This is a genomic window from Rhodothermaceae bacterium, from assembly GCA_009838195.1.
Taxonomy (GTDB): domain Bacteria; phylum Bacteroidota; class Rhodothermia; order Rhodothermales; family Bin80; genus Bin80.
On sequence record VXSC01000018.1, the window covers coordinates 57672 to 115342 of the forward strand.

Below are 57671 nucleotides of genomic sequence, written 5' to 3' on the forward strand. Positions count from 1 at the left end.
GAGACCCGGATCTTGTGAAAAATTTTGTAAGAGTGTGCAATAAAAGAATAAAGAAATGCAAGAAAACGCATGCGATGATCGTAGAAGCCGATCCTGAATCTCCTTGGCTTGTCCAGCTGGGCGAGGCAACCACGGAGGCAGAGAAACTTTATGACATGGTTGAGCCAAACAAAGTTAAAGTAACGGTTCTGACGAATGAATACCCACCTAATATTTATGGTGGCGCAGGAGTACATGTTAAGTATCTCGTCCGGGAATTAGCCAAGCATCATCGGGTGCAGGTCTATGCATTCGGGAAACAGAGGCGGAGTTCCGATGCTCTCAGCGTAAAGGGAATTGCAGATACAGGAGCGCCCAAGGGACAGGATGCCCGGTTCAACAAGCTCTTTAGTACTCTGCACCGCAACCAGGTGATGGCTGCTGCCGCCGAGGACACCCAGATTATTCATTGTCATACGTGGTATTCTCACTGGGCTGGTATTCTGGTTAAGCAGCTTACCGGAGGGAAGCTGGTGCTGACGACCCACAGTCTGGAGCCGCATCGGCCCTGGAAAGCAGAGCAATTGGGGCGTGCATACCACATGAGTTCCTGGATTGAGAAGACCGCATACCAGGAGGCGGATGCTGTGATCGCGGTGTCACCTCAAATGAAAGAAGACGTTGTGTCGCTCTATGGAGTCAGCCGCAGGAGAGTTCATGTGATCCCCAATGGAATTGACCTGGAGGAATATCAACCTACGTTTGACGAGACCATCTTGCGAAGCTATGGGGTAAACCCGGAAATCCCCTATGTCCTGTTTGTGGGGAGAATCACCCGACAAAAGGGAATCATTCACCTCCTGCATGCAATTGCTCATCTTGATCCAGGGACCCAGATCGTCTTGGCTGCCGGTGCTCCAGACACACCCGAAATTGAAGCGGAAATGATTCAGGAGGTTACTAAGCTCAAAAAGAGTGACGAGCACCATGTAGTCTGGATCCGTGAAATGATGCCCCCCTCCGAGTTGATTGTGCTCTACTCCCACGCCCAGGTCTTTGCGTGTCCATCGGTATATGAACCATTTGGAATTATTAATCTTGAGGCCATGGCGTGTGAAACAGCGGTCGTGGCAACCAACGTAGGCGGGATTCCTATGGTTGTGGTAGATGGAGAAACAGGGTTTTTGGTCGAACTTGAGGGGGATGGGTTTGCAGAGCGACTAGCAGACAGCGTCAATCAATTAATGCGGGATCCTGAGCAGAGCCGCGCTATGGGACTCCAGGGGCGTGCGCGTGTCGAGGCCAAATTCAGCTGGGAAGTAGTCGCGAAGCAGACTGCAACACTGTATAAGCGTCTACTGACAAAAAGACGATAGTACTGTTGCCGGACTACACAACAAGTGTCCGAGTCCAATTTTGATCAAGCAGGGAGCCTCCTCTACAGCTCCGCCGGTCGCATGTTGGGTTTGAATTTGTCCCCAAACCCGGAGTTGTTTGGTTCATAGGGCAGAACCGGTTCTGCATTCGCTCCGCCGTCAGGAATCTCATGGTCCAACGCCCACAGGATGCCATTCAAGGCTAGCTTACGCATGGACTCGTCCTTGAAATCATACGGGTGTCCAAGTGTAGTGAAGAATACTTTTGCAGGGATTCCACTTGTTCCCGTGTATGTCTTGGTCCATGCTACCGGATTCGTAAGGGGAAACTGGTCCAAACGCCCCGCATTGGCGTGATTTGATTGCAATGCTGTGCCATTAAGAAGAACCTCGCTGTTTCCATGAAGCTTCCAATCTCCACCATCTACGTGGTAAAGCCAGGAATAAGCATCAAATCCGGTCACTCCACTGAGAATCGGATGCGATTGCATCTGTTCTGCAATCTCTACACGGGTCAACGGAGCTTCACCATCATCAAAATGGCCATGGTGAGTGATCCACTGCTGACCGAAGACACGCGTGGGCCAGTCGTTGTTCAAATGCTCTCTTTCTGCGTCATCCTTGTACAGGAATGCGTGCGTAGTTGTGCGAAACCCAACCATCGGCTTCCCGGATTCGGCAAACTTCAGGATATAATGTGCCTGCGAGTCGGGAAGTGCACGAAATCGGGTGAAGAGAACCATCATGTCCGCATCCTCAAGCTGCTCTAACCCTTCAATATTATCCAATACATTCGGATCAATGAAACCCTCCTCATTCAACGCATAACAGATGCTGACCTCAAACCCATAATCCCTTTTTAATATTCTGGCCAGCATCGGCATGGATTCCTCCGAGCGGTATTCCTCATCTCCGGTTACAAATACGATGTGAGGTGTTGAGGACGTCTGTGCTGTACCGGTTCCCGCGAGGAATAATCCGAGCACTACAATTAACAGAGTTCGCATAATAGAGGCAGAGTTGTTTTGAAGCAATGTACAATATGGATGTTAAGATAGGAGTAGATGACCGTATATTAGATCCAAACCATTCGCAGGCGTATGCAACCATGTACAGATTGATCCCTGTCTTACTTCTAATTGCCGCGTGTAACACTCCACAAAGGGCGCCAATCAACGTGCTGTTGTTGTACACGGATGACCAGAGATATAATACCATTGGCGCCTTGGGAAATGAGGAAATTAGAACGCCCAATATGGACGCACTCGTTCAGCAGGGCATCGCCTTCACTCATGCCCATACCATGGGAGGCCAACACGGTGCGCTCTGCGCTCCCAGCCGAGCAATGCTCATGACAGGGCGACCACTCTTTCGACTAGATGGCACGGGAGATCATATTCCACCAGAGCACGTCATGTTGCCGGAGGTGGCAGCTGAGGCAGGATACGTGACGTTTGGTACCGGGAAATGGCATAACGACCGCGGCTCTTTTGCACGGGCGTTCCAAACAGGAGACAATATTTTCATGGGGGGTATGCATTGGCCAAATGTAGGCGGGCACGAAGCACCCCAGTTACATGAATTTGATTCTACAGGTACGTACCCCAATACGGCCCGCCGTAACGTCGAAGGATACTCAAGCACACTCTACGCGGATGCAGCGATTGACTTTTTGGCGGAAGCCAGCGCAATGGACCAGCCGTTTTTTGCTTACGTATCCTTCACCTCGCCACACGATCCAAGAACTCCACCTGAACCCTTTGCGAGTTGGTATCATCCAGATTCAATCTCTCTACCACCCAATTATTTGCCAGAGCATCCCTTTGATAATGGTGAGTTGAAGGTTCGGGACGAGATGCTTCGGGAGCACCCTCGAACTGAAATGATCGCACGTGAGGAACTCGCGCTTTATTACGGAATGATCAGTGAGCTGGATGCCCAGATCGGGCGCATTATCGATGCACTAGAAGAAAATGGACAACTGGAAAACACCCTCATTGTGATGGCAGGGGACAATGGGCTGGCGGTTGGTAGCCACGGCCTTCTGGGAAAACAAAATCTTTATGAGCACAGCATGCGGGTACCGCTCATCATCGCAGGCCCTGGGATTCCCGCAAATGAACAGCGAAGTCAGTTAGTCTACGTTTTCGACATTTTCCCAACTATTGCGGAATATCTGAGCCTCCCCTTGCCCCCAACCGTTGAGGGGGAAAGCCTACGGCCCATAATTGAGGACTCCCAGTTGCCGGGACGTCAGGCAGCATTTTATGCGTATCGGGATCTTCAGCGTGGAGTGCGCACGGCAGATGGGTGGAAGCATATCCAGTATCAGGTAGATGGAGTCCACACCGAACAGCTCTTCGATCTGAACACGGATCCGTACGAGACGGAAAACCTGACAGCAGATTCCACACACGGATCGAAGCTTTCCGAGATTCGCGAGTTGCTCAAACAGGAAAGTGCAAGATGGTCTGACCCCCTGGATCTGACCGTCCCCAATTGGTAGCGCTAAGGGCGAATGTGTTCTTCAAAAAGCTTGAGTATTCGACGGTATTCATCCGTCCAACTGGAAGGCTCCTGGAAGCCATGCCCTTCAACAGGATACAGGGCAATCTCCCAGTCTTCCTTGCCAAGCTCGATCAGACGCTGACCAAGTCGGACGATATCCTGGAATTGCACATTCAGGTCGATCATGCCATGTGGCATGAGTAATGGGTCCTCCAACCCTTCTGCAAAGTTGATCGGTGAACTGCGGGCGAACGCCAAAGAGTCAGTTGCCGGTGTATTCAAAATGTTGGAGGTGTACGTGTGATTGTAGTGCGCCCAGTCCGTTACACTCCTCAGGGCTGCTCCAGCACCAAAGTGCTCCGGCTCCGTGAAGAGGGCCATCAAAGTAATGAACCCGCCGTAAGAGCCTCCGTAGATCCCGATATGGTCGGGGCCAATGCCATAGGTCTCTGTGATATACTGCGACGCATCCACATAGTCTTGCAGATCGCGCCCTCCCATATGGCGGTAGATCGCTGTGCGCCAATCCCTACCATATCCGGCGGAGGCCCGAAAGTCAACTTGCATGACCACATAACCCAGATCCGCCAGGAGGTTGTGGAACATGTATTCGCGGTAGTAGCTGGACCACCCGTCGTGGACATTCTGCATGTAACCTGCCCCATGCACAAAGAGGACTGCAGCACCATTGGGCTCAACTGGTTCAAAGACATGAGTCGGGACCATGACCCCATCAGACGCTTCAAAGTGAATCGTTTCCGGTGCACGCCATGAATATGCAAGCCAGGTTTCGGTCTGTGAATGGGTGATCCGGGCAGCTTCCTCCGTGGGTACCTGCAAAAATACCTCGGGCGGACGGGTCTGAATGGAATTCAAAATGCCAAGCATATCTCCGTCCGGTGCGATCACCGCTGCATTGCGTCCAGGCAATGTTGTCAGTCGCTCACGCTTTCCACCCATGACCGGCATCTGATAAAAATGACGTATTGATGGCGAGCCTTCGCTGCTGGTAAAAAACCATGTACGCCCGTCTTGGGAAAGTTCGGGGTCAAAAACCTCGAATGGACCGTCGGTAAGCTGATTCACTTTGCCAGTTTCAACATTGACCGTATATAGGTGACTGTGGCCACTCGCTTCACTCTGGAAATAATAATGCCGGTTATCTGGAAGCCATCCACCGGTACTGCCACCTCCGAACCAGGAAATTCCCGGTCCCGCAATCCAGGCCTCATCATGTTGCCGGTCCAGGAGATCCAGTGTACCGGTCGCAGGATCCAGTCGTGCGAGCCATCGATCCTTGTTATCGTCTGTCCGCACCTCCAGGACTGCATGTTTGCCATCTGCGCTCCAAAACGGACCGAAGCTAAACAGCGCCCGCTTGGATTTGGATGAATCTACCCCTACTCCCTCTTCACGCATGTATTTTGGCACGTCGTAAGCCCCCTCAAGTTGATGCAGCTCAATCTGATACGTCGTATCGCGCGTCAAATCTTGTATATGAAGATTACGCTCCAGGGGTACTCGGCCTACTTTGACCCGCGCGTTAAGCACCTCCGTATAACCACTTTCGGTAACCCAGTCCATTGCCCGTGTGCGTTTACCGGACTCGGGGGGAGGAGAGGTTACAAAAGAGACGTAGCGCTCGGTTGGATCCAGTTGTAGTTGTGATATTGATTTTGATCCTGCATACCATGTTGGTGGCGGATTGAGTGCGTTTTCATCCCGTTCACGGGCAGCGTTACGGAGCTCGTCTTCTTCTTGCTCTTCACGGATGATTTCGAAGAGCTCGGACTGTTGCGCTTCGAGGAAAGCGTCCTGTTCATCCGGTTTTGATTCACTCGGAGCACGTCCATCCCTGAGGTCGGTGAGCTGAGCCAGAGTGCCGGAATCAAGAGACAGTTTATAGAGATTATCATCGCGCTCGAAAATGATCGCATCTCCTGCAAGGGAAAACCGGGGCGAAGCCTCAAATCCGCGTGTTTGGGTCAGGCGCGTTTGGGTACCCGTCTCGCGCTCGAAGAGATAGAGATCACCTCTTCGGACGTACACTTTGTAAGAAAAATCGGAGTCGTATACATGCTCCCCATGTTGCCAACCATCGAAGACGGGCCCTTGATTGAGCCGCTCATCGCGGGACACCTGTTGAGGTGTCAGGTCCTCGCGAGTAATCTTGAAGAGTGAATCACTTTCAAATTTCCCCATCGGGTTCCAGTTGAAATAGAGTGTTTGCCCATCTTCACTCCAGTATGGCGTGGAAGGCCAATCCCCGATGTAGGAAGCAGGGTCCTGCATGATCGTCGCTACGGAAAGCTCTGATTCTTGCGCGAACGCAGAGACGGTAAAAAACAGAACGAATAGCGAGGCGCTGATAGGTTTGAGAAAGTACATGTTACAATTTGAGATTAAGTGTGTCTAAGGCACAAAGGGCGTTTACCAACCGGATTTGATTGGCTGATTTGCAGTTTGATGCCAGGAGCCGTGGCGAGGCAAAGACCAGACTTAGTGCTTTCCCTCGGCTCAAAGCTACATTAATACGGTTTCTGGAAAGTAAAAATCCCATTCCCCGAGGAGTATCGTCTGCTGATGTTGAGGTCATTGAGACCAAGGCTACGGCAGCTTCCTGTCCCTGGAATTTGTCTACTGTTCCCACCCTGACTGCATCGGGAAGTAATTCGCGCAGCATATTTACCTGTGCATTGAAAGGGGCTACAACAATAATGTCCTTGGGCTTAATCGGATTGGTCACCCGATGACGATCCCTCCAGGAACCGTTGAGTAAACGTCCAATGACGGAATTGATCGCTTGGCCTTCTTCTTCACAATGCTGCATACGAGGCTCTTGGTGGGTGACTGGAACATGATAAGCACCTGCCTCTGGGAGAGATGGTGTAAGTACGGCTTGGTGTACGGTGTCCGGGTTGGCATGAAGGCGCCCTTCGTAGAATTGCTCGGAAATGTACTTGCATAGTTTGGGGTGCATCCGCCAAGTCTCTTCAAGAAAGATACCTTTCTCCGGTTCCACAAGTCGGCTGGCTCCAAGCATCCATTCCAGACAGGATAGGCTAGCTGGTTCTGGATGGCTGGCCTGAATTACTTGTGGCAGCTGACAAGGATCGCCAATCATCACAATATTTTTGGCGCTCAGGGACATCCCGAACAGGTTTGCCAGGGATACCTGGCCAGCTTCATCAATAAAGAGGTAGTCGAATTGATTGGCCATCTCAGGTCGACAAAAAAGCCATGCAGTTCCGCCGACAATACTTGCATTGGAAAGGGAAGGGCTATCATTTGAGGTTGTGACCGGGTATGGGGGATTGGTCGCCATTCTTGTTCGACTGGAGATCTTGTGGACGATTGTCGGCCTTGGAGGATGTTCTACGGAAGCATCAACACAACCTGTCAATACATTCCGAATTGCTTCGTGGCTGTTGGACGATACGGCAACACGGTATCCCTGGCGAACAAGCGACAGAATCGCTCTTGCAGAAACATAGGTTTTCCCCGTTCCGGGAGGCCCCTGGACCATCAGTACAGTGGATTGCATTGCATTCACAGCCCGCTGCATCCGAGTGACTGAAGGAAGATTTTCCTTGCTCAAAACAGAAGGGTCACTCAAATTAGGAGTATTCCGATCAAGAAGGTCCCTCGCGGCCGGTGGTGTGTTCCCTGAGCATATGTGCTCGGTTAGTCTATGAATGGCACCTTCAATCACATCCGTCCGTATTGCGAAGGAGGGTAGCAGATCCAATTTATCCGTCAGGTATTCCGCTGCTTTGCTACCGATTCTCAGGGTCACTTCACGCTTTTTTGCATCAAGGTCCTGGATTGTGACCGTTTTGATCACCCCATCGTACGCTGCGATACAAGCATCCTTATCCGCGGATAATTTCGTGAACTGCGGAGGAAAGGAGTACTTGCCCTCGATTGACCGATTGGCAGGGTACAGTTTTCTGACGCGCAGGCCGGCCAGGCAATCCGTATCCTCGATCAGGTCCTCAAAAGATTTCTTGGATGCATCAAACACGGCCCAAGCCTGCGGTTTCTTTTCGCGATAATGAAAGAGCCCGAGGTTAATCAGGGCTTTTTTCAATCGGGGAGGTATGGAAGAATTAATGATTTTTTCTTTGAATTCTTCGATGGCCTGAGCTTTCTCAAGTGATCGCTTGGTTTGAGCCTCACCTAATTCTGCCGGTTCGGATTGGATAAGTCCAGGACGCAGATAGAGCAGCCAATTGCGGAGCTTTTCTGTAGATTCGCAATCCACCTGATTATAATGCTCCAGCTCCTTGAGATCATCGGCAGCGGTTGGATCTGCTGCATCCCGCTTAAGTCGCCAGTTATTATATGCGATAATGGACCCGGATGCAGTCGTCACGCTCCCCGTCCGGCTTCCCATATAGAAAACTTCAAGGCTTTTGAGGGAATAATTTTCTTCAGATGCGAAAATACCTCCACGAACAACAGCATAGAGGTCAACAAACCTTTTTTCCCGCTGCCAACCGTCCAGTATTTCTTCACCAAAGCTGTACTTGATGGTCAGACGGCGAAGGGCCGTCATTTCATAGGGGGCATAGTGATAGATATGTGCGTTGGGGAATTGCTCAATTTGCCGCTGAAAGAACTCAAAAAGCTCTCGGAGTCTCTGATGCTCCTCGGAATGATTGTGGGCCCAGAGGGCTTTGAACTGATTGCGGTACCAGATACCGTGTAAATATTCCAGCCCTTCTTCCCCATCTTCACGATAATGTGGATTACCTTCAATGTCATAGAATAGATCTCCTGGATCAGGTTTGGGCAACAGATCAAATCCTTTGCCCTTGACATGACGTCGTAATTGAGAGGTAGGTCCACTGCCGTTTCGTCGTCCTATCTGCAGTCGTGCCTGGGTATGAAGGTTTCCCAGAGTTTCAGGGGCCATCTTGGCCACCTTCTCATGTTTCTTGAGATTCGCCAACGCCTCCATTGTTGTGATGCCTGCATTTTCTAAACGCATCACCTGCTGCCCTCGAATACCGGCAACCATATAGAGGCTGTCCTCGTTCTCCCACTGGGTGTTGCATCTATCGCGCCATCGGCACAAGTCACACTCGGGACATCGCCTTGGGACGGTATCCTCAGGATTCTCTACAAACTGTGTCAATCGCTTTCGCAATTGGCGTACATAGTCTGCATATTCATCCAGTCTGTGTGTAGATCGGTCGCCTCCACCAAGTTGTAAGTGCCCATACTCGGGCTGAAGTCCCTGAATGTTTCCCAGTAAGTCGGAATAGACAACCAGTTGCAGGATATGCTTGGGATCGGGTGTGCGTTTCAGCTTCGTGTCAACGACTTCATAGGAATAACTCCCCAGGTCAGAGGGCTTTTCAACACGTTCCAAAAAATCTACATAGCCGTGCCAATTATGCCCTTGGAGTGCACCCTGATAGATAACATCAACCCCTCTATGGAGTGCAGCAACTGTTTTTTGAACCGCATCAGGGCCTTGCTGAATCGAAATAATTGTCTTGCCTGCGCGCTTGAGAGAATTCAGGTAATTCTGTTCATGTTCATTCCCCAACTGGCTGAGGAGCTTTAGATCCTCTGAATCGGGAGTAACTTCAAGATCTTCTCCTCGCGCCTTTCTTAGGTCCAGATGAGTTATATGTTTGCACGCGGAAAACCGCTGAAGGTCTGAGGCGTAGAGTTGTGGCGTGCCGTCTGGACCCAGCTTCATGAATTTGACATGGTAGTCATGTTGCAAAGTTACTGCCGTCTCCTTAATTTGTTGAAATCTATTGGATCAAATGTACCCGCCGATAGATTGCCTGTATCAATTAACCACTAATTCTTGTCTCATGCGCAGGATTTCATTGTTGGTGACCGCCGCATTGGTGCTTACCGCCACGCATCTTTACTGGTCGGATGACCATCTTCCACTAGAAAAAATTGTATTGCCGGAAGGATTTACGATTGAGGTATACGCGGACAGCGTACCGAATGCTAGACAGATGGCACTCTCCCCAAACGGTGTACTGTATGTTGGTTCGCGCCAAAGTGGCACCGTTCATGCAGTCGTGGACTCTGATGGCGACATGCATGCAGAGGGGTTGTTTCTGATTGCCGAAGATCTTGAGTTACCCACAGGACTAGCGTATCGGGACGGATCGCTATATGTTGCAGCGGTCAGCCGTATTCTGCGATATGATGATATTGACTCCCAGCTTCAGGATCCGCCAGAACCGGTTGTCGTCGTAGATGATCTGCCAACCGAACGACACCATGGATGGAAATTTATCGCGTTCGGCCCAGACGGAAAGCTGTACGTGCCCGTAGGCGCTCCTTGCAATGTTTGTGAGGAGCCAGACCCTTTTGCCACGGTTCTGCGCATGAATGCAGATGGATCAGAAAGAGAGGTGTATGCACGAGGCATTCGAAATACGGTCGGCTTTGACTGGCACCCCGTGACAGGCGAGCTGTGGATTACAGATAACGGAAGTGACAACATCAGCCCTGATCCCGCCATCACAGATAATTTGCCCTCCTGTGAATTGAATCACGCGCCGGAGCCGGGGCTACATTTCGGGTACCCGTACTATCACCAGGGAGACACCCCCGACCCCGAGTTTGGAGAGGGGCGTACAGCAGATGAGTTCACCCCGCCCGCGATATTGCTCGGTCCGCATGTGGCACCTCTGGGGATTGATTTCTATACGGGTACGATGTTCCCAGAAGAGTATCAAAACCAGGCGTTTATTGCGGAGCATGGGTCATGGAATCGCAGGGAGAAAATTGGTTACCGCGTTAAACTGGTTCACTTTGACGAAGCGGGAATGGCCACAGGTCAGGAGGTTTTTGCTGAAGGTTGGCTGGATGGTCAGGAGGATTGGGGACGCCCAGTAGATGTTGAAACCCTCCCCGATGGATCCATTCTCATCAGCGACGATAAGGCAAACGCGATTTACCGTGTTACCTATTTAGACGATTAATCCTGCCCTCGCCCAGTCGCTCTTTTTGTTTGATGATGGCAGCACGTAATGGGATCATAACGAGGAGGTAGGGGGATATTCCGCCGCGGTTATGAAATCCTGAGCAATCGAAAAGCAAGAATCAGTCGACCGTTGCGTCGCATGCTTTTCTGGTTCGGCTTCTTCGGCTGCGATGGTTTTCAGATCTTCAACCCTGCGCCTGAGCACGCTCACCTCGTTCTCGGTCGCCTCAAGACAGGTGGTTAACTCCTCCAATGCAACCTTGCCACCATGTCTGACTTTCCTGTCCAGAGCGCGACCAATCCTACGAGTGCAATTGTGACGAATGCACCCTGAAATGGGCGGAATAATTATATCCGATCTACCTTGGCACTTTGTGCGATCATCTCGGATGCTTCCAGATTCACCGTTTCCTTTCTGGAAGGATCCTCAAGTAATCGAGAGACTACAATTGATTCGAGGTTTTCGATGCGTCGGTGTGCCGCTTCAAGTGCGTCTTCTGTCTCACTTAACCGTGCGACATACTCATCTGCGAGCGGCGCGTCCATTCGCGCCTTCTTGTATTTTATCCATTTTTCGAAGGCCGCGTAAGAAAAAGAAGCTAAAATTGCTATGACCGGAACGAGTACCCAGGGCATGATCTACGGGAAAACTATTTTCAGGGACAGGAACCGTCAGGGATACTCCATTTTGAGTGTGTAGTTGCATGATCGTACGATTTGGTCAAACACTGCGGCGCATTCTTCAGCGCAGAAAGCATTCCCGTTGGATGAAGCTCGAAGCGGTCCTCGGGATCCGTATCTACAACTTCTCCCTGTTTGAAAAGGCACTGCGACATCCCTCCGTGGAGCGGAATCAGACATACGGGCCACTCCAGTCCTACGAACGACTAGAGTTTCTGGGGGACGCAATCCTGGGGGCAGTCGTCGCAGAGTATCTCTACAAGAGGTTTCCGGAGGAAATGGAAGGGTTCCTGACGGATATGCGATCCAAACTGGTAAGCGGAGACGCCTGTGCAAAGACGGCTCGTGATCTTGGGTTAGGTGAATTCGTTGAATTCAATCCCTATGTCGAGCCCCAGGGCGGGTACGTAAATGATTCCGTTCTGGCCGACTGCCTGGAGTCCATCATTGGTGCAATTCATCTCGATAGTGGTATAACCAATTCCCGAAATTTTATTCATCAGCACATCTTGGAGCGAGTGGATTTGCAGGAGCTCGTCACTAAAGATGACAACTATAAAAGCAGGCTTCAGGAATTTGTACAGTCAAGGGGTTGGTCGCAGCCAGAGTACCTTGTTACAGACGCAAGTGGTCCTCCACACGACCGCATCTTCACCATTCATGTTTATGTCGATGGGGACCGCCTCGGAAAAGGGCAGGCAACCAGTAAAAAGAAGGCTGAACAGCAGGCGGCTCATCAGACGTTGAAGTTCCTCTCTCTTGGTCACTAACCCGGTCTTAACTGGATTTTTGGAAAATTCACGGTCTATTTATCTCGCGACACATAACTGATTAGCAATGGCGACACATCTACCACATGCAGATCGTTTTGCCGCCCGCCATATCGGCCCGTCAAAGACAGATGTTCAGGGCATGGTGGAAGCGCTCGGTCTTGATTCACTGGATGAATTGATTCACGAAACAATCCCTGAATCTATTCTGGATAACCGGCCCCTGGAGGTGCCCGAGGCTCGTCCAGAGCATGTTGTGATTTCCGATTTAAGGACTATTGGGCGCCGCAACAAGATCTTTCGATCCTATATCGGGATGGGATATCATGACACGATCACCCCACGGGCGATCTTGCGCTCGGTTCTGGAAAATCCATCCTGGTACACGCAATATACTCCCTACCAGGCCGAAATTTCTCAAGGGCGTCTGGAAGCGCTTTTAAACTTTCAGACTGCTGTGATTGACCTTACTGGTATGGAGATTGCCAATGCTTCTTTATTAGACGAAGCAACGGCAGCGGCAGAAGCCATGATGATGTTCTTTCGGCTTGCGCGCAAGCGCAACAAGTTTCTCGTCTCTACCAACTGCCATCCCCAAACGATCAGTGTGGTGAAGGCAAGATCCATTCCTCTGGGGATAGATTTAGTCGTTACCGATCATACATCTTTTGAATTTACTTCCGATGTGTTTGGAGCACTGGTTCAATACCCGGCTTCAGATGGAGTGATTGACGACTATGAAGAGATCTGTAAAGAAGCCCATCAGGCAGGTGCATACGTAGCGGTGGCTGCAGATCTACTTAGCCTGGCTTTACTCCGTGCACCTGGACAATTTGGGGCCGATGCAGTAGTGGGTAACTCTCAGCGATTTGGAGTGCCGCTCGGGTATGGAGGCCCGCATGCTGCATTCTTTTCCACAAAAATGGCCTTCCGCCGTCAAGTTCCTGGGCGCATGATTGGTGTTACCGTGGATATGGACGGCAAACCCGCATTACGCATGGCTCTGCAGATGCGAGAGCAACACATCAAAAGAGCACGCGCAACAAGCAATATCTGCACCGCACAGGTGTTGCTTGCTGTACTGGCCGGTGCCTATGCCGTTTTTCATGGTGCGGAGGGAATTAGAAACATTGCCCAGAGTGTCCATATGTGGACGCTTGCTCTCGCAAAAGGACTGCAAAAAAATGGCTACCGCCTACGACACCAGGACTTTTTTGATACGATCTGTATTGAGAATCCACCCGACGATCTTCAAAAAGAAGCAGAAGCCCAAGGGGTCAACCTACGGTATCTACCCGATGGCAGTGTCTGTATCTCTCTAAACGAGACCACCACAGAAGCGCATGTCAACACCCTGCTTTCCTTGTTTATTACAGGAACGTCCAACGCTGGACAACTGGTCACATCCATGCCAACGTCTTATCAAGGCATCTTGCCCCGTGTGACTCCATATTTGACTCATCCTATTTTCAGTCAGTACCGCTCGGAAACAGAGTTGATGCGCTACCTTCACCGCCTTGCGGCGCGTGACCTGTCCCTGACGACCAGCATGATCCCGCTCGGCTCCTGTACGATGAAGCTGAATGCGGCCGTGCAATTGGCTGCGGTGAGCTGGGCCGACTATAATGGACTGCATCCATTTATTCCCCTTGACCAAGCCACTGGCTACCAGGAGATCTTTTCAGATCTTGAGCGATGGTTGAGTGAGTTAACGGGGTTTTCAGCAGTGTCCCTGCAACCAAATTCAGGCGCGAGCGGTGAGTATGCGGGACTCCTGGTCATTCAAGCCTATCTGGCCAGTAAAGGGGAGGCACACCGAAATGTGTGTCTCGTCCCCGACTCTGCTCATGGTACGAATCCTGCCAGTGCTGTGATGGCGGGAATGAAAGTCGTGGTCGTGAAGACACTAAAAAGCGGGGATATTGATTTCGAAGACCTGAAAAAAAAGCTTTCACAGCACAGCGATCATCTGGCGGCGCTCATGATCACGTATCCAACAACGTACGGGGTGTTTGAAGAGCAGATCCGTGAAATTTGCGACATAGTGCATGTGCATGGGGGGCAGGTGTATATGGATGGTGCGAATATGAACGCCCAGGTAGGTCTGTGTAAGCCTGGAGATTTTGGAGCCGATGTGTGTCATTTGAATCTGCATAAAACCTTCGCCATCCCACATGGCGGCGGTGGGCCAGGTGTGGGCCCCATTTGCGTTGCCGATCATCTAGCGCCTTTTCTACCGGGACATCCCCTCATCCCAACAGGCGGAGACCAGGCAATCGGCCCCGTCGCGGCGGCCCCGTACGGGAGTGCGAGTATCCTTCTGATCAGTTGGGCCTATATCGCACTTCTCGGCCCCAATGGACTCCGGCGCGCCTCGGAAGTTGCAATCCTGAATGCCAATTATCTGGCTCACCGTTTATCCGAGCACTATGAGGTCCTGTTTCGCGGCCGGAATGGGCATGTAGCCCATGAATTCATCCTTGATGTGCGACCACTGAAACGTACAGCGGGTATTGATGCAGTCGACATCGCGAAGCGCCTGATGGACTATGGGTATCACGCCCCGACGATGTCCTGGCCCGTTGCTGGCACCATGATGATCGAGCCTACCGAAAGCGAATCCAAAGCAGAGCTGGATCGTTTTTGTGAGGCAATGATTTCAATCCGCGCGGAAATAGCAGAAATTGAAGAAGGAGTCCAGGACGAAAAACGCAACATTCTTAAACAGGCACCGCATACTACAGCATTGGTATGTTCGGATGAATACGATCTTCCTTATACTAGAACACAGGCGGCATTCCCTGCGCCTTGGACCAGGGATCACAAGTTTTGGCCCACAGTCCGCAGAATTGACGAGGCGTATGGTGACCGGAATTTGGTTTGCTCTTGCCCCCCGATAGAAGAATATCAATCCTAAGTTTATGGCACACGAAATTCTTGAACGCCTAGGCAAATCTATCGAGTTGCGCCTGGTCGCTATCGCTCTGATCACATTGATCTTGATGATTCCCGTTGCAATTGTTGGGCAACTGATCCTTGATCGCAGTGAGCGGCGTGAGGAGACTCTGGCCAATACAGGGAGCGAATGGAGCGAAAAACAGACCCTCCTGGGGCCCGTGATGGTCGTCCCCTATTCCAGTTCCGAATATGTCAGTGGCACGTCTGGGGAATCTCCTGTAACCGTGCGTTACGCATTTTTTCTCCCAGATTCGCTCACGATCACCGGTACCGTCGAACCGGAAATCCGATACAGGGGTATCTACCAAGCGGTCCTTTATTCTGCAGACCTTACGATCAGTGGAAGCTTCCCGGAAGCGGACTTTAGCCGATGGTCGATTAACGAAGACGATATCCGGTGGCAGGAGGCCTTTATTGCACTTGGGATCACAGATATGCGGGGGATTAAGGACGAGATCCTGGTCAACTGGTCTGACACGTCTCTGACCTTCGTGTCAGGGATGCAGGAGGCAAGCATATTGGCACCGGCGGGAGTCAGCACTCCAGTGACGGCGAATGAGCCCAGCGAGTTCAGCTTCAGCCTTGGGCTTAATGGAAACGATGAACTGATGTTCATCCCTGTAGGCAAGACAACTCGGATTGACCTTTCTTCCTCCTGGCCCTCGCCCAGCTTTCGGGGTGCCTTCCTTCCTGATGAACGAACGATCACAGAAGATGGCTTTTCTGCCAGCTGGCAGGTTCTGGACTTAAACCGAGCATTTGGCCAGTCATGGCGTGGGGAGAGTGAGGACTCATTGCTGGATTCTTCTGCGTTCGGTGTTTCACTCTATCCTCCGATCGATCAATACCGCAAAACACAGCGATCTACCCGTTATGGATTCTTGCTGATCGGTTTGACTTTACTGGCGTTTTTTCTGACTGAGTTGCGGATCGGTCTGCGGGCACACCCATTCCAGTATATACTGGTTGGTTTGGATCTTGTCCTGTTCTTTCTGATGCTCCTTGCACTTGGAGAGCATATGGCATTTGATTTGGCCTATATCCTTTCCAGTATCGCAACGATCGGGCTCGCGGCACTCTACGCCAGAGCGATTTATCGCTCACTCGGCGTTGGCCTGTTGACTGCAGGCATCCTGGCCATTCTATACACGTTCATTTTCCTGCTCTTGCAATTACAGGACTACGCCCTTCTGGCCGGCAGCATTGGTCTATTCCTGCTCTTGGCAATCACCATGTATCTGACCCGTAATTTTTCAAATCTGTCCGCGTTGGCACGTTTAAGAAAGAGTGACGATCCAGAGTGATCATTGTACATGACTGGAAACCGCATGGGGAGTTGAAGCCCGGTACCGCGCTTCAAGTTATCCGGATATCATGTCTCTCCAGGGGACGATGTCAACGTCTTTTCTGCGCTGCGGCTTATCACCTCCATAGATCACTGTTGCGGAGCACTCGAAGGGGGTTTCGTCAAAGTGCTTCCGTACCCGATTGAGGTTCGTCAACAGGTTTGAGGAGGCCGTTGCCGTTGATTTCGCTTCGATCAGTTGAAGATAGGATGGAGTCTCGATGATGAGATCTACTTCTGCACCATTCTGGTCCCGATAGAAGGACAGTGCTCTTGATGTTTCTCCACGATTTGATTGATGTTTGACAAACTCCGAAACCACCCAGCTTTCAAAGATCGCACTGCGAAGCGGGTAGGTACGTAGCTGCTCAGGTGAGCGAATACCCAGCAGCCAACAAACCATCCCCGTATCATAAAAATGTATTTTGGGCATTTTCACCAGTCTTTTGCGTAGGTTTGCGTGAAAGCTCTTCAGCGGAAAGGTGATAAAACTCGCTTCAAGCACACTGAACCAAGCCTTCGCAGTTGGTTGGGAGATTCCACAATCTCCAGCGAGCGACGAGAGGTTGAGTAATTGAGCAGTTCGTCCGGCGCACAGTTCCACGAAACGCTGAAACCTGGAAAGATCACCAATATTGCTGACCATCCTTACGTCTCGCTCAACGTAGGTGCTCACGTAGTTTCGTAGCCAATCGGTGGGGTTCAGGCGTGAGTCAAAAATTCGTGGGTAAGAGCCAAAAAAAAGGGCCTCTTCCAAGGTTTGAGGATGCTGAGGGAATCTTGAAATTTCTTGCCAGGTCAGCGGAAGCAGGTTGAAAATTGCAGCTCTCCCCGCAAGGGACTGACTGACTGAGCCAGATAAAAGAATATTTTGTGAACCAGTAATGATCCACTTCCCGGCATCAGGGGCATCATCAATGATCCGCTGTAAATACGAGAGCAGATCTGGGGCCCGCTGGACCTCATCAATGATTGCTCCTTGAGGGAACTGTGCAAGGAATCCGCGGGGATCTTCCAAAGCAAAAGCACGATGATCTGGGGCTTCCAAATTGACATATGCACGACCACTAAACACGGTTTGGCATAAAGTTGTCTTGCCACTTTGCCGGGGACCAGTGATTATAAGAACAGGAAAGGCTTTAGCAGCCTCTTTTAGTTTTTGTGTTATTTCGCGCTTAATCATTTTAATGCCCTGAATTTAGGACAATTCAAAATTGAATTTTTATTTATCCTAAATTTAATGCCTTCATCTCAAAAAATTTGCCTTCGTTTAAGTTGGGTCAAGAGGGCATCGGGGACTTAGATTAACTTGGCCATTTTGTGGGGGCTGAAACGCTCTTTGTCACCCGTAGTCCAACGCCAAGGCAGAACGAATCAACGGAAAAATTCAAGAGATTAAAACGGTCGGTAGAGGGTACCAAAGGTTTGAGCACTTCCGGGTTGCAATCTCTTTTGTGGAGGACTAGATCTCAATTGATATAAAATCGGCGCTTGAGTGAAAAACAAAAGAGAATGTTTCCGGCATTCGCACAGAACGGGAGTGACCTACGTATAGCCTTTTTGTGACCGTGTCTAGCTGCTGTATAGTCTCTCGACCACACCAATAATATCTGTGGGAAGATATTGCCTTGCTCTTTCCACAAGATCCTTCGGAACACCATGCAGGGCTTCCGCGATCGGCCCGGCTATTGCCGCCAGTGTATCGGAATCCCCTCCGAGCGAAATTGCGTTTCGAACGGCATCTTCAAAACTTGTTGATTCAAGTGCACATGTGATGGCTTGGGGAACGGTTCCCTGGCAGGTCTCATCAAAGTCATAATCGGGTCGGATTTCGTCAACCGTTCGGGAAAGATCGTATCCGTATTCGAGCTCGATGGTTTTGCGTATATGCTCCGGTCCATGTTTCTGAAATGCAAGCCAGATGGCGTGCGTGGTCGCCCTCGCTCCCTTGATACCCTCGGGATGGTTATGGGTAACCGAGGTTACCCGGTCAGCAGCCACGAGGGCTTCTTCTATCGATTGGTGCCGGTTAAGGAAAGCCGCTGGGGACACTCTCATCGCCGCTCCGTTCCCATAGCTGCCATACGCGTCCATCTCGTCAATATCGATCCAAATCGAAAAGATACCACCATAACCTCTGCCTGGATGTTTCCGGCACCATTGACGTAACGCTTGAGCTGCTGAAGGTGGGCCATCTAGTAGTATGTGCGCCACCGCTGCCGTGCATACCGTATCGTCGGTATAGAAACAATCAGGTTTGAAAAATTCAAACTCCTTTGTCTTGATTCGATCCCACTCATAAACCGAACCCACAAGGTCTCCTAGGATAGCTCCGTATGACAGCTTAATGCACCTCTTGATCAAGTTTATTTCAGGGAGTCAGCCGACAGGAAGGAGTTTTGCATCTGACCACAAGAACACTCCCTTGGTTTTCCAGTGCTGAGTAGTCTGGAGGTAAGAATTACCCGGGCTACTCGACAAAATGCTCAATTTGAATTTTCGCCGAAAATAATATTCATCACGACCCTGCTATAGGCTATAACGTGAGCAGTTGGAGGGGGTTCAGTCAGGATCGTCGGTACTTACCCCACACCAGAAATTCTAGATTCCTCCTATCCTCCGGTAGTTGATTTTACGCGACTACAAATCTGGGATTTACGAAGGGAGCAATAAAAATTTACACGAATGAAACCTTTTGACAAAAAGTACGTCAAAAGAAATATGACGATGCGAGAACTTACCGAAAAGACTGGATACACAGCCCGTCAAGTGCGCTATCTGATTGCCGAGGGCTTCGTACCGCCGCCCATGGGAGGCAGGGCCAATGCCGTATATGGGGATGCCCATTTATCGGCGATTGAGCGATATCAACATCTGCGTACGGCAGGTTTTTCTCCAGCTTCAATCCGGTTACTAATGGAGGCACAAACAGGGGTGCCATTCCAAATTATTCCAGGTGTATCACTCACAATTAACTCAAGTCTGATTGCCGAGCATGTTTCTATGGATGAGTTGGGGGAGCGAATCAAATCAGTACTAGAACACATTTTTTCTAAACAAGACGAATAGAATTCCAATGACAAAAAACACATCCTCATCTGATACTCCAACTGCTGACTTATTGCAGTTTCCGCATTTCCCCGAGCGAAGACGGCATGATGATCCATTTGCAGATCTGGTGCATGGTGACTCGGTAACTAATGACGCACCGCTGATAAAACTAGATTTCCACGTGACGATTCGTGGTGGTCTGGCTTTTGTAAAAGCAAAAAGAACATATATCAACAAAACCGATGGTCCGATTGAAGCTGTGATGAGTCTACCGGTATCTGTTCATGCAGCATTCTTTGGTTTAAGTGCAGTGATTGACGGGAAGCATTACGATGCTCAGGCAAAACCAAAGCAGGAGGCACTTGAGACATACGAAGAGGCGATAGATCAGGGCAAGGCAACTGTATTGCATGAAGAGTTACTGAAAGGGATTCATTCTCTTTCAGTTGGCAATCTTGGTGCCGGTAAAACGGTCACGGCCACGACTCGCTGGGCAGAATCACTACGGTTTCATGATGGTTCTGGTCAGCTGCGAATTCCTCTTACAGTAGGGGACGTATATGGAATATCTCCATTGGAGGATGTGGATACACTAACCGTGGGTGGTCCCGTCCCTGAGGCTACGATTCACATGCAGCACGATGCGGAGAGTGTAGAATTAGCCGGGGGCAATTTATGTCATGCTGAGGGGGAGGTCTATTTTGCCAAAATTCCTGGCAATGCTCCAATTGAACTGAAGGTGACCGGCACAGTCTCTTCAGAACTGACCGGCGTAAGCCGAGACGGTCGTCCAGTGACTCTTCAAATATCTCCGCACAATAAACAATGGACACCCCTGAATGCTGCGGTGCTTGTAGATAGATCCGGCTCCATGGGTGCAAAGTGCACATATTCCGGTAATAGCTCGGAAACTCAACATGAAGCCGTAGTTCGCAGTTTACGTGAAATGCAACCGCTACTGATAGACGGGGATCGCCTGGCTTTATGGGAGTTTGATACTGATTGTGACCGCGTAGGTGAATTTAATTGCAACAATCCAGAGGAATTTAGAAGGTTGCTAGCTAGTCTAGGGGATCCTCGTGGCGGCACGTCCATCGGTAGTGCATTAGAGCAGGTGTGTGCCTCTGAAGAAGGCAGGGACATCCTATTGATTACCGATGGTCAGAGCTATGATTTAGATGTTCAACGGATAGCAAAGTCTGGACATCGAATATTTGTGGTTCTTGTGGGAGAAGGGAGTTTGGAGGCGACGGTTGGACATCTGGCTGTGCTTAGTGGAGGGGATATTCATTTCAGTTTTGGGGCAGATGTTGACCAGGCCATTCAGGCCTGTATACAGGGAATGCGGCAAAAACCCGATCAAGGCGCACGGTGTGATTTAGATGAATTGGGGCTACCAGAACGTGTGGAGACTACCCACAATAATGCGTCAATTGAGGCATCTTGGTCTCAGCAGGCTGAGAATCCCGAAGTCAGCGGCGAATTCTCGGAGGCGGTGGCTGCCTATGCCGCCAGTTTGGCTTTTGCTGGTGCAGAGGAGAAATGGGCAGAGAACATAGCGGTTCAGGCTGGACTAGTCACACATCTCACTAGTCTTGTACTTGTCGCTGAAGATGCTCAGATTCAGGAGGAGCTACCAAGAACAATCAAACAGGCCCTACCCGTGTCCCGAGGCGTGAAGTTTTATGGCACACCCTCCACGGTTGCTTATGCATCCGCGTCAGCTCCCGGAATATATCACTCGACTCCTGCAGGGAGAATGGCATTTGATGAACCTAAGTCTTATGCAGCACCCGAAGTCAGTGTAGGTAAACAGATTCGCGCCTTGCTTGGAGAAGATCTAATTAAGAGCCCATTAATGTCCTCACCGAGTATCAATTGGGATACCGTAGTGTGGTTAGGGAGACAGGTTGACTGGAATTCTGCAGGTCCCGAGTTAGTCCAAGGCCACTTTGAGGAAATTCCAGAAGAGATTGCCAAGGGGATCGTGAATCTGGTTGACGAGGTAGCACAATTTGCCGAGCAATTCGGTATGTCTTCGCATATTTTTGTAATTGCTTTAGCGGCTTATGCAGTTCAAGAGTCCTCCAAGTGGGCGGGGAGGGTATATCGAAGGATCATTAGGGACTGTGACCAAGGAGAGTTTGAGAGTTTTGCTCTTGATTTACATTATGCTCGATAAATAATATTGGATGTGCGCAGAGGGGATTCTGAAACATTGTTGCATAATAAATCGTCAAACCATATATTGGAACAAATCCAACCCGTCGGACCGCCGCCCAGAAAGGGGTTATATCGGGGTCCGGCTGATCAAATCCCAAGGACGCTATACGCGTCCTTGTGTATTTAGCGGGGAATCCATTACAATGGAGATTGAGACATCGGATAGGTCGTATTGCAGGGTTCGTGTTTTTCTAGACTACTGGAATTATGAGCTCTTAATGCGTGACGAAGACAATGAGTTTAACACTGACTGGGCAAAAATCGGCCCCTCACTTGCGGCAGCCGCGACGAATTTGATTCAATCCGCGAGCCCAACAGAGTTCCAAGGGTTAAATTTTTACGGATCCTATGGGCCAACAGAGCAGGGGAGAAAGCGCAACCATTGGGCGACAAGCTTGATTGGCACTCGTCCAGGGGTAAGCGTGCATATGGTTCCCAGGAAGAGAAAGAAAGCCCATCCAAAGTGTCCGCAGTGCTATCATATCACGAAATCTTGTCCAGAGTGCGGTGCCGATATGCGTGGAACTGAGGAGAAGGGTGTTGATGTACGCATGGCAACGGATATGATTAAATTGGCATGGGTTGACAATTATGATGTAGCCGTGCTGGTTTCCTCAGATGCAGATTTTGTCCCCGTAGCTGAATTTCTTGAGACTAGGGGAATAAAAGTGATCCATGGAGCATTTCCTCCCAAAGGACACCATCTAAGTTCTTGTTGTTGGGGACAAATAGACCTGCCCAAACTGCGCGAAGAATTTCGTTTCAGGAAGGGAGAGTGACTTGATAGCCCACTCACATCGGGTCATCAAACATCCTATTATTGGACTCTTTTTCAAGTCACGACTCCTGTCAATATCTATGAAATGGGGCGCTTGTCCCGATCTGTGATACCGGTCTCTTATGGATAGAGTTAGGGTGATACCTGAATTCTTGGTTGCGAAATCCCACCGGCCCCCGTCGCGTCATCTGGACTTTTCCATAATAGGCGAGTAGTTGAAAATCCTCCGAGTGATTTTTAGCAGAAACGGGAAATCCTTCGTAAACTAAGGTCCGAATCAGCTTGGAATTATTCGCTAACTACCTCGATTTGCTCTGCCGTCGGGAAATTCTCGGGTACAGGTAGGGTGACCTCGCCGGTTGCCAACCATTCTGCGCTGCGCTGAAGCAGTGTCCGAAATCCCACGCACCGAAGCGCGCGATCATCCTCCTGTCCACCCCATAAATGACCAGGTAGGAATGTCAAGACTTTGCCTTCGCCGAATTCGATCCACCAAACCATGAGTTCGTGCCTTCCAGTTCCCCCGGATTCTGTATCACTCCATGCCGTTGCAAGGACGTTCATCCCTTCGGCCGGGCCGCGCTGACCATGATAGAGTTCATCAAAAGGGTGCAGCCACATCTCTGGTAATCCGGCCATGATTGAGTGTTCGGGATCTCGGGTCGTGATGGTCCAGTGGTGCAATCGCCCGTGTCCAGCACCGCGGTCTTCTCCGGGAGCTACGCGGGTCAGACCTTGCTCCTCATCCCAATAGGCCCCATAGCCCGCATCTTTGCCTCTCCATAGAAGTCCGACCATTGCTTCATAGGCGTCCCATCCAGGAAAGGCATTGTTCGCTGCATGCTGAACCAAGACACTCCCTCCCCCCGAAACATATTCCTCAAAGCTTTTGCGCACACGTTCGGGCCACAATTCTCCATTGTACGCCAAAAGGACTACATCATAGGAATCAAATGCAGGATCCCAATCCTCCCAGGCATCTTGATCAGCTTCTTTGTCTGGAGTCAAGGTTACATGAACAGAAAATATATCCGCGTCCTGGAGCGTGCGCTCAAGATGTGCCACAGTGCGCTCCCAATCATGATTGTTCTGCCCAGACACAATGAGCACGGATGACTGGCTAGGTAGTCCAATGGTCAAGGCCAAAGCCCAAAGTAGGTGTAACGAAGTAATCATTTGTATCTTAGTGACGAGATGTTACAGACCTTCATTATACGAAATCTATCGCATGATCATTGCGTGACTTTGCAAAAAAACATGGTTCTGGAACCTCGAAATTCAATGCAACAACAAAAGGAAATTCCACGAGTGTACGATTCAGTTGGTGCTCAGAAGGCTCGCGTCAAATAATATGAGAATCGGCATACTTTTGGAACTTGCAAGGAATAAGAGAGCGAACTTCAATTAGGCCTCAATAAACCTTCTTTGGTGCGAAAATGGATTGGACAGGACTGCAGCCCGAGATGATTCGTAGTGAGCTCGTAGAAATCGTGGGCGATCCACATGTGTCCACCGACGAATCTGACCGACTCGTGTATTCAACGGACTGGTTTTGGCTGCCTCAGATGTGGCTTGATCGTGGGGAAGTCCCGCGTAAACCGGACTACATTGTGCGTCCAGGGAGCGCGGAGGAGATTTCAGAGATTCTTAAGGTGGCCAACAACTATCGGATTCCAGTCATCCCGTGGGGAGGTGGATCTGGTTCTCAAGGTGGTGCCTTGCCTGTATTCGGGGGCATTATTCTGGATACAAAGCGGATGAACCGGATTATCGAGATTGACGAAAAATCTCTCACGGTCACGGCAGAAGCCGGCATCAATGGCAAGCAACTGGAATGGGCGGTGAACGAGAAAGGGCTTATGCTTCCACACTATCCCGCATCGGCAAATTGCGCCACACTTGGAGGGTATTTGGCTCCGCGTGGGACAGGGACTATTAGCAACAAGTATGGGAAGGCAGAAGACCTTGTGCTGCGAATGCAGGTGGTTTTACCTGACGGCCACATTTTACGGACACCGATTGTGCCTCAACACGCGGCAGGGCCTGACTTTTATCGTCTTTTCCTGGGATCTGAGGGCACGTTTGGAGTGATCACCGAAGCAACAATGCAACTGGACTATCTGCCCAGTTGTCGCCTCCTTCGTGCGGTTCTCTTTGATGACTTGACAAAGGCACTCGAGGCTGGCCGCCAGATCATGACACGGCGTTTAGATCCCTTTGTGATTCGCTTGTATGATCCTCGTTCAACCGCCTCTCGGGTGAAGAAAATCCTAGGGTATGAGCTTGAAGGTGCCTATATGGTCATTGGCTTTGATGGTGATGAAGAGATCGCGGCTTTGCAGGAGCGGAAAGCGATGGAGATCATTAACGAATTCGGAGCGAAGGACCTTGGGCGAGAACCTGGAGAAGCCTGGTGGAATCAGAGATACGATTTTTATTATCCACCTCAAAGTCTCAAACTGCCCTGGATGTACGGGACCACGGAGACCGTGACGACTTATGATAAAATCGAAAAGCTTTACTTCGCCGAAAAGAAAGCGGTGGAAGAAGGATTCAAAGAATGGGATGTCGACTTCATCGGTCATTTTTCCCACTGGTTTCACTGGGGTGTGATGGTCTACACACGGTTCATCATCCAGAATCCTCCCGATGACGCCCGGGAAGCTGTAAGACTGCATAATCGGGTATGGAATACAGCGATGACCGCAGTGCTGGAAAATGGTGGAATGGTGAATGAGCATCACGGTGTTGGACTGAAGCTTTCCCGTTTCATGCGCCGTCAGTATGGGGATGCCTGGCCACTATTGGAGAAGATCAAGAAATCGCTGGATCCAAACGGGATCATGAATCCTGGCAAAGTAGGATTTGGGTATTAGTGAACCCATGAATACAGCCATCAACGCCATAGAGAACTGCCGCTTCTGCCTGATGTGCAGACATGTGGCACCTGTAGGGCATGTGACACATAACGAGTCCCTCACGCCTCATGGCATTGCTTTGGTTGCTTCCATGCAACGTCGTGGAAACCTTTCCTGGAACGCCAGCACCCTGGACGTTCTCTATGCAGAACCCGATGGAGGAAATTGTCGGGCTCATTGTGTCACCGATCAACCCTTGCCCGCTGCGATTGCTGCAATCCGCGCGGAAGTAGCGGCAGAGGGACTCGCTCCTGCCGCAATCACACAGGTCCATGATCAGATCCGCAAAAATCACTCGGCCTTTGGGACCTACCGGCCTACCACGTTACAGAATGAATGGGGACTCTTCGTAGGAGATGCAGGCTTCAATCTTGCCTCAAGCACCATGCAAGCAGCCCTGAGCCTGCTTGCTGCTTGCAAAGTGGATGCTGTCCCTGTAGGCTGTGGGCTTGACAGTGGGTTTATTCCCTGCTCCCTCGGGTATCCTGACACGGCACGACAGCAATCCCGGTTATGCATAGACGAATTGCGGGGGGCCGGCGTGAAGAAATTGTTGGTACTTTCGCCTCAGGATCTATTCGCCTTTCGCCAGATGTATGAGGAACGGTTAGGACTGTCTTGGCCCAAGGAGATTGTTCTGATTGACTTGGTTGATTTTCTGGCAGACCAAATTCGGGAAGGGCATCTCAGGATCAGGCCATCGAGAAAAACCGCGGAGAATACCACTGCCTATGCGGATCCTACCCATGCGGTTCGGCTTCCTGCGCGCTTTGATAGTGCACGCATGCTTTGCGAAGCCACTTTGGGACATCCACCGCTTGAATTATTCTGGAGCCGTGAGCGTGCTCATCCCGTCGGAAGCACAGCGATCCAGTTTACACGTCCAAAAATAGGAGTTCGGCTTACTGAATCGCGACTCGAGGATGCCATGAGCCGAGGTGCACAAACCCTATTGTGTGACGATCCCGCAACACTCTACGAACTCGGCCTTCGAAACAAGTATCCTCTGAAGGTTCAGTGCTTGTATGAGCTGCTGTTTGCACGATTATTGAAGTAGTGATCATGGCCAAGACCGTCGTACTTATTGGTACATTGGACACCAAAGGCCCTGAAATGGCCTACCTGCGTGATCGTCTGCAAGCACTGGGATTATCTACCATTGTGATTGATTCTGGAATTCTTGGGGAGCCGCTGGACATCGTCCCGGATATACCCCACGAAAAATCAGCAACCTACGCGGGATCTAGTCTCGAGGCCATGCGCTCGGCAGGTAGTCGGGGAAAGGCCGTCGCTCTGATGCGGGAATCACTCAGGAACCTCATGTCGGAGCTGCATCAAAGCGGGCGCCTTGATGCTGCGGTGAGTATGGGTGGCGCGGAAGGAGCTGTCATGGGAGCGGCGGCAATGATGGTTCTTCCAGTTGGCGTCCCCAAAATACTTGTGTCCCCCATTGCCTCCGGCTACCATTTTTTTGAGCCACTGGTCGGTACGCGCGATATGATGATTGTCCATTCAGTGGTGGATATTTTAGGCCTAAACCCCATCGCCTGTAGCGTTTTTGATAATGTTGCTGCAGCGCTGCAAGGGATGGTTATGCACGGTCGAGGTCTGTCTGCACCGATGGGACATAATGTTGCAATAACGATGCTTGGCAATACCACCACTGCGGTTATGGCTGCGAAGACTCGCTTGGAAAATGCCGGGTACGAGGCGGTGATATTCCACTCCAATGGCGTGGGCGGTCCCGCAATGGAAGAGCTGGCGGCGCAGAATCAGTTTATCGGTGTGATTGACTTTACGACCAACGAGGTATATGATCCACTAGTTGGAGGAATTCACGATGGCGGGTCGGACCGGTTAGAGGTGATCGGTCGCCTCGGGTTGCCACAAGTGGTCATCCCAGGATGTATTGATTTTAGTGTCTGGAATGCGGGGACCGTGCCGGACACGTTGAGTGATCGCCCCATGTATGACCATAATCCGGAATATGTACTGGTTCGAGCTTCCAGCGATGAAATGGCAGAGTTGGGGAGAATCTTTGCCCGGAAGCTCAATCCAGCCAAGGGGCCCGTCAAAATGGCGATACCCCTCCAGGGGTTATCGATTCCCAACGTGCCGGAGGGCGTGTTTTGGGATCCCGATGCAGATGCCAGATTCATTGGCGAGTTAAAACAGCATTTACGTAAGGACATTCCCATAGAACTCTACGAATGCCATGTGAACGACCCCGCTTTTGGGGAAGCCGTGGCAGACTTGTTTATCCAAACAATCGAATCATAAATATCATGATCGCATCATCACCGAACGACCTTAGCCATCTACCTAAACTCACCGACGGAGACGACGACTTCCGGGCACAATTTCTGTCGTGGGATTTGGGGGATTTGACCATGACGGATATCCGGAATTATCTCGAGCACAAGGATATTATTCTAGTCCCGGTGGCAAGCCTGGAGCAGCATGGCCCCCATTTGCCGATTTATACGGATACCATTACTGCGGTGCATATCTCTCAGCGAATCTCTCATCTGATTGGCATCTTGCATACTCCGCCCATCTGGATGGGGTACTCACCGCAGCACATGCATGAGCCAGGTGAGGGGCGTGGTACCATTACGGTGCGAAGTACTACGCTATTGGCTGTAATGCATGATGTTGCCCGCAGTTTGATCCATCACGGATTTAACAGGATCATTTTCATTAATGGTCATGGCTCTAATATCAAGGTGGTCGACCCGGTCCTGAGAAAGCTTCGCTATGAAACAGGAGCCCTGATCAGCTTTGTAAAGCCGTACATGGAGCGATACACCGGCATACTGAAGGGACTCATGGAGAACCCGCCCGAAGAGACTCCCGGGTGGCATGCAAGTGAGTTGGAGACTGCGCAAGATCTAGCGTGGAACGAGGACTTGGTTCGAATGGAGAGAGCCGCATTCACCAAGGCTCATATTCCCGATTTTTTACCACGCTCTTTTGCCAAGAAGGACGGAATGCCTGATGTGGAGTTCGAGGGCTACACGTATTTCAACTTCCCCATGGATCACCATGAGTTTATTGAAAGCGGGGTCATTGGCAATCCACTGCGTGCGACCAAGGAAAAGGGAGAAGAAGCGTTTCGACGCTTATCTGAGCATGTGGCCCGCGGCATTTTAGAGCTCATGAATGTTCCGGTGACAGTCCACAACCGCGAGTTTGTGGACCGGGTCATGTGACAAGGTATCGGGCTGGAAGCGATGGGCAAGCCTGTCAGATCAGCGGGAGTAAGGTTTCGGCGGAGCGTCGAACATGCATCTCGTAGAAGTCGGTGCTGAAGACACTGCTACCGTGATCTTCTAAAAACTTACGCTCGGAGTCTGAGATCCCTTCCGGGTTCAAGTCAACGCTACCCGGGAATCGGTTGGCTGGTGTCCGATCAAGAGGAGGGCAAAATTCGACAGAAAGGGCACCATCGTAGCCAACATCCCTGAGCGCTTTAATGATCGCTGGCCAGTCGAACGATCCCATACCGCATGCCATACGGTTATTGTCTGCAACATGAAAGTTTACTAAGCGACTACCTGCCTCATAAATTGCCCCGATTGGATCATCTTCTTCCAGGTTCATATGAAAGATGTCCAGGCAAACACCGCAATCTGGGGCCACTGCTTCCGCAAGAGCCAATGCCTGAGCCCCGCGATTGACAAAATAGGTTTCGAACCGGTTGATCGGCTCAATACCAACCTTCACGCTGCATTCACGGCCATAGGCGTTGATTTCTTTCAGTGCGGCAACGCACCAATCCCATTCGTTTTCCGGTGTTGAGTCCGGGACCACTTTGCCGACGGTTCCAGGGACCACCGAAATCACTTCTCCGCCCAGCGCACCCACCATTTGGATACAGTCTTTCACATAGGTTACGGACTTTGCACGCTGACCCTCGTCTTTCGCAAGCAGGTTGCGCTCATCCAGCATCAAGGTCACACTTCCCCAACACCGCACCCCATGATCGTCCAGAAGTTTCTTGACCTGACTCGGATCATATTTATAGGGCTCACCCTGGATTTCCAAAGCCTTATAACCATACTTGACCAACCGCTTGACGGTCACTTCAAGTGGTTCTACTTTCATCCAATTATGAATTGCCAGATACATTTGGGCTTAGTCGGGAATAGTTTTCAACAAGATAATTCCCTTGAGCCAATAATTGGCAGCAAGTACCGAATGATCGTTGTTTCATGGAGTCTAAGGGTGCCTGTCTTCATTGAAATACTTCACCTTGAAACAAGGGACACATTTGAATCCATAAATCCTAGTTGTTTTGCATAGAGATCTCTCAGTGTACAACAAGATTGGACACGCGCGGCATACTGTCGGGATATCATAAATTTCGAATTCAATGTTGTTCAGCATAGTAGCGTGACATCTTCTCAGTTATCAAATAAGGGAGTTGATTTGTGATTCAATGATGTATTTAGCCAAACCTTGTGTAGTAACCACAGGAGGATTAAGGACATATGCTTTAATTGTATATTTCCGAGCGAAGTGGGACACCAATTTTGTCCCTATCCACAACATTCGTGGTAGAACCAAAGTTCAAGGGGCAACAATGGAGTACAATTGATCGTTGCGCCACAGGTTGCTATTTTGCGCTAAAAGATCAACTCAAATTCATGGATCAACACGAATACATGGCCACTGTCTACATTTACCCGGATGGCAGAATGGTAGTCCATGGAAATAGTCTTCGTGGATTGGTTCTGGAAGTAGACACTATCGATGAAATGCGGTCAGAATTGCTCCGTTTGGTTCCTATACTCCTGCGTGATAATCATGGATTGAATGACTCAGAGATAGCCAATGTGACACTGCGTCTCTCATTTCACGATGCGCCACCTGAGGATACGGATCTGGTAGACCGCCCCTTACCTTCTCGTCAAGCGCAGACACTTACTCTGTTGTGGGAGGATAGCCCGTATGTTCAGGCGACCACATATGCATGATTAATGGCGGATTATGGGAGGAGGTTCGCAAAATATTGAAAAACGAAGGGTTCATGGTGGAGCGCAACCCCCGGGAGAACCATGTCATTTGGAGTAATGGCCGTGTAAAAGTGACTGTTCCAGCCAAGATTAAAAGCCGCCACACAGCCAATGGAATACTCAAACAGGCCGGAATAGAATTTAAGTTTGGTGCGCCCGCTAAGCGTGGAAAGTAAACTTTCGATACAGGCGGTCTGGAAGCGGATTCACTGGTGGATTCAACCAGCTTGGAAGTAGTTTCTGACAGGATTGCCGTAAGAATCCTATCATTTTTGCATAGGGTTGCTTGCAATTCTAGGAGTATAGCCTACTCTGTAGTGTACACTTCTGGGTGTATCGATCCGTAATCTCACGACAGAATTCCCCGAATCACTCTGCCTCCTACGTCTGTGAGGCGAATATCGCGCCCGCTGAACCGGTAGGTCAGATATTCATGCTCCAAGCCCAATAGATACAGCATTGTGGCATGCAGATCGTGGATGGTGGTTTCCTTATCAATCACCCGATAACCATACTCGTCTGTCGCTCCATATATTGTGCCTCCTTTGATCCCCGCCCCAGCAAGCCAAATGCTGAATGCCGACGGATTATGATCTCGTCCGTTTGTGCCTTGTGCGAAAGGTGTCCGCCCAAATTCTCCTGCCCAAATGACGAGTGTATCTTCGAACAGTCCGCGACCTTTCAGATCTCTGATTAAGCCTGCGATGGGCTGATCTACCGCATGAGCATTCAGTTCATGTCCCTCCTTGAGGTTTGAATGCTGATCCCATCGATCCGCAGCGACGTTGGGGCAGGTAAGTTCAATAAACCGAACACCACGCTCAACCAAGCGCCTCGCAAGTAGGCACTCAGTGGCATATATACGTGTATTGGGATCAGGTGAATCCATCCCGTATAGCTTCTTTGTCGCTTCCGTTTCACCGGAGAGATCCGTCAATTCGGGAACCGAGGCCTGCATCCGGTAGGCTAGCTCATAATTTGTTATTGCTGACTCTACATGATCGGAATGACCGATACGGCCAAGCAAATGCTTGTCGGTTCGACTCATGAGATTCAGTTTTCTGCGTTGCAGATCAGATGTCGGCTCCTGAGGCTCAATATTCGGGAGCGGCATGTCACCAGCTCTGAATATCGATCCCTGGTATGCGGCAGGCAGAAATCCGCTGTTGAAATTATCCAAGCCTCCGGGTGGAATCAACCCACCATCAAGGACCACATATCCCGGTAGATCCTGATTTTCGCTGCCAAGCCCATAATTGATCCAAGCCCCCATTGAGGGGCGGCCCTGAATTCCGATCCCCGTATGAAGAAAATAATTCGCGTTCGTATGCTCAGGGAAGTCTGCTACCATAGATCGAACGACCGCAAGGTCGTCCACACACTGGCCAACATGGGGAAACAGATCGCTTACCTCAATACCACTCTCCCCATAGCGCCGAAAATCCCATGGGCTCTGCAAGATCTTTCCGATACTGTTGAACTGCGTGGCATCAACCGAAAATTTGTCATACGGATTTTCGCCATTCTCCTTGGCAAGACGTGGCTTCGGGTCAAAGCTGTCAACCTGCGATACTCCTCCATCCATGTACAGGAAGATGATGCTTCGTGCCTTCGGAATCAATCCCCCTGGCCTGGGATGTAACGGATTCGTCTCGGATGGGGCAACCTGCGCAACCATATTGCCAAAAGCTGAACTTCCCATCAGCCCTAGAAGAGCTACACCGCCAAAGCCGTTGCGGCACATGGTCAGCATTTCTCGGCGTGTCATTCGGCAGGTCAACCGGTGTGGACCACTCATCAGATCAGATAGATAAATTCCTTTTGATTAAAAATCACATGGCAATACGCCGACCATATCTCCACAGAATACATCGTATCCTCCGGCCCCAAGCCGAGTTCCTCCGCCTCAGTACTAAGAAAGGACTGTGCTTCCTTCAACTCGTTCAGTTCCGGAAGCCTTGCAAATGCCTTTAGGTAAATATGCTCAATCCTGTCCTCAATGTCAACATGAGGCTGTCTCACCAGGAGCTCTCCCCAATGTCTGGCTTGTTCAGCAATGAATGTATCGTTGAGCATCGTAAGAGACTGGGCAGGTACATTGCTGGAATTACGGGCGCCAAACGTGGAGAATGGAATTGGCATATCGAACGAGAGCATCATGGGCGAGAGAAAATTGCGACGGATCGCAATGTAAAGACTTCGGCGACCGTCTCCGTCCAATGGACCATTGACAGCAGGACGACCGCGTCCCTTCATGAACTCAGTCAAGTGAATGGGTACTGGAGGTCCGTACATCGTAGGATTCAACTGCCCAGATGTTGCCAAAATACCGTCACGAATTGCTTCCGCTTCCAATCTTCGCACAGGATAGTGAGATAGAAGCAGATTAGACGGGTCCAACTCAAGGATGCCCGTAGATGGCTCTGAAGAACGCTGAAACGCATCGGAAAGGAGAATTTCTCGGAGGATCGATTTGATGGACCACCCAGACTCCACAAAGCGCACCGCCAAGTCGTCCAATAACTCTGGATGTGCCGGAAGACTTCCCTGTGCTCCAAAATTGTCGACCGTTTCGACGATCCCTCTACCGAATGCATGATGCCATAACCGATTTACCATGACGCGGGCAGTCAGCGGATTCGAAGGTTCTACGATCGCCTGTGCAAACTCAAGTCGCCCACTGGACGTCTCGATAAAAGGAGTGCTTGTTGAATCCAGCGCGGTAAGGAATCGGTGCGGAACGGGCTCGCCATCTGGAGTTTTGTAGTTGCCGCGTCCGAAGACGGCGCTGGTCACCCGATCTCCTTCCGTCATGCCGATAAAAAATTCTGCAGAGGGCAGGAGCTGTTTGATTTGCTGTTTCCGGCGAATCCGTTCATCGATCTGAGGACGCTGGAGTTCTCCGGATTTGAGGGCTCGGTTGATTGCAGTAATCTGCGCTGGGCTGGCCTTTTCTTCTGCCCAGGCGTTAATTGCAGGTTCGAGAGCGGCTTCATTGTGCTCTTGGCGTGGCAGATCAATACCGGCATCATCGTGCGCCAGAGCATAGGCAATTTCAAAGTAGGATGAATCGTGAACGATGAGCATATGCTGATCCGTCACAAAGCGGTTTTTGTCGTAGGTCCCGACCAGTAACTCCAAGTAGGCTTTGTGGCCCTTCCATAAACTCACATCGAATCGGTAGGGGATCATTGTGTCACTGCTCAGCTCCTGATCAAGGGCTCCATGGATCGGTGCACGGATCAGTTGGAAGTTGTCAATCACCAGCCGCAGAGCGGATTTGTACCCCTTGGCCATGACTGTAATGGAGTCATGGATGAGCGTAAAGGTGGGGGAGCGGAGTGCACCTGGAAGCCCCTCTGAGATCTGTCGGCTGCTTGCTACATGTTCGGTGAGTCGGAGAAAACGCTCTTCCTCAATGAAGGGAGTGCCGTAGAGAGGCGCATCATCGAACGCGATCCCATCGGCAATCCACCCACTCAGCGTCCCATTGCGGAAATCCCCCAACACCTCCCAAGCCCCCGTAGTGTCCTGGATTGGTGGGCGAGGGACCGTTCGGCTGGCCGGAATGGCTGGTGTTGGACTCAGCGATGACTGCCACCGACTGGCGATATCCGAACGCAAGGTTTGATTAAGATCAACGAGATCCTCTACGACCTCCAGGTAGTCGTCCGATAGGATAGGAACAGGAGTAAAGCGTGCACTCTCAACGATGCCGTAGAGTGAATAGTAATCGCGGGTTGGAATCGGATCAAACTTGTGATCATGGCAGCGGGCACAGGCAACAGTCAAACCCTGAAATGTTTTTGTCGTCACATCAATGATATTATCAATGCGGTCCGCCTCATCAATGCGCGTATCAACAGGGCTGTGCTTTCCTTCCCCAAGTGCAAAATATGCCGTCCCAATCACCGACTCATTGAACCCGTCGTCAGGGTTACGCCTAGGTTGCTCGAGAACATCCCCGGCAAGATGCTCCAAAACGAACTGGTCATAGGGGACGTCTTCGTTGAATGCTCGGATGAGGTAGTCACGGTATTGCCACGCTCCCTGAATCGTGAAATCGAATTCGTGCCCTTTCGATTCCGAGTATCTGACGAGGTCCATCCAGTGGCGTGCCCAGCGTTCTCCGTATGCAGCAGAAGCGAGCAGACTGTCCACAACCCGTGCATAGGCATTGGGTGATTCATCCTGCTCAAATGCCCGAACGGCATCGGGTGAGGGGGGAAGTCCGGTCAGCACGTAAGAAGCGCGTCGAATCAAACTGGCTCGGGATGCCGGGTTTGCGGGTGTGATCCCTTTTGCTGCAATTCGTTCCTGCAACAGATCATCAATGGAACGCGGACCTTCTGATTTCTGTGGTGGGATCAGTGCCCAGTGGGTCTTGTACTGTGCTCCCTGATCAATCCATTTGGAGATGAGTGCAATCTCGTGCTCGGTGAGCACCTTGTTGATCTGTGGAGGTGGCATCCGCTGCTCGGGATCATCTTCCTGAACGCGATGAATGAGTAGACTGCGTTTTGCGTTCCCCGGGACAATCGCCCGCCCGCCAGGGCGCTTGGCGGTTGCTCCAGCGTAGGTGTCAAGGCGAAGGTCAGCTTCCCTAGTGCTGATGTCAGGGCCATGACAAACATAACAGGAGTTGGAGAGGATGGGTCGAATATGGTAGTTGAAATCTACCTGGTCCGGCAATGACGGATCCGACTTTGAGCATCCCAGCAGTGAGACCCCCAATCCGAAGATGATGCAAGCAACACGATGGTAGGCCAGTGAACCCTCCATGAACATAAGCTAATCCAATTGCCTTAAATTAGGGTAGAGAGCGTTGGGTTTTTTCTGTACTCTGAGAGCGCACTATGGATCCTAGATTTTTATTCATCTTTCTTTGGGCAATCTTAACGGTTGGTTGCAGCGAAAACGCGGTTACAGAAAATCCTGAGGATCCTGAACCGTACACTGCATTACGCTCTGTGGCCCCCTTCCCGGTGGGCGTTGCAATTCAGTCGAGTCGATTAGGTTCTGGCCCCCATTCAGGGGTTGTCCGCACCGTTTTCAATAGTGTGACTGCTGAGTATGAGATGAAGATGAGGCACCTGACCAGTGCTTCAGGAAGCTACATCTGGACACATGCAGATCAGTTGGTTGCCTTTGCCAATGAACACGATATGCAGATTCATGGGCACGCACTGGTATGGCATCAGTCGACACCATCTTGGCTGGAAAACTTCAGCGGAACCGACATGGAGTTTGAAGACGCGGTAAAAGACTATATCACCACGGTCGTCCAACGCTACCAGGATGATGTTGTAAGTTGGGATGTGATTAACGAGGCGTTTGAGGATGGATCGGGTGAATTGCGGAATTCAGTGTTCCGCCGTCGGATGGGGCCGGATTATATTGCCCGCCTGTTCCAGTATACCAGAGAGGCCGACCCGGATGTCCTGCTGTTCTACAACGACTATGGTACGATTTGGGATACGGCCAAACTCGAGTCCATGTTGGCCATGGTGGATGACCTTCAAGCCCGAGGCATCCCTATTGACGGTGTTGGACTCCAGATGCACATCACCTATACGCATCCCCCTCTTAGCAATATTGTTGCGGTCATGGACGCTGTCGTTCAACGGGGCCTCAAGATTCACATCTCAGAAATGGATGTCCGTGTCAATCCTCAGGGGGACCTGTCTGTGCTTACGGATGAGCGGAGCCAGCTTCAGAAGAAGCGTGTGAACGAGATTGTAGCTGCCTTTATGGATCTGCCTGAACAAAACCAGTTTGCCATTACCTGGTGGGGGCTGCGGGACCCAGAGAGCTGGTTAATTGATTTTTGGGGCAATCCGGAATGGGGCCTGCTTTTCGATGCAGAGTATCAACCCAAGCCAGCCTATGAGGGGTTTCTTGAAGCATTGAGAGGAAATTGAGGATTCCCCCAAGCTCAGATCGACGTATTAGTATCTCCCCGGTTTATTCTGCTGATTCGAGCAGAGGCTTTTGATTGCGGTCGAAGAGGATGGATTTTGCGATGATTTTGGGGCATGGTGTTGCGCACGACAGATACTTTACTTTAGCGGTGACACTTAAACCTTTCACAGGGGAGCGCATGACGCACCGTCTCTCTTATGACCGTGGTGTACACCAGCCTTGACACAAATGCAGCAGATGGTCGGGTATCATAGTGGCCAGACCACAGGCAAAAAGAAGACAACAAGGAGAAGCAGCAGGACAAAGAGAGGTGCTCCAGTGCGTGTGTAGTCGGTCACTTTGTACCCCCCTACACTCATAACAAGGAGGTTCACGGGGTGGCCGAAGGGGGTTAGGAACGCACACGATGAACCCACGGCCACAACCATAAGTAGTGCCTGGGCGGAGATATCCAGTTCCAAGGCAGTACTCAGTGCGATCGGAGCCACGAGGACTGCCACGGCCGAAGTGGGTACGAATTGTGCGGCGAAGGCACAAAGGAGAAAGAGGCTTCCGATCAGGAACCGGGGGCCAGCTTCTGCGGCCCGCCCGATAACCTCGCGTGCTAGAAGTTCGGCAGCGCCCGATTCCTCCATCGCCAGTCCAAGTGCCAACATTCCACCGAGCAGGACAACGACGCGCCACTCGATGAGTTTGTACACTTCATTCGCCCTCAGGCAACCGGTGAACGCCATGAGGAGTGCTCCGAGAAGTGCAGCGATGTACACCGGAAGGAGGTTGAACGAGGCAGAGAGGATGACCCCAAGCATAATCGCCCCCGCAACCGGCGCTCGGCGCGTCCGGAATACCTCACTGAGCTCGGCCGTGAGTACCAGAAAGCGCAAGTCTTTCCCCAGTAACTGAATCTTTTCCCGTCGGCCGTAGACCAGGAGAGCATCTCCGAACTGCAGCGGAGTTTCACTGAGATGGATATCAGAGTGAATGGTCTCTCCACCGCGCCAGATCGCAAGGGTGGTTAGGCCATAAGAATCCCGAAAGAAAATCTCGCTCAGTGACCTGCCCACGATATTCTTCGAAGTGGGAGCGAGTGTGACCTCTGCAAACCCTGCCTCTTCGGATTCCAATTCCGTTACCATGGAAGGACCATCAACTTCATGGGTCTGGAGTGATTGGAGGGCCTGGAACACTGCATAGGACTCTGGGCCTCCCTGCACGGTGAGCCGGTCCCCGGATCTCAGGAAGTCGGAGGCACCCGGAAGGAAGAGATTCCCACCATCTGATTCATCGCTGCGCTGGATCTCAAGGACCGTGAGGCCGAAAGCATAGCCAAGACGGGTAGAGGATAGTGTGCGTCCGTGCAATCCAGAACCTTCCGGTATTTCGAGTTGTGTCAGACAGCAGTGGAGATCGTACTCCCGTATGGCGACATCAAGGTCCATCCAGGTAATTGCGGCGAACTCGTCTGCGAAGGGGAGGCGCTCCAGTAATTCCTGCCACCCCATCAATAGCAGGGTGTCTCCTGCTTTTAGTCGAATTTCCTGGAGAAAAGTACTGCGGACCTTTTTCCCGCGCTTGATGGCCACGATTTGAGCTTGGAAGCGATTGCGAAAATCCAACTCCCGTACCGTACTTCCGGCGATGATGGAGGTGGATGCGATTTCCACCTGCACGAAGGCGGCGGTCTCCTTGACGAGGGGTCCCAGAAGATCTTCCGGCTCTGCCCCGCTCTCTAGTTGTCCCCACGACCGTAAATCATCCATCGCATCAGGGGAGCCCTTGAAGACGAGCGTATCTTCGGCCCGCAGCACAAACTCCGGCTTCGGGGCCCGAAGGAGATGCCCATTCCGCTGGACAGCGAGTAGATTGACTCCCAGGGCACGTCCAAGCTGTGTCTGCACTAGACTCCGGCCATCAAGAGCCGAGAGCTCAGGTATCCGCAAACAGAATATCGCATCGTCCAAAGCATAGCGGTCCCGCAGATCAACTTCCGCCATTGACCGGTCACTATTGCTACGTCGGTCCGGGAGGAAGTGGCGTCCAACGAGGATCATGTAAAGAACACCTAAGACAAGTGCGGCTGTACCCACCGGAGTGAAGGAAAAAAGCCCGAATTCGCCCTGACCTGTGCGTTCAAGAATGGTTGAAAGGAGGATATTTGGGCCGGTCCCAATGAGCGTGGTCATCCCTCCCAAGAGCGAGGCAAAGGCGAGCGGGATCAGGAGCCTGGAAGGGCGCATCCCGAGGCGACGGGCGATATCCAGCACCACCGGCAGCAAAAGTGCGGTGGCCGCAATATTATTCATCACGCCGGACATAAGCCCGGCAGTGAGCATCATAACCGCAGTGAGACGTACCGGGGAAGCTCCGGCAAAGCGCATCACCTGGGCACCGAGGAGGTTTGCAATGCCTGTACGGTACAACCCTCCACTTAGCACAAGTACTGCTGCAATGGTGACGACAGCTGGATTCGCAAATCCTTCAATAGCGCGTGACATAGGGATCACACCACTGATGGCCAGTGCGAGTAGGACGATGAGTGCCACGCCGTCGTAGCGCACCCATTCTGTAACGAAAAGGATGACCGCAATCAGGACGATCGCGAGGACGATAATAATATCGACGCTTAGCATATGGCGTCCGACTTAACCTGTTCTCGTGTCATTCGCGTCTCACATAAACAAAGTAGGCACCATGTTCCTCTCCATCCGGCTGGATCAGCCAAGTCTGCACAGTAGTGGGGCCTGCATTGAGTACGAACTCAAAGGTTGCTGAATTCTGTTCTGGGGTAAGTGGTATCCGTTTCTGCTGATCGCCGACTCGTATGCGCGCTGCTATCCTCTCCATGGGCTCGTCCATATAATTGGGCCATCTACGCAATTCGAACGTGTAGTTGCCGGGTTGGAGCACGTCCACTGCCCAGTAGCCGTTGCCGATCATGCCGTTCTGGACTTGTCGATGATTCCACACGGACTCAGACTGGTTGGTTACATGCCAGTCATGTGGATTCAGAGTTAGCGGATTCTCTGCATCAGCTCCAAGACCGATCCGGACGTAACGGTCGAAGGTAGGTTCAAGGTGATCCCACCATCCTTCATATGCAGTACGCAATTCTTGGGCCACGTCAGGGAACTGATCTACAAGATTGGTCATCTGCTCAGGATCGTTCTGGATATCGTACAGCTCATTCTGGTTCACCAGTCGCCAGCGCTCCGTCATCACAGCAGACTTGCGCCATTTGATAGGGTAGGGAACGCGCTGTGAATGCACAAAAAGTGTACGTGCGTCCGGCTCACTCCCGTTCAGCACTGGCACTAGGCTCATACCATCCAAGTCTGCAGGCAAAGGCAGATCACAGAGCTCGGCCAGTGTGGGCAGGACATCAATGTGTGCCGTTAGGGCATCCACCTCTTTGGATCCCGTGTAGCCGGCCGCTGGCCATCGTAAAAAGAAGGGCACGCGATGCCCTCCGTCATACTCAGAACCTTTTCCCTGCCGCATACCCGCATTGAACCCTTCCCAGCTCCCTTCCTCTTCACGCCAATTTGCCCACCCTTCTGCTGAACCATTATCTGTCATGAAGATAAAGATCGTGTTTTCGCTCAATCCAAGCGAATCCAACTCTGCCAGAAGTCGCCCCATATTGTCGTCAATATTGGTGATCATACCGCTGAACCGTGCCATGATATCACCGAACCCTGCCTCACGGTATGGTGCTGCATACGTTTCTTCCACGAAATACGGGCCATGTGGGGCATTCGTTGCCAAGTACAAAAAGAACGGCTCATGCTGATGCTCGCCAATGAAACGGAGTGCATCATCAAACCAGACATCGGTTACATATCCTGTAGTTTCTTCCAGGACCCCGTTGCGCACGTAGGTGTCATCGAAATAGTCATTTCCGAAGTAATCAGGTCCCTGCCCAACCCCGCCCGCTGGGTGATAAAACGCTTCCTGGAACCCTTGATCCTGTGGGCGGAGCGGGTAATTGTCTCCCAAGTGCCATTTGCCGACCATTCCTGTTCGGTAACCCACCTCGGCGAACAGTTCGGCCAGTGTAACCTCCTCAGGAGCCATGAGCGATCGCCCCATGATGGTGTGCCATACCCCTGTACGAGTGGAGTATCGTCCGGTCAGGAGCGCCGCGCGTGTCGGGGAGCATGTCGGGTCTACATGAAAATCCGTCAGGCGCACACTCTCATTGTGCAAGCGATCAAGTACGGGGGTGTGGATTGCTGTATTTCCATGCGCACCGATATCCCCATAGCCCTGATCGTCTGTGATCACTAGAATGACGTTGGGGCGTGGTGCAGGATCCGGTGAGACACATCCTGCCAAAAGTATCGCAAGATTCAGGAAAATCAAACCGGCGAATTTCGTCATATGGGTATGATCATTTATTGGCCGCCAAGCAGTTCTTCTGCTGTATAGTACCCTTGTCTATTTGCAGTGCTGGCCCGCACGGCTTTCACTTGGTTTGGGTGGATTGCGGATGCTTGGTTACCGAACGTATTGCGGATATAGGTTAAGACAGCGGCGACCTCATCATCACTGAGCAAGTTTCGGAATGGTGTCATCGGAACTTGCCCCGGGTAATCCTGCCCAAGGACGGTAATTGGCCCCATGAGTCCATCGAGCGTAAGCTTGATCAGCCGTTCGGAGTCGCCCAAGACCCAATCAGTTTCGGCCAGCGGAGGGAAGCCAGATGCAGGCAGCCCCTTTCCGTCAGGTCGGTGGCAGGTGCTGCAATAGCCATCTCGCGCATAGATCTCTTTACCTAGCGTGTAAAGTGCCAAATCTGCGGCGCTCAGGTCTGGTGTTTCTTCCTCCGGTTGATCCACTGGGACACGTTGGCCTTTCAGGTGAGCCAGGGCCGTCACGGACACATTCATGTTCCATTTGTCGAGATTGTCCTGACTTGCCTGTTCAACAACTGGCAACCCGTCTTCTGGGTTTAGCCAGGAAGCTGCTGCCATAGCCTCCGTGCGCACACGACCATGTGGATCCATTGCCGCTTCTGTAAGCAGATCAGTCTGCCTCTGAAGTTGCGGGTTGTACCGAAGCACCCGGACAGCCGCTGCACGAACCCGAAAATCCTTTGCACCAAGCAGTTGCTCCAGAAGATCTGTATTCACCTGGTTCAATCCCCAGCTCACCCACAACGCCTCCAGTAGGTAAAGCTCGTAATTTTCGCTGTTGGAGTCTAGTCCTGCGATCCAAACATCCAGGATCGCCAGTACCTCAGAGGGATCACGGCCGCGCAGCTCCCGACGAGTACGATATCGGGTACGGTACTCTGGAAGGGTTAGGTTCTCGAAAAGCTCTTCAATACTTGCGTCATGTACCTTGGCAGGTTCGACAAGTGGTCGGGCGGGATAGGTAATCCGATAAATGCGGCCATGCACATGGTCACGCAAGGGATCACGCGCATTGTGCTGCATATGGCCGATCAGCACATTGTGCCAGTCAAGGAAATACAGGGATCCATCGGGAGCAAACTCCATGTCCACGGGGCGAAAGTTTCCGTCACTGCTTTGGATCAGGTCTTGGCGATGCGTGCTCACATACCCGGTCCCATCATCAATCATCGTATGCTGCTTCATTCCTAGGAATCCGATCGTGTTGTTGATCAGCAGATCTCCCTGAACCTCATCTGGGAAGTGGCGACTTGACACGAATTCCAAGCCTGAGGTTGGCCGTACACGGTGTGCATCTTCAATCAGGTTGTAAGATTTATGTGTAGCCACACCATAACGCGGTTTGACCGTTCCGGGCAGCATCCAGCGCACATCGGGGCCGGAGGTCTCAGCGAAAAACGGTTGTCCCCATTTGTCAAAAGCAATCCCCCATGGATTCGGGATAGACAACTGCGCAGTTCGCTCAAGGTGGCGCCGCTGAGGGTTAAAGCGAATAAATCCGCCGTTCGTCGCGCGAACCGGCCCGTAAGAGGTCTCTACATTGGTATGCAAAAAGACACCTTCTCCCATGTAGATTGCTCCAGATGGATCTGTGGTAAATGCGCTGATCACATGATGGGTATCGTGGTCATCAAAGCCGCTCAGGACGACTTGCCGAGTATCCGCATAATCATCTCCATCGGTATCTGACAGGAGTACGAGGTTTGTCCCCTGACTTACATAGACCCCTTCCGGGGCAAATTCGAAGCCAACAGGAATGTGTAAACTGTCCGCCCAAGTGATCTGCCGGTCCGCCTTGCCATCCTGATCGGTGTCTTCAAAAATCAACAGCTTATCGTTGGGGTGCGGATCTCCCGGCTTCCAGTGAGGGTAGGTGGGCATGACCGCGACCCATAGACGCCCCTGATTATCAAAAGACATCTGGACAGGGTTTGCCAGATCTGTGAACTGTGTTTCAGATGCAAACAATTCCACCTCGTACCCCGGCGCAGTCGTGAGGGTCGCCAAGGCATCGTCGCCATAGAGATAGGAGAGAGGGCCGTTCTTCTCATTTGGTACGTAATTGGTCTCGACCTCGGGAAGTTCGTGTGTTCTTGCATCGGCTGCAGCGATATCCATGAAGGTTCCGGCTGCGGTCTGCCAAATTGCTGTGTCCCGGATCGCGGTCATCTGGCGAATCTTTTTCAACTCTGCAGGATAATTGTCTGGACCGAAAGGCTCGAATCGCCGCCCATATACATGCACGCCATTAGGGATCTTGTAATCATTATGCCAGTGCCAATTCTTATCTCTGACGGCGGCCAATAGACGGGAGCCTGCTTGACTGTCAAGTACACGACTACCTCCAAATACTTGATCTACGATACTCGATGCAAGCAAGGTATATCCTTCTTCATTAAGCTGGGAACCGTCAATTGTGAGGGGTTCCAGTGTACGCCGATACCAACCTTTAGAGGTCGAAAAGACATCTGCAAATGGCAACTCGTATCGCTGCGCGACGCGCTGAATCGCTTCCGTGTAGGCCGATAGATGGATATTTTCCTGTGTCCCGTCGGGGACATCCATCTGGTACGACAAGTCTTCAAATGCGATCGGCGAAATCAGGACTAACCCTGGTGCCCCCTCTTCGTTATAAGACTGCGAGAGTGTATGCCGCACAAATGCATCCATCTCCTGTTCAAAGGACGTCACTCCCTCTAGGCCTGCGAAGGATTCATTGAAGCCGAAAAAAGCCACAATGATGTCCGCTTGCAACCGTGTCAACCACTCGTCTGGCGTTTCGAAGTGTCCCTGGCTGTTTGAAGGCTGGGCCAGTTCCGTGTAGAAGCTGTCCGCTCCCGGAAAGGCCCATGGAGGAACCCGTCCAGGATGTGGCCGAAACCCCGGTGTATTGCCTCCATCACACATGTTGCGAATGGTTAACTTATGCTCTGGAAACCGCTGATGCAATTCTGTCTCAAAGTATCCAAAGTTCATCATGCGTGAGCACAAATTATTCCCGATGAGCACAATGTGATTCCCTGGAGCAAGGGGCTGCAGTGGTCCTGGTGAATAGGATCCGCACTGTACGCAGAGCACTGCAAGGACGAAAATGATGGCGACTCGAGTGTGGGAAAGAAGCTTCGGCGTCATGAGGGACAGGTAAAATTTTGTTTGCAAGTTACGGAATTGTAGTTACGTGCTATTCTGGAGAAATCAATCATAACTCATAAATCATAAAAACAATGCATAGCGAACAGCTCACACGGAGATCATTTCTTCAGACGATGTCTGCCACTGCGATACTTACAGGACGGTTTCAACCACGTAATCGGCCTAACATCGTGATGGTTGTCGTAGACGACTTGGGAACCAGCGATGCCGGCTGCTATGGAAACCCCGTGATTAAGACCCCGGGTCTTGACCTGTTGGCGCAGCACGGTACGCGGTTCACACACGGCTTCTGCACCACGGCATCATGCAGTGCCAGCCGATCCGTCATTCTGACGGGTCTCCATAACCATGCCAATGGCCAATATGGTCATATGCATGATTTCCACCACTTTAAGACCTTCGACCATGTACAATCTCTTCCAGTGCTTCTTCAGCGTGCGGGATACCGGACAATAAGAACTGGCAAGTATCATGTGGCGCCACCATCCGTCTATGTGTTTGAAGATGAAATTGTGCCGGAGGGCTCTTCTCCCCTGGAACGTGCCGAGGCTTGTGCACCTGTTTTTGATCAGAATGATTCCCGCCCTTTTTTTCTGTATTTCTGCACGAATGAGCCTCACCGCCCCTTCGTGCGGGACGGGAGTGATCCCGTATCCCCGGAGGAAGTACTTGTGCCTGACTACTTGCCAGATATCCCCGAAACCCGGGCAGAACTTGCGCGCTACTACATGTCGGTTCAGCGGGCAGATCGCGGTTTATCGAGATTGATTGAGCTCCTGCAGCAATCGAAGGTGTGGGACCAGACGATTGTGGTATTTATTTCGGATAACGGGATTGCATTTCCGGGGGCAAAGACAACTTTGTACGAGCCAGGGATGCGTCTGCCATGTGTGATTCGAAGGCCGGATATTTCGCCAGGGATTTGTGATGCGATGATCACATGGGCGGATTTGACTCCGACGCTATTGGACTTGGCAGGTATGGGAACAGAAGTCCCCGCCTTTCACGGGCGCAGTTTCAAAGACGTAATGGTGCAAAGTTCTTCTGAGGGCTGGGACGAAGTATTTGCCTCTCATACCTTCCATGAGGTCACGATGTACTATCCGATGCGAGTGGTTCGGGGGCGCCGCTACAAGCTGATCTGGAATATCGCGCACGGCCTCCCGTATCCATTCGCCACGGACCTTCAGGCATCAGAAACCTGGCAGGGTACGCTTGCGCGCGCGAGGTCACACTACGGGAAACGTCCGATACAGGATTACCTGCATCGCCCAAAGTTTGAGTTATACGACCTTGAGCAGGATCCACACGAGGTCCAGAACCTCGCCGGTGATTCTAACTATCAGGTCATACTGGAAGATTTTCAAGCCCGGCTGCGGACTCATCAGCAAAGGACCGGTGATCCATGGATACTCAAGTGGGAGTATGAGTGACGGTGTATATAATTCTTGGAACAGCTAACTTTAGGCTTGGAAATAATGTGAGTCTCGAAGCTACAATAAACTTGCGTTTAAATGAAAGTTGAAATTTGGAAACTGCTGCTGATTTGTTTTCTGGGTGCTCCCGCGCAGCTATTGGCTCAGGAATCGCCCGGACGATTCATGATCGAAGCAGGGCTTGTTGGTGGGAGTGGGGATGCCTGTCCTGGACAATACGTACGCGTCGACGGGAAAGTAGCAGGTCCGGTATCACTTTATGGCATGGTGGAAAACTACCGTTGTCAGGATCTCGCAGGCTCAGCAAATCGGATCGGAGCCTCTGTTCGACTAGGCCGTTCTGGTTGGATTGTACGACCGGAATTAAGGAGTGGACTTGAGTATGATGGAGGGGATGTGTCTTCGACTTTCGGGGCGAGTCTGTTACTTGGTGGTCGTTATGGAGCGCGTGTCTCTGTTCATTTTGGAAATGTATCCGACGATCCAATTACCCTATTCCAATTGGGAGGCTATCTTCGATTTTGACCCGTTATGGTGAGTTGAAGGATGTTATTCCTGCCATGGGGGTGACTTGCCATCATCTGAAGATGACATGGAAGAGGTGCCGAAATGAGTAATTCCGATGCACCCGAGTGGATTTCCGATTTGCAGCGACGGCTGGATGATGCAGCTGACACGCAGACCAAGCAATGGTTTGAGAACTATCTGAAGCACGCCGTTCGTTATCGCGGTGTTAAGACGCCCCAGGTTGCCAAGATTGTGGCAGAATGGAGAAAGCTTCATCGCTTGCAGCAACTCTCAGAAGAAGAAGAGTTGGATCTTGCAGTGTCATTGATCAAGCAGGAACATGCCGAAGACAAGTTCGCGGGTACCTTGTACATTCAGAAATATCTACACAAAAAGGTAGAGGCCGACAGCTTACTAACGAAAATTGAAGATTTGTTCTGTTGTGGTGCATTTTTTGATTGGTCCACCACGGACTGGTTTTGTGTGCGCGTTCTTGGACCGGCGATAGTTCGTCATGGTCAGGAAGTTGCCGAGCGTATTGCCGGTTGGCGTGAGGAAACTAATTTGTGGAATCGACGCGCGTCAATTGTACCTTTCAGGTCAGTTGTCCGTGATGAGGCATATCACCATCTAATCAAGTCAACGATCGCTGTGTTGGTCAAAGAGCGGGAAAGATTCATCCAGACAGGCATTGGCTGGGTTGTCAGTGATCTGTCGAAGGTCCATCCGCGCATAGCAGCCATGCTGGTTGAGCGTCACTTTGATGACTTGTCGGTCGAAGTCATAAGGAGACATACCAAGTACCTGCCCAATCACGACAGTTATAAGACAAGGAAGCGTAGTGCGAAATAAAGGACAATAACCAACAGGGAATCATTGCCCAGAGGTGATCTGTCCGCGATACCAAGGTTTCTGGTCAATTGCTCGATCCTGCAGGGGTTGGTGCGAAGAGGCGCGTTTTTAAGGTGAGCACTACGCATGATCGTGCATAGTATTCTTGGAACTGCTAACTTTAGGACAACTAATTTTTGTCAATCATGGTCAAGTATTCTGCATGTCTTTTTCTCCTGCTTGTTCCTGCATATTTTGCAGTTGGACAGGATGCCCCGCGCCCAACAGAAACAGTAAAACTTCTGGTTCCCCGACTGGAAGTAGCCCCCGAAATAGATGGCCAGCTGTCCGAGTGGAAGGACTTAGCGTTCACAGACGGTGTCTGGGATATTTATCGCCTCCGCCACACATTCTGGTACGATGATGGTCGGCGGAACCGCCTTACAGACCATGGCAATGAGCCACATCCTGAAGATGACTTGCAGGCACGTTATTATGTCGCCTGGGATTCGGAGTACCTGTACTTCGGAGCCGAAGTCAAAGATAATGTGAACGATGTGGATGCTCCAGGGCAAGAGCCGCACGCCTGGTATTTGCGGGACAGCATTTGCTTTTTTGTTGAAGCTCCCCGAGATGAGGCTCCAGAATATTTTGGGCATGGGGACAACGCATTTTGCTTTGTTGCAGATGCGACGCGGCCGGACTATACAGCTTGGTGGCGCCATGGAACAGCAACGGACCGGTACGTGGAAGAACCGATCCCTGCAGAGGCCGTGTCGTATGCCTTTGAGTTTAATCCCTGGGGGACGGGAGAGGCAGATTTTGTATTGGAGGCGCGGGTTGAGATGGCATCTACATTGGGGGTAAGTGACTCACGCTGGAGTCCCCCAAACGTTGGAGATATCTACGGGCTGGAAATCGTACACTGTGATCCAGACGGCGGACCATATGGGGGGCATTTTATGATTTATGGGACTGGAGATGATGATGCTACATGGGGGCGCATGATACTCACGGGTCCTCAAACCCCCATTGAGCGGCGAGTCGAATAACGGTATGCTTCATTCTCACTATATTCTATCCGCACTAACTCAGAGATACTCTTATGTCATCAAGATTCCTACTTGTAATATCCTTCGCTCTATTTACACTTTCAGCCAACGCACAGGACAATATTGCTTCCTTTGAGGGGCGTTGGACACTACATTTACCCGGGGGAGCGGGTTGGCTTGAGGTTACCCATGACCAGGGCAATGTAGATGCGTCGCTACTTTGGTATGGGGGCAGCGTTCTTCCAGTAGCCAGTGCAAACATTACCGGTGATCAATTGACTGTGACAAGGACACAAACAGTTAAGAGAGACATGGCGGATGGGAGCCAGCGAAATCTCATCTTTACAAACACGCTCACACTGCGGCCTGAGGGGGATCGTTTGGTGGGCAAGGCTAAATTCCCGAACCATTCTGGGATCGGCAGTCGAATCATCGAATTCGAGGCGGAGCGAATCCCGGAATTACCGCCCGCACCGGATCTATCACAAGCAACCTATGGCGATCCGATTAAGCTGTTCAACGGCACGGATCTCACTGGGTGGAGCCTGATCAATGATGAGCAGGTGAATGGTTTTAAGGCGGAGGATGGTATGCTAGTCAATGATCCGGTGCAGCCCGGAAACGGTGAGTATATCCGTTACGGAAATCTTCGCACGGATGCAACCTTTGAAGATTTTCGCCTCACACTGGAGGTAAACGTTCCCGAAGGCAGCAATAGCGGCGTCTATCTTCGGGGGATTTATGAAGTCCAAGTGGCAGACACCTATGGGATGGATGCAGACAGCCATCATATGGGTGCACTCTACAGTAGAATTCAGCCGGCGGCCACCGTGGAAAAGGCTGCGGGCGAATGGCAGTCTATGGATATTACGCTCTATCAGCGTCATCTTACGGTCATTTTAAATGGCACCACGATTATTGACAATCAGCCAGTTCTCGGGGTAACGGGCGGGGCGATGACCGCAGACGAAGCTGCACCGGGTCCCATTTATCTTCAAGGTGATCACGGCCGTGTCCTATACCGAAACCTTGTCTTAACTCCAATCTTGTAACCTTATCCCTTATCAACCATGGCTCAGCGTTTTTTAGTTTCCAGACGAGATTTTATGCGTTCCAGTGCAATTGGCACAGCCGGGCTCGCGATGGGAGCCCGACCATCTTTTGTTCCCCCAAGTGACCGAATTACCGTCGGTATGATTGGTGCGGGTGCCAGAGCGCATGGACTGGTTGAGTCTCTCAAAGCATTTCCTGAGGTTGAGATCGTAGCCGCTTGCGACGCCTACACCGGCCGCTTGGAGCGCATGAAGAGGCGCACGAATGGCACGGCCAAAACCATGGCCGATTACAGAGAGATCATCGCTCGGGATGACATTGATGCGGTTGTGATTTCCAGTCCTGATCACTGGCATTACCAGCATTCGGTTGACTCGTTGAACGCAGGCAAGCATGCATATATTGAGAAGCCTATGACCTACTCCATAGAAGAAGGGGCGGGCATTATTGAGGCTCAGAGGAGAAATAATCTTGCTGTACAGGTGGGTAGTCCCGGACCAAACGGTGTGCTTGTTCAAAAGGCACGTAAGATGATCAAGGAAGGTAAGCTAGGACAGGTCACGATGATCCGTGCAAGCACCAATCGCAATACTGCTTCCGGTGCATGGATTTACCCAATTCCCCCGGATGCTTCCCCTGAGACGGTAGACTGGGACTTATTCCTCGGCTCTGCTCCCAAGCGGCCGTATAGTCCTGAACGATTCTTTCGGTGGCGATGCTACAAAGATTATTCGGGTGGTTTGTCTACTGATCTGTACGTTCATACGTGTACTACCATCAACTATGTGATGGATGCCAAAATTCCGGAAAGCGTGATGGCCATGGGGGATTTGTACCGGTGGATCCACTCCCGGGACGTGCCGGATACGATCAATGCATCACTGAAGTATCCTGATGGCTTTATGGTGAATCTCAGTGGGACGTTCAATAATCAGGGAGGCAATTCGGGTGGTATGCGGATTCTGGGAACTGAGGGGGCCCTGGTGTTTGGAGGTGGGCTACGCTTTATTCCCGAGCGGGTCAATGAGAGCAATGGCTGGATCACCGAAAGTTGGCCGAAGGCCTTGGCAGATGCGTACATTGCAGACCCTGCAACTCGCCATGAAGAAATGCCTTCGAGTCGCCCCCAAGCGACACTTGCTGGCGAGGAAGTCTATTATCCAGAGGGCGAATCTTCCATGCATGTACATATTCGAGAATGGCTTGACGCGATTCGCAATGGTAGTGCAACGAAGGAAGATGCAGAGGTAGGGCATCACGCCGCTGCATGTGCACATATGATCAATGCTTCGATTGAAAAAGAGAAGATGGTCAGGTGGGATGGGAAAAAACTGAAAACAAACTAGCTCGGCCTCGGCAGGAAAACCGCGGGTACGTATTCTGTGGGGTAAAAGAGTAGGGCTTGGGTCCGTCTGGAATGGTTGCAACCGTCGGGCCACATGCGCAGTTGCGCAACGTGCCAGGTTACTCTTCACCGGGTGGGATGAATTTATACCGAAGAATCAACGGGTTGCCGTAGTTCCCGTCGGAAAGCATTTCGTTTTCACCAACTGCATAGAAGTATCCATTCCCAGCTCCTTGCGGATAAACAGAAGTGATCGTGCTGCGTGCCGGAAAGTGTCCCGAATTGCTGGAGATGCTTAGACCGAGTTGTCGATCCGCATTAATATCGCCGGAGTGCCACTGACTTTCCAAGTCTGAATAGGATACCATTCGGGTTGATCCATCCAGTGCAAAGACCGCAATGGTAGATGGATATTCTTTCTGCCGCCTTCGCATGTTAATGTCATGTGGGGGAGCATCGGGCAGATCCTCGGGCCTCCACTGGAAAAAATCAGGTCTGTATTGGATTCCAGACGAACTGGATCGGACAGGTATCGCGTCCATACTTTCGGCATAAACATAGTATGGCCCATCGTCAAAGCAATCAATAGTTCTTCCCCGCTGCCCTGCATAGTTCATATTCAGAGAAATCAGGCGTGGTGGCTCAATGAGGATTTCTTCAATTTTCTCAAGCATTGGCGAATACACGTTGGCCTTGGCTTGCTCCTCAATCCAGACCTGTTGTGCAAATATGGAGTCTTCCTGTATACAAATTGCCTTTGCGTAGGGCATCAACATTTTAGTGTTGGCATAACAACTCCCGTCCATTTTAAAGATAACGGCTGGCCCTGCGAATTGCATGGCTACTACGTGTTCATTGCCGAGGAATCTGGTGCTCCATGGGTAAAAGAACACGTCGTCAGACAGACACGCAAACGCGGAATAAGATCGTAGATGGTCACCTGACGAAGAGAATAGATAGGTTATATCAGCCTGATGGTCCGTAACTAGAATCTCGCCACTTGGGTTGACATCAATAAATGCTATCTGTCCAATTAGGATAGCTGAGTCCAGCTGCACTGTATCCTCTAGCACGAATAATTCGTCGAAGGGCACGGTTGGTGAGCGGACTGTGTGTACTGCTGACTCTTGCGAACGGCAACCCGCCAACAAAAAGACCACTAAGTAGACCAATAGTGGAGTCGGAGTACTATTTCGCATGGATAATTGCCAGCCTGGATCCACATGGAGCAGCTTTAGAGGATAACGTTAAATTCGGTGGTGGAGTCTGGAAGTATCTCTACAGACAACTCAAGCCTATAACCCGGTGCTGTGACAACCAATCTGTGCGAACCCGGCGGAATTCGATGCAATACGTAAGATCCATCTAATGCTGTTGCCGCTCCCGAATTTGATCCGTCAATTTGTAGAGTAGCTTGACCAATGGGATTGCCGTCAACGTCCCGAATGAAACCCTCAATGCTCCCAGTTGACTCTTCCATCTGTGAACGTTTCAACGAAGTGGGGTCCTGAGACATTGAGCCTGACATGCTATTTGAACCCAACGTATGTTCAGAGGCACTATTATCCTGAATTACAGTTTCCTCGGGGTTTTGACAACTGACCTGAAGAACGAGAAAGATGGTCAAAATGTGAACCAAGTAGTATCTGGTCATGATGATTGATGTATCAGGGATTACTTTACCGAATGGTGCTGCCAAAATACTTCAAGATCGCGACCAGAACAACTTATTGGACTACTCTGTGTCAAACACAAATATGGCATCTATTCCCTCTCTCCTGCGGCTGGTATTGGCCACGCGGAATACTCACAAAGCAGCCGAACTGAAACTACTTCTAGGCTCTGCATCCGTTGAGACTCTTGATTTATCCGCTTTTCTAGGTGCTCCTCCAGTACCTGAGACCGCTTCGACCCTCAAAGGAAATGCAACACTGAAAGCCTTGAGTGCTCAAAGGCATACCGGACTTTGGGCACTCGGGGACGATACCGGTCTTTATATTGATGCGCTGGACGGGCGACCCGGTGTACACTCTGCCCGGTTTGCGGGTGAACAGGCGGATGCGGAGGCGAATCGCACTCTGGTGCTTGAGCTACTCGCCGATAAGTCAGATCGTACGGCCCGGTTTAGCACTGTATTAGCTTTGGCACATCCTGAAGGCGTTCATTACTTTGAAGGACATCTTAATGGATGTATTGCACGGTCTGCCCTGTCTACCCGAGGCTTTGGCTATGAGTCAATCTTTATTCCAGAGGGGTTCAACGTCAGTCTGGCACAACTTTCCAGAGTAGAGAAAAACAGGATCAGCCACCGGGCGCAGAGTGCGATAAGGCTGGCGAACTTCATCAATAAACTGCAGGCTGGATGATTGCTCTTGTACAACGTGTCCGAAAAGCTTCAGTTATCGTAGATGATGTCACAGTTGGCAGCATTGGCCGAGGCCTGCTCATCTTCCTGGGAATTCATTCACAGGATCGTCAAGCGGAAGCAGATTGGCTGGCACGCAAGTGTACAAGCCTCCGCATATTCCCCGATGATGCCGGACAAATGAATCTGTCCGTTCGAGATGTTGATGCGGATATACTTCTTGTATCTCAATTCACACTCTATGGAAATGCCACGAAAGGACACAGGCCTTCGTTCATAGAAGCTGCTCGACCTGAGGTTGCTGAGCCCCTGTATGAGTATGTTAAGCGCAAACTATCAAGCGAGCTGGGACGTCCCATTGCCTGCGGCAGCTTCGGTGCGTCCATGCAGGTTTCTTTGGTGAACGATGGACCGGTAACGATCTGGATTGAACGTGCTCCCGAAGAGACTCGAGATTCCTGAGTCTCCAAACCTTCCCGGTCGTCAATCCATCAGTTAAACGCTCTTGAGCGCGGGCTTCTATCAGAGTCCGCTACTCCATTTCAGCTGCGAGCGTTTCGTGCACAGCTTCCAGTGCGGCCTTTACTTCCAGGATTCCCTCGATTTCACGATCCTCGGGGCCATGCTCAATTCCACAGTACCCGTTGTAGCCAGCCGCCAGAACGATCCGCATCATGCGCTCATAGTCCAGAGGGCTGGAATTGCCATCATCATCGTACACATTGGGTTTCACACTCACTCCGGTTGCATAGGGCATGAGCTCTTCTACCCCGCGGTACGAATCATAAGTTGTCTCCCTGTCAACCCGGAAATTCCCAAAATCGGGGAGTGTACCGGCACGGGGGTGGTCTGCCATTTCAATTGTGCCGGCAAGCCATTTTCCATTACTCGAGTAGCCGCCGTGGTTCTCGATGATTACATGCAAGCCGTGCTCATCCCCAAACTCACAAAGCTGATGTAGACCATCTGCAACCAGTTTCATTTGCTCGTCGTAGCTCCCCTCGCTGTAACCATTGACCCGAATAGAGTGGCATCCCAAATGTTTGGCCGCGGTCACCCACTTAAAGTGTCGTTCTACGGACTCGCGTCGCAGCTTGGCATCAGGGTCCCCTAAATTTCCTTCACGATCACACATGATAAGAATACTCGTTGCTCCCACATCCTCGGCACGTTTTTTCATCTCATTCAGATAGTCGGTGTCCTCCGCCTTCTCCATAAAAAATTGATTCACATATTCCAGTCCCAATATCCCATTCTCCGCCGCAATTGAGGCAAAATCCAGGTTGTCAATTTTCCCAGCGAAAATGGAACGGTAGAGTGACCACTGAGCAAGTGAAATCTTAAACAGCTCCTTCCGAGGTGAACCCCAGACTCGGGTGGACAGGGGAAGGGCGGCAGCGGCTAAAGCGCTTGTCTTTAAAAAACTCCGGCGAGATGTGCGCATCGTATTGTACTGAATTTGTTGTGATTACTGTGCAAGACCAGGACCATTGAACCGAATCCAGTCAAGTTCCATGACCGGGTCCTCTTCTACAGACTCAAAGGTAAGGATTAGTGTGATAGTATTTTCACTGGGGACAATCGGGAGTGTGACCTCACGCCAGTTGTCATAGGCTCCTTTGGGCAGTGATGACATCCCCGGAAAGTCAGGGGATACACCAGCAACATACTCTGCTTGGTGCGGTGTGATGGGCTCGCCAGTGTCCGGTGAGATCTCAATTTCTGCCAAAACAGTTTCAAGAGTGTCGGCAGAGAATCGGAGTGTACCCGTGCCGGTTGTGCGAAAACGCAAGGTAAGACCGTCCATACCGTGAAGATTCAGCGGAGCATACGTAAGCCGTGATCCATTCTCAAGAGGCATCGCGCTAAGTACCGTTCCCCTCCAATCCCTACTAGCAGGGTGTGTAGCATAGGTTTCCCGGGCTGATTTTTCCGAACTGGTAACATGCTCGGCCTCTTTCAAACGGGGATGCAATTTTATATTTCGGCAGGAAGTCTCCAGACACGCCTTGATGAGTGCGAAACGATCTACATAGTGTATTGGAGGAGTATGCGTATAGGCCCGAGTGATTGAAAACTCTCCCTCCGGTCCAGAATGGTCAGATAATGGAATTGGAGAGGTGTCAAACCCGCTGAACACATGGACGGCTACTTCGTCTTCGATTGCCTGATCGTGCACGGTAACACGATAGGTGTAGGTTGAGTCAAAATCAAATATGCTGCCGTCCGGTGGCCAGTCCAGACTCAACGGCAGTGCCGAAGGGGATTCAGGGACGGCTGGATCTGGTTGATCCGAGGTACCATAGTAGTCCAATCGAACCAACTGCGCGTTCGCATTGCTTCCCCAGAACTGATCTCCCCATTCAATGACATAGAGTCGGCCGCGTGGCCCCACTTCAATATCCATCGGTCTGATATAGTCATTTCCTAGCAGGAATGGGTCAATCTCCAGGACATCTCCATCTTCATCAATGGAGACGATCTTCACCCAGTTACGCATCCACTCGTAAATCATGACCTTCCCGTTGTAGTATGGGGGAAGAGCGGTGTCCAATGCGTTCGCCTGATCAAAGTGAAAAGTTGGGCCGGCCATCGGATTTAGGCCTCCGGCACCTAGCTCAGGGTATTCCTCACTGGGGCCATAGTAATAACGAATCCATGCGGGGAGTGCCGTTGGGAGTTCGCGTGCGCCGGTGTTATACTCAGATTCATTGACCGGGCGGCTGGTATCCGGCTGGACATATTCCTGTTCTGCCAAGTGGTAGTGCGTATACGGGTCATTGTAGCCCGTAAAGAGTGGCCAGCCATAGAAACCGGGTTCCTTTGCCTGGTTGAATTCATCCCAGCCACCCACGAGACCAGGTCCCACGTCTCCCCAGTATACCCACCCCGTTGAATCGTCAATTGAGATTCTGAAGGGATTTCGGTGCCCCATTGAGTATATCTCTCCGCGGTGCAGAGAGTCCGCCTGGAATAAATTGCCTTCAGGAATCGTGTAGGTACCGTCTAGCTCGGGCTTGATTCGGAGAATCTTGCCGCGCAGATCATTCGTGTTGGCAGAAGAGCGTCCCTGATCCGACATTCGTCTCAGGTCTGGATCGGGGTCATTCCGATCACCCCCAGAGTTGTCCCCGGTCGACAAATACAGTAATCCGTCTTTATCAAACTGGATGGAACCGCCGGAATGACAGCACTTAACGCGCTGGACCGGGACCTCCAGCATTGGGATTTCGCTGTCCATGTCCAACATGCGACCGTCGTAGACGAACCTCGAGAGGCGGTTTACTTTAGGCCCATCGGAAATCACAGAATAGTAGATGTAGACCCACTGATTCTCATCAAAGTCGGGATCTAGTGCCAGTCCCAAGAGCCCATCCTCAATCTTTTTATCCACTGGTAGCCACCCGATTACACGCATTTTTCCAGTTCCGGGCTCCCAAATTTTGACGGTCCCAGCCCACTCAATGATGAAGACACGCCCGTCGGAGGTAATGTCAATCTCCATAGGGTCAGTAAGCTCAGTAGTGAGAACCACTTCGTCATAAGCGGATGCAAGGGTCGCCGTCACATCGGCCTCTATGTTTCCCGCCGCCCACTGGATTCCTCCGAGTAGATGAGAGCGCACGTGTGGGTCATCGTAGCTTTCCACCGTATGTCCGAGTCCGGTGTACCATGCACGCCCCCCATCGTAATGGTGCGCCCAGGCAATCGGATGGTCGTCTCCCATTGCTCCCCCTTCATAAGAAGATTCTTTAACCACCGCCAGTACATGGACGTTGGCTCTTGGGTTCAGTCGATAGTTGTACCACTCATCGGTGTGATTCCAAAGTGGGGGTAGCCCTTTGGTCGAAGGATGGAATCGGTCAGTTACAACGATGTCTGCTGGCTGGACATCCGGGTGGTCTGAAAAATACGCGCCAACAAGGCCACCATACCATTCCCAGTCATATTCGGTCGTTGCAGCACCATGAATGCCGACCCATCCTCCTCCTGACTGGAGATAGGTCATCAGTCCTTCCTCCTGATCAGCATCAAAGACATCCCCCGAGGTATTCAGGAAAACCACGGCGCGAAAACGTTGCAAGGAGTCTGCACGAAAATAGTCTGCATCCTCGGTTGCAACCACCCCAAAATCATGTTCGGCTCCGAGAGTTTTGATCGCCTCCACACCGGCTTCAATAGAGTTGTGCCGAAACCCCTCGGTCTTGGAAAATACCAGCACGTCATAGCCGTGCTGTCCCACCGCATCTGTAACATCAACGCCGATAATCGCGGCCGCGATCAATCCGACCAGGCCTGCTTTTATCACGTTTTGCATGTCAGTCGAGTCGTTTTACCCGGATATTGCGGTACCATACTGGTTGCCCATGGTCCTGAAGGCCGATGTGTCCTTCGCGTGCAAATGCCGTTCCCGCCGTGGGGAACTTGTTCCATGACCCATCCGGGTTTGCATGCGGCGTCCGCCACCTTGCAATATCCATATCTATGACATGCTCTCCGTTCAGTCTCACCTGAATCCGGCTGCCCCGGCAGGTCAATTGGTAGGTATTCCACTCTCCGGGGGGATTGATGGCATTCTTGGCCGGTGCCTGCAAATCATAAATCGCTCCTGCGGTTCCGGTACGGCTCAGGTCTGGTCGGCCATAGGAGTTGGCCACCTGTACCTCTAAGCCGGTATAGACTGGATCCATGATGTCGCTGGTTCGGAAGAAAATGCCGCTATTGGTCCCTTCGATTACCTTGAAATCCAGCTCCAGTATAAAATCCCCATACTGCTCGGTTGTCCACAGGTAATCCAGATTGTGTTCCTGCCCATCCGGGTTTTCCCGCCGCACAGTAAGCTCCCCGTTTTCAACGACAAACTTGTTGTTCTCTCCGGTTAGCCAGCCGCTCAAGTCCTCCCCATTGAAGAGGGTTTCCCATCCCTCAGGATCTTTTGCTGGATCTTCGATAGCCATTGGCTGCTCCAGTTCCCGAATCCAGATATTCCGAAATTGAATATTGGAACTGGTCGGATTCA

General features: G+C 51.2%; 43 protein-coding genes (1 of these 43 only partly in view). 25 read left to right on the forward strand and 18 right to left on the reverse strand.

Translation table 11 applies throughout. From position 1 onward, the window contains the following. Positions 1-155 precede the first annotated feature (155 nt). Positions 156-1355, forward strand: a complete 1200-nt coding sequence (gene glgA / locus F4Y64_03355; protein ID MXX96634.1) for a glycogen synthase — start codon at positions 156-158, stop codon at positions 1353-1355. Between the two features lie 62 nt (positions 1356-1417). Here the strand turns inward: glgA and F4Y64_03360 are convergent, their stop codons facing one another. Continuing rightward, positions 1418-2362 (reverse strand): ThuA domain-containing protein, encoded by a 945-nt coding sequence (locus F4Y64_03360; protein MXX96635.1) that lies wholly within the window; start codon positions 2360-2362, stop codon positions 1418-1420. A 26-nt stretch (positions 2363-2388) separates the two neighbouring features. Here F4Y64_03360 and F4Y64_03365 point away from each other — a divergent pair, with 26 nt between their 5' ends. Continuing rightward, the gene (locus F4Y64_03365; protein MXX96636.1) at positions 2389-3861 is read left to right on the forward strand and encodes a sulfatase-like hydrolase/transferase; all 1473 of its coding nucleotides are present in this window, start codon (positions 2389-2391) and stop codon (positions 3859-3861) included. Positions 3862-3863: 2 nt separating this feature from the next. On the opposite strand, the gene F4Y64_03370 is transcribed toward F4Y64_03365, so the two are convergent. Next, complete coding sequence (locus F4Y64_03370) at positions 3864-6251, reverse strand: prolyl oligopeptidase family serine peptidase (protein MXX96637.1); 2388 nt, start codon at positions 6249-6251, stop codon at positions 3864-3866. A gap of 1 nt (position 6252) precedes the next feature. Further along, positions 6253-9576 carry a TM0106 family RecB-like putative nuclease gene (locus tag F4Y64_03375; protein ID MXX96638.1) on the reverse strand — a complete coding sequence of 1108 codons (3324 nt, stop codon included), beginning with the start codon at positions 9574-9576 and terminating at the stop codon, positions 6253-6255. A gap of 121 nt (positions 9577-9697) precedes the next feature. Here F4Y64_03375 and F4Y64_03380 point away from each other — a divergent pair, with 121 nt between their 5' ends. Beyond that, complete coding sequence (locus F4Y64_03380) at positions 9698-10828, forward strand: sorbosone dehydrogenase family protein (GenBank protein ID MXX96639.1); 1131 nt, start codon at positions 9698-9700, stop codon at positions 10826-10828. 350 nt (positions 10829-11178) lie between these two features. Here the strand turns inward: F4Y64_03380 and F4Y64_03385 are convergent, their stop codons facing one another. Further along, the gene (locus tag F4Y64_03385) at positions 11179-11466 is read right to left on the reverse strand and encodes a hypothetical protein (protein MXX96640.1); all 288 of its coding nucleotides are present in this window, start codon (positions 11464-11466) and stop codon (positions 11179-11181) included. 92 nt (positions 11467-11558) lie between these two features. Here F4Y64_03385 and rnc point away from each other — a divergent pair, with 92 nt between their 5' ends. The 3 genes from rnc (at position 11559) to creD (ending at position 16543) form a co-directional block, all read left to right on the forward strand. Then, positions 11559-12281 carry a ribonuclease III gene (gene rnc / locus F4Y64_03390; protein ID MXX96641.1) on the forward strand — a complete coding sequence of 241 codons (723 nt, stop codon included), beginning with the start codon at positions 11559-11561 and terminating at the stop codon, positions 12279-12281. A 67-nt stretch (positions 12282-12348) separates the two neighbouring features. Continuing rightward, positions 12349-15198, forward strand: a complete 2850-nt coding sequence (gene gcvP / locus F4Y64_03395) for an aminomethyl-transferring glycine dehydrogenase (GenBank protein MXX96642.1) — start codon at positions 12349-12351, stop codon at positions 15196-15198. Positions 15199-15202: 4 nt separating this feature from the next. Continuing rightward, positions 15203-16543: a cell envelope integrity protein CreD gene (creD, locus tag F4Y64_03400; GenBank protein ID MXX96643.1), complete on the forward strand. Its 1341-nt coding sequence runs from the start codon at positions 15203-15205 to the stop codon at positions 16541-16543. 57 nt (positions 16544-16600) lie between these two features. Here the strand turns inward: creD and F4Y64_03405 are convergent, their stop codons facing one another. Further along, on the reverse strand, positions 16601-17767 hold the full coding sequence (locus tag F4Y64_03405; GenBank protein ID MXX96644.1) for an ATP-binding protein: 1167 nt from the start codon (positions 17765-17767) through the stop codon (positions 16601-16603). Between the two features lie 190 nt (positions 17768-17957). On the opposite strand from F4Y64_03405, the gene F4Y64_03410 reads away from it, so the two are divergent. Then, a complete protein-coding gene (locus tag F4Y64_03410; GenBank protein ID MXX96645.1) occupies positions 17958-18050 on the forward strand; it encodes a transposase in 93 nt (30 codons plus the stop codon). 106 nt (positions 18051-18156) lie between these two features. Here F4Y64_03410 and F4Y64_03415 read toward each other — a convergent pair whose 3' ends face one another. Next, complete coding sequence (locus F4Y64_03415; GenBank protein ID MXX96646.1) at positions 18157-18927, reverse strand: ADP-ribosylglycohydrolase family protein; 771 nt, start codon at positions 18925-18927, stop codon at positions 18157-18159. 342 nt (positions 18928-19269) lie between these two features. On the opposite strand from F4Y64_03415, the gene F4Y64_03420 reads away from it, so the two are divergent. From F4Y64_03420 to F4Y64_03430, 3 genes are read left to right on the forward strand one after another with little or no spacing between them, the layout of a single operon-like run. Continuing rightward, positions 19270-19653: a MerR family transcriptional regulator gene (locus tag F4Y64_03420; protein ID MXX96647.1), complete on the forward strand. Its 384-nt coding sequence runs from the start codon at positions 19270-19272 to the stop codon at positions 19651-19653. Between the two features lie 7 nt (positions 19654-19660). Beyond that, entirely contained in the window at positions 19661-21817 is a 2157-nt protein-coding gene (locus tag F4Y64_03425; protein ID MXX96648.1) for a VWA domain-containing protein, read from the forward strand. 10 nt (positions 21818-21827) lie between these two features. Beyond that, on the forward strand, positions 21828-22637 hold the full coding sequence (locus tag F4Y64_03430) for an NYN domain-containing protein (protein ID MXX96649.1): 810 nt from the start codon (positions 21828-21830) through the stop codon (positions 22635-22637). A gap of 287 nt (positions 22638-22924) precedes the next feature. Here the strand turns inward: F4Y64_03430 and F4Y64_03435 are convergent, their stop codons facing one another. Next, complete coding sequence (locus F4Y64_03435) at positions 22925-23812, reverse strand: ThuA domain-containing protein (protein MXX96650.1); 888 nt, start codon at positions 23810-23812, stop codon at positions 22925-22927. A 260-nt stretch (positions 23813-24072) separates the two neighbouring features. Between F4Y64_03435 and F4Y64_03440 the strand changes: the two genes are divergently transcribed. The 4 genes from F4Y64_03440 to F4Y64_03455 are packed head-to-tail and all read left to right on the forward strand — an operon-like array spanning position 24073 to position 28766. Then, entirely contained in the window at positions 24073-25512 is a 1440-nt protein-coding gene (locus F4Y64_03440; protein ID MXX96651.1) for an FAD-binding oxidoreductase, read from the forward strand. 52 nt (positions 25513-25564) lie between these two features. Continuing rightward, positions 25565-26611: a hypothetical protein gene (locus tag F4Y64_03445; protein MXX96652.1), complete on the forward strand. Its 1047-nt coding sequence runs from the start codon at positions 25565-25567 to the stop codon at positions 26609-26611. Between the two features lie 5 nt (positions 26612-26616). Beyond that, complete coding sequence (locus F4Y64_03450) at positions 26617-27834, forward strand: UPF0261 family protein (GenBank protein ID MXX96653.1); 1218 nt, start codon at positions 26617-26619, stop codon at positions 27832-27834. Between the two features lie 5 nt (positions 27835-27839). Further along, positions 27840-28766, forward strand: a complete 927-nt coding sequence (locus F4Y64_03455) for a creatininase family protein (protein ID MXX96654.1) — start codon at positions 27840-27842, stop codon at positions 28764-28766. 34 nt (positions 28767-28800) lie between these two features. Here the strand turns inward: F4Y64_03455 and F4Y64_03460 are convergent, their stop codons facing one another. Next, positions 28801-29685, reverse strand: coding sequence for a sugar phosphate isomerase/epimerase (locus F4Y64_03460; protein MXX96655.1), 885 nt, complete (start codon positions 29683-29685; stop codon positions 28801-28803). Between the two features lie 518 nt (positions 29686-30203). Between F4Y64_03460 and F4Y64_03465 the strand changes: the two genes are divergently transcribed. After that, complete coding sequence (locus tag F4Y64_03465; GenBank protein MXX96656.1) at positions 30204-30533, forward strand: DUF1902 domain-containing protein; 330 nt, start codon at positions 30204-30206, stop codon at positions 30531-30533. Further along, a complete protein-coding gene (locus tag F4Y64_03470) occupies positions 30530-30748 on the forward strand; it encodes a type II toxin-antitoxin system HicA family toxin (GenBank protein MXX96657.1) in 219 nt (72 codons plus the stop codon). Before F4Y64_03465 ends, F4Y64_03470 begins: the two co-directional genes overlap by 4 nt. Before the next feature lie 173 nt (positions 30749-30921). Here F4Y64_03470 and F4Y64_03475 read toward each other — a convergent pair whose 3' ends face one another. Together F4Y64_03475 and F4Y64_03480 are read right to left on the reverse strand one after the other, a co-directional pair. Next, on the reverse strand, positions 30922-32325 hold the full coding sequence (locus F4Y64_03475; protein MXX96658.1) for a DUF1501 domain-containing protein: 1404 nt from the start codon (positions 32323-32325) through the stop codon (positions 30922-30924). A gap of 44 nt (positions 32326-32369) precedes the next feature. Further along, the gene (locus F4Y64_03480) at positions 32370-35360 is read right to left on the reverse strand and encodes a DUF1553 domain-containing protein (protein MXX96659.1); all 2991 of its coding nucleotides are present in this window, start codon (positions 35358-35360) and stop codon (positions 32370-32372) included. A gap of 68 nt (positions 35361-35428) precedes the next feature. On the opposite strand from F4Y64_03480, the gene F4Y64_03485 reads away from it, so the two are divergent. Continuing rightward, a complete protein-coding gene (locus tag F4Y64_03485; GenBank protein ID MXX96660.1) occupies positions 35429-36493 on the forward strand; it encodes an endo-1,4-beta-xylanase in 1065 nt (354 codons plus the stop codon). A 249-nt stretch (positions 36494-36742) separates the two neighbouring features. On the opposite strand, the gene F4Y64_03490 is transcribed toward F4Y64_03485, so the two are convergent. From F4Y64_03490 to F4Y64_03500, 3 genes are read right to left on the reverse strand one after another with little or no spacing between them, the layout of a single operon-like run. Then, positions 36743-39124 (reverse strand): hypothetical protein, encoded by a 2382-nt coding sequence (locus F4Y64_03490; protein MXX96661.1) that lies wholly within the window; start codon positions 39122-39124, stop codon positions 36743-36745. 28 nt (positions 39125-39152) lie between these two features. Then, a complete protein-coding gene (locus F4Y64_03495) occupies positions 39153-40874 on the reverse strand; it encodes an arylsulfatase (protein ID MXX96662.1) in 1722 nt (573 codons plus the stop codon). Between the two features lie 14 nt (positions 40875-40888). After that, on the reverse strand, positions 40889-44041 hold the full coding sequence (locus F4Y64_03500; protein MXX96663.1) for a c-type cytochrome: 3153 nt from the start codon (positions 44039-44041) through the stop codon (positions 40889-40891). A 92-nt stretch (positions 44042-44133) separates the two neighbouring features. Here F4Y64_03500 and F4Y64_03505 point away from each other — a divergent pair, with 92 nt between their 5' ends. The 6 genes from F4Y64_03505 (at position 44134) to F4Y64_03530 (ending at position 50287) form a co-directional block, all read left to right on the forward strand. Beyond that, entirely contained in the window at positions 44134-45495 is a 1362-nt protein-coding gene (locus tag F4Y64_03505) for a sulfatase (protein ID MXX96664.1), read from the forward strand. Between the two features lie 81 nt (positions 45496-45576). Further along, positions 45577-46023 (forward strand): hypothetical protein, encoded by a 447-nt coding sequence (locus F4Y64_03510; GenBank protein MXX96665.1) that lies wholly within the window; start codon positions 45577-45579, stop codon positions 46021-46023. 84 nt (positions 46024-46107) lie between these two features. Next, positions 46108-46857, forward strand: coding sequence for a DNA alkylation repair protein (locus F4Y64_03515; GenBank protein MXX96666.1), 750 nt, complete (start codon positions 46108-46110; stop codon positions 46855-46857). Between the two features lie 185 nt (positions 46858-47042). After that, on the forward strand, positions 47043-47888 hold the full coding sequence (locus tag F4Y64_03520; protein ID MXX96667.1) for a hypothetical protein: 846 nt from the start codon (positions 47043-47045) through the stop codon (positions 47886-47888). A gap of 53 nt (positions 47889-47941) precedes the next feature. Next, positions 47942-48940: a DUF1080 domain-containing protein gene (locus F4Y64_03525; GenBank protein ID MXX96668.1), complete on the forward strand. Its 999-nt coding sequence runs from the start codon at positions 47942-47944 to the stop codon at positions 48938-48940. An 18-nt stretch (positions 48941-48958) separates the two neighbouring features. Continuing rightward, complete coding sequence (locus F4Y64_03530) at positions 48959-50287, forward strand: Gfo/Idh/MocA family oxidoreductase (protein ID MXX96669.1); 1329 nt, start codon at positions 48959-48961, stop codon at positions 50285-50287. 118 nt (positions 50288-50405) lie between these two features. On the opposite strand, the gene F4Y64_03535 is transcribed toward F4Y64_03530, so the two are convergent. Both F4Y64_03535 and F4Y64_03540 read right to left on the reverse strand, forming a co-directional pair. Then, the gene (locus F4Y64_03535) at positions 50406-51056 is read right to left on the reverse strand and encodes a hypothetical protein (GenBank protein ID MXX96670.1); all 651 of its coding nucleotides are present in this window, start codon (positions 51054-51056) and stop codon (positions 50406-50408) included. 464 nt (positions 51057-51520) lie between these two features. Then, the gene (locus F4Y64_03540) at positions 51521-51940 is read right to left on the reverse strand and encodes a carboxypeptidase regulatory-like domain-containing protein (protein MXX96671.1); all 420 of its coding nucleotides are present in this window, start codon (positions 51938-51940) and stop codon (positions 51521-51523) included. A 103-nt stretch (positions 51941-52043) separates the two neighbouring features. Between F4Y64_03540 and rdgB the strand changes: the two genes are divergently transcribed. Both rdgB and F4Y64_03550 read left to right on the forward strand, forming a co-directional pair. Continuing rightward, the gene (gene rdgB, locus F4Y64_03545) at positions 52044-52652 is read left to right on the forward strand and encodes an RdgB/HAM1 family non-canonical purine NTP pyrophosphatase (GenBank protein MXX96672.1); all 609 of its coding nucleotides are present in this window, start codon (positions 52044-52046) and stop codon (positions 52650-52652) included. After that, a complete protein-coding gene (locus F4Y64_03550; protein MXX96673.1) occupies positions 52649-53113 on the forward strand; it encodes a D-tyrosyl-tRNA(Tyr) deacylase in 465 nt (154 codons plus the stop codon). The genes rdgB and F4Y64_03550 overlap by 4 nt, the downstream gene beginning before the upstream one ends. Positions 53114-53183: 70 nt before the next feature. On the opposite strand, the gene F4Y64_03555 is transcribed toward F4Y64_03550, so the two are convergent. The 3 genes in view from F4Y64_03555 to F4Y64_03565 are tightly spaced (at most 24 nt apart) and all read right to left on the reverse strand, a layout consistent with a single transcriptional unit that may run on beyond the window. Continuing rightward, positions 53184-54095, reverse strand: coding sequence for a sugar phosphate isomerase/epimerase (locus tag F4Y64_03555; protein MXX96674.1), 912 nt, complete (start codon positions 54093-54095; stop codon positions 53184-53186). 24 nt (positions 54096-54119) lie between these two features. After that, positions 54120-56969 carry a hypothetical protein gene (locus F4Y64_03560; protein ID MXX96675.1) on the reverse strand — a complete coding sequence of 950 codons (2850 nt, stop codon included), beginning with the start codon at positions 56967-56969 and terminating at the stop codon, positions 54120-54122. A gap of 1 nt (position 56970) precedes the next feature. Then, positions 56971-57671: the end of a DUF1080 domain-containing protein gene (locus tag F4Y64_03565; protein MXX96676.1), read on the reverse strand. 1930 nt of this gene lie beyond the right edge of the window; 701 of the gene's 2631 nt are visible here — the last part of the coding sequence; its start codon lies beyond the right edge, outside the window; it ends in the stop codon at positions 56971-56973.

Coding starts and splice junctions, on each gene's coding strand:
- glgA (MXX96634.1), top strand. CDS start 156: ATGGTTGAGCCAAACAAAGTTAAAGTAACGGTTCTGACGAATGAATAC.
- F4Y64_03360 (MXX96635.1), bottom strand. CDS start 2,362: ATGCGAACTCTGTTAATTGTAGTGCTCGGATTATTCCTCGCGGGAACC.
- F4Y64_03365 (MXX96636.1), top strand. CDS start 2,389: ATGTACAATATGGATGTTAAGATAGGAGTAGATGACCGTATATTAGAT.
- F4Y64_03370 (MXX96637.1), bottom strand. CDS start 6,251: ATGTACTTTCTCAAACCTATCAGCGCCTCGCTATTCGTTCTGTTTTTT.
- F4Y64_03375 (MXX96638.1), bottom strand. CDS start 9,576: ATGAAGCTGGGTCCAGACGGCACGCCACAACTCTACGCCTCAGACCTT.
- F4Y64_03380 (MXX96639.1), top strand. CDS start 9,698: ATGCGCAGGATTTCATTGTTGGTGACCGCCGCATTGGTGCTTACCGCC.
- F4Y64_03385 (MXX96640.1), bottom strand. CDS start 11,466: ATGCCCTGGGTACTCGTTCCGGTCATAGCAATTTTAGCTTCTTTTTCT.
- gcvP (MXX96642.1), top strand. CDS start 12,349: ATGGCGACACATCTACCACATGCAGATCGTTTTGCCGCCCGCCATATC.
- creD (MXX96643.1), top strand. CDS start 15,203: ATGGCACACGAAATTCTTGAACGCCTAGGCAAATCTATCGAGTTGCGC.
- F4Y64_03405 (MXX96644.1), bottom strand. CDS start 17,767: ATGATTAAGCGCGAAATAACACAAAAACTAAAAGAGGCTGCTAAAGCC.
- F4Y64_03420 (MXX96647.1), top strand. CDS start 19,270: ATGAAACCTTTTGACAAAAAGTACGTCAAAAGAAATATGACGATGCGA.
- F4Y64_03425 (MXX96648.1), top strand. CDS start 19,661: ATGACAAAAAACACATCCTCATCTGATACTCCAACTGCTGACTTATTG.
- F4Y64_03430 (MXX96649.1), top strand. CDS start 21,828: ATGTGCGCAGAGGGGATTCTGAAACATTGTTGCATAATAAATCGTCAA.
- F4Y64_03435 (MXX96650.1), bottom strand. CDS start 23,812: ATGATTACTTCGTTACACCTACTTTGGGCTTTGGCCTTGACCATTGGA.
- F4Y64_03440 (MXX96651.1), top strand. CDS start 24,073: ATGGATTGGACAGGACTGCAGCCCGAGATGATTCGTAGTGAGCTCGTA.
- F4Y64_03445 (MXX96652.1), top strand. CDS start 25,565: ATGTGCAGACATGTGGCACCTGTAGGGCATGTGACACATAACGAGTCC.
- F4Y64_03450 (MXX96653.1), top strand. CDS start 26,617: ATGGCCAAGACCGTCGTACTTATTGGTACATTGGACACCAAAGGCCCT.
- F4Y64_03455 (MXX96654.1), top strand. CDS start 27,840: ATGATCGCATCATCACCGAACGACCTTAGCCATCTACCTAAACTCACC.
- F4Y64_03460 (MXX96655.1), bottom strand. CDS start 29,685: ATGTATCTGGCAATTCATAATTGGATGAAAGTAGAACCACTTGAAGTG.
- F4Y64_03465 (MXX96656.1), top strand. CDS start 30,204: ATGGATCAACACGAATACATGGCCACTGTCTACATTTACCCGGATGGC.
- F4Y64_03470 (MXX96657.1), top strand. CDS start 30,530: ATGATTAATGGCGGATTATGGGAGGAGGTTCGCAAAATATTGAAAAAC.
- F4Y64_03475 (MXX96658.1), bottom strand. CDS start 32,325: ATGCTGACCATGTGCCGCAACGGCTTTGGCGGTGTAGCTCTTCTAGGG.
- F4Y64_03480 (MXX96659.1), bottom strand. CDS start 35,360: ATGTTCATGGAGGGTTCACTGGCCTACCATCGTGTTGCTTGCATCATC.
- F4Y64_03485 (MXX96660.1), top strand. CDS start 35,429: ATGGATCCTAGATTTTTATTCATCTTTCTTTGGGCAATCTTAACGGTT.
- F4Y64_03490 (MXX96661.1), bottom strand. CDS start 39,124: ATGCTAAGCGTCGATATTATTATCGTCCTCGCGATCGTCCTGATTGCG.
- F4Y64_03495 (MXX96662.1), bottom strand. CDS start 40,874: ATGACGAAATTCGCCGGTTTGATTTTCCTGAATCTTGCGATACTTTTG.
- F4Y64_03500 (MXX96663.1), bottom strand. CDS start 44,041: ATGACGCCGAAGCTTCTTTCCCACACTCGAGTCGCCATCATTTTCGTC.
- F4Y64_03505 (MXX96664.1), top strand. CDS start 44,134: ATGCATAGCGAACAGCTCACACGGAGATCATTTCTTCAGACGATGTCT.
- F4Y64_03510 (MXX96665.1), top strand. CDS start 45,577: ATGAAAGTTGAAATTTGGAAACTGCTGCTGATTTGTTTTCTGGGTGCT.
- F4Y64_03515 (MXX96666.1), top strand. CDS start 46,108: ATGAGTAATTCCGATGCACCCGAGTGGATTTCCGATTTGCAGCGACGG.
- F4Y64_03520 (MXX96667.1), top strand. CDS start 47,043: ATGGTCAAGTATTCTGCATGTCTTTTTCTCCTGCTTGTTCCTGCATAT.
- F4Y64_03525 (MXX96668.1), top strand. CDS start 47,942: ATGTCATCAAGATTCCTACTTGTAATATCCTTCGCTCTATTTACACTT.
- F4Y64_03530 (MXX96669.1), top strand. CDS start 48,959: ATGGCTCAGCGTTTTTTAGTTTCCAGACGAGATTTTATGCGTTCCAGT.
- F4Y64_03535 (MXX96670.1), bottom strand. CDS start 51,056: ATGCCCTACGCAAAGGCAATTTGTATACAGGAAGACTCCATATTTGCA.
- F4Y64_03540 (MXX96671.1), bottom strand. CDS start 51,940: ATGACCAGATACTACTTGGTTCACATTTTGACCATCTTTCTCGTTCTT.
- rdgB (MXX96672.1), top strand. CDS start 52,044: ATGGCATCTATTCCCTCTCTCCTGCGGCTGGTATTGGCCACGCGGAAT.
- F4Y64_03550 (MXX96673.1), top strand. CDS start 52,649: ATGATTGCTCTTGTACAACGTGTCCGAAAAGCTTCAGTTATCGTAGAT.
- F4Y64_03555 (MXX96674.1), bottom strand. CDS start 54,095: ATGCGCACATCTCGCCGGAGTTTTTTAAAGACAAGCGCTTTAGCCGCT.
- F4Y64_03560 (MXX96675.1), bottom strand. CDS start 56,969: ATGCAAAACGTGATAAAAGCAGGCCTGGTCGGATTGATCGCGGCCGCG.